This window comes from Streptomyces sp. NPDC104313 (genome assembly GCF_055583985.1).
The window spans coordinates 173,015-230,685 of sequence record NZ_JBVJMW010000004.1; the positions used below are offsets into that span (position 1 = coordinate 173,015).

General features: G+C 71.3%; 41 protein-coding genes (2 of these 41 running past the window's edge). 17 read left to right on the forward strand and 24 right to left on the reverse strand.

The window, feature by feature from the left end:
* A protein-coding gene (eccCa, locus tag ACZ60Q_RS11025) for a type VII secretion protein EccCa (RefSeq protein ID WP_469632724.1) crosses the window boundary here: on the reverse strand, positions 1-728 show its start. It extends 3,196 nt beyond the left edge of the window; only the first 728 of its 3,924 coding nucleotides appear in the window; the start codon lies at positions 726-728; the stop codon falls past the left edge of the window.
* A 274-nt stretch (positions 729-1,002) separates the two neighbouring features.
* On the opposite strand from eccCa, the gene eccD reads away from it, so the two are divergent.
* From eccD to ACZ60Q_RS11080, 11 genes are all read left to right on the forward strand, one after another.
* The gene (gene eccD, locus ACZ60Q_RS11030; protein WP_469631580.1) at positions 1,003-2,385 is read left to right on the forward strand and encodes a type VII secretion integral membrane protein EccD; all 1,383 of its coding nucleotides are present in this window, start codon (positions 1,003-1,005) and stop codon (positions 2,383-2,385) included.
* Positions 2,386-2,501: 116 nt separating this feature from the next.
* Entirely contained in the window at positions 2,502-3,947 is a 1,446-nt protein-coding gene (gene eccB, locus ACZ60Q_RS11035; RefSeq protein WP_469631583.1) for a type VII secretion protein EccB, read from the forward strand.
* Positions 3,948-4,209: 262 nt separating this feature from the next.
* A complete protein-coding gene (locus ACZ60Q_RS11040; RefSeq protein ID WP_469631586.1) occupies positions 4,210-4,557 on the forward strand; it encodes a hypothetical protein in 348 nt (115 codons plus the stop codon).
* Positions 4,558-4,622: 65 nt separating this feature from the next.
* Positions 4,623-4,922 carry a hypothetical protein gene (locus ACZ60Q_RS11045; protein WP_469631588.1) on the forward strand — a complete coding sequence of 100 codons (300 nt, stop codon included), beginning with the start codon at positions 4,623-4,625 and terminating at the stop codon, positions 4,920-4,922.
* A gap of 37 nt (positions 4,923-4,959) precedes the next feature.
* Positions 4,960-5,337: a hypothetical protein gene (locus tag ACZ60Q_RS11050; protein WP_469631590.1), complete on the forward strand. Its 378-nt coding sequence runs from the start codon at positions 4,960-4,962 to the stop codon at positions 5,335-5,337.
* Positions 5,338-5,362: 25 nt separating this feature from the next.
* Positions 5,363-7,534: a flagellar basal-body rod protein FlgG gene (locus tag ACZ60Q_RS11055; protein ID WP_469631593.1), complete on the forward strand. Its 2,172-nt coding sequence runs from the start codon at positions 5,363-5,365 to the stop codon at positions 7,532-7,534.
* Positions 7,531-8,187, forward strand: coding sequence for a type VII secretion system-associated protein (locus tag ACZ60Q_RS11060; protein ID WP_469631596.1), 657 nt, complete (start codon positions 7,531-7,533; stop codon positions 8,185-8,187). Before ACZ60Q_RS11055 ends, ACZ60Q_RS11060 begins: the two co-directional genes overlap by 4 nt.
* A complete protein-coding gene (locus tag ACZ60Q_RS11065; RefSeq protein ID WP_469631599.1) occupies positions 8,187-8,645 on the forward strand; it encodes a YbaB/EbfC family nucleoid-associated protein in 459 nt (152 codons plus the stop codon). The genes ACZ60Q_RS11060 and ACZ60Q_RS11065 overlap by 1 nt, the downstream gene beginning before the upstream one ends.
* Complete coding sequence (locus ACZ60Q_RS11070) at positions 8,638-8,949, forward strand: hypothetical protein (protein WP_469631600.1); 312 nt, start codon at positions 8,638-8,640, stop codon at positions 8,947-8,949. Before ACZ60Q_RS11065 ends, ACZ60Q_RS11070 begins: the two co-directional genes overlap by 8 nt.
* Positions 8,950-8,982: 33 nt before the next feature.
* Positions 8,983-26,796, forward strand: a complete 17,814-nt coding sequence (locus ACZ60Q_RS11075) for a glycosyltransferase (RefSeq protein WP_469631602.1) — start codon at positions 8,983-8,985, stop codon at positions 26,794-26,796.
* Positions 26,797-26,894: 98 nt separating this feature from the next.
* Complete coding sequence (locus tag ACZ60Q_RS11080; protein ID WP_469631605.1) at positions 26,895-28,481, forward strand: hypothetical protein; 1,587 nt, start codon at positions 26,895-26,897, stop codon at positions 28,479-28,481.
* 148 nt (positions 28,482-28,629) lie between these two features.
* Here ACZ60Q_RS11080 and ACZ60Q_RS11085 read toward each other — a convergent pair whose 3' ends face one another.
* The 11 genes from ACZ60Q_RS11085 to ACZ60Q_RS11135 form a co-directional block, all read right to left on the reverse strand.
* Positions 28,630-28,917, reverse strand: a complete 288-nt coding sequence (locus ACZ60Q_RS11085; protein WP_469631608.1) for a muconolactone Delta-isomerase — start codon at positions 28,915-28,917, stop codon at positions 28,630-28,632.
* Between the two features lie 80 nt (positions 28,918-28,997).
* A complete protein-coding gene (locus tag ACZ60Q_RS11090; RefSeq protein ID WP_469631610.1) occupies positions 28,998-30,500 on the reverse strand; it encodes an aldehyde dehydrogenase family protein in 1,503 nt (500 codons plus the stop codon).
* Positions 30,497-31,615, reverse strand: coding sequence for an ABC transporter ATP-binding protein (locus ACZ60Q_RS11095; RefSeq protein ID WP_469631613.1), 1,119 nt, complete (start codon positions 31,613-31,615; stop codon positions 30,497-30,499). The genes ACZ60Q_RS11090 and ACZ60Q_RS11095 overlap by 4 nt, the downstream gene beginning before the upstream one ends.
* Positions 31,612-32,634, reverse strand: coding sequence for an ABC transporter ATP-binding protein (locus ACZ60Q_RS11100; RefSeq protein WP_469631616.1), 1,023 nt, complete (start codon positions 32,632-32,634; stop codon positions 31,612-31,614). Before ACZ60Q_RS11100 ends, ACZ60Q_RS11095 begins: the two co-directional genes overlap by 4 nt.
* Before the next feature lie 13 nt (positions 32,635-32,647).
* Positions 32,648-33,595: an ABC transporter permease gene (locus ACZ60Q_RS11105; RefSeq protein WP_469631619.1), complete on the reverse strand. Its 948-nt coding sequence runs from the start codon at positions 33,593-33,595 to the stop codon at positions 32,648-32,650.
* A gap of 19 nt (positions 33,596-33,614) precedes the next feature.
* Positions 33,615-34,565, reverse strand: coding sequence for an ABC transporter permease (locus tag ACZ60Q_RS11110; protein WP_469631620.1), 951 nt, complete (start codon positions 34,563-34,565; stop codon positions 33,615-33,617).
* Positions 34,566-34,578: 13 nt separating this feature from the next.
* A complete protein-coding gene (locus ACZ60Q_RS11115; protein WP_469631623.1) occupies positions 34,579-36,213 on the reverse strand; it encodes an ABC transporter substrate-binding protein in 1,635 nt (544 codons plus the stop codon).
* Positions 36,210-37,817 (reverse strand): phytoene desaturase family protein, encoded by a 1,608-nt coding sequence (locus ACZ60Q_RS11120; protein WP_469631626.1) that lies wholly within the window; start codon positions 37,815-37,817, stop codon positions 36,210-36,212. Before ACZ60Q_RS11120 ends, ACZ60Q_RS11115 begins: the two co-directional genes overlap by 4 nt.
* A 44-nt stretch (positions 37,818-37,861) precedes the next feature.
* A complete protein-coding gene (locus ACZ60Q_RS11125; RefSeq protein ID WP_469631629.1) occupies positions 37,862-38,845 on the reverse strand; it encodes a membrane dipeptidase in 984 nt (327 codons plus the stop codon).
* A gap of 128 nt (positions 38,846-38,973) precedes the next feature.
* Complete coding sequence (locus ACZ60Q_RS11130; RefSeq protein WP_469631632.1) at positions 38,974-39,696, reverse strand: maleate cis-trans isomerase family protein; 723 nt, start codon at positions 39,694-39,696, stop codon at positions 38,974-38,976.
* A gap of 507 nt (positions 39,697-40,203) precedes the next feature.
* Positions 40,204-41,037 (reverse strand): IclR family transcriptional regulator, encoded by an 834-nt coding sequence (locus tag ACZ60Q_RS11135; RefSeq protein ID WP_469631633.1) that lies wholly within the window; start codon positions 41,035-41,037, stop codon positions 40,204-40,206.
* A gap of 267 nt (positions 41,038-41,304) precedes the next feature.
* Here ACZ60Q_RS11135 and ACZ60Q_RS11140 point away from each other — a divergent pair, with 267 nt between their 5' ends.
* Entirely contained in the window at positions 41,305-41,523 is a 219-nt protein-coding gene (locus ACZ60Q_RS11140; protein ID WP_469631636.1) for a hypothetical protein, read from the forward strand.
* 61 nt (positions 41,524-41,584) lie between these two features.
* On the opposite strand, the gene ACZ60Q_RS11145 is transcribed toward ACZ60Q_RS11140, so the two are convergent.
* Complete coding sequence (locus ACZ60Q_RS11145; RefSeq protein WP_469631639.1) at positions 41,585-42,247, reverse strand: GntR family transcriptional regulator; 663 nt, start codon at positions 42,245-42,247, stop codon at positions 41,585-41,587.
* Positions 42,248-42,373: 126 nt separating this feature from the next.
* Between ACZ60Q_RS11145 and lhgO the strand changes: the two genes are divergently transcribed.
* Together lhgO and ACZ60Q_RS11155 are read left to right on the forward strand one after the other, a co-directional pair.
* Positions 42,374-43,621: an L-2-hydroxyglutarate oxidase gene (gene lhgO / locus ACZ60Q_RS11150; protein WP_469631642.1), complete on the forward strand. Its 1,248-nt coding sequence runs from the start codon at positions 42,374-42,376 to the stop codon at positions 43,619-43,621.
* Between the two features lie 78 nt (positions 43,622-43,699).
* Positions 43,700-45,112, forward strand: coding sequence for an MFS transporter (locus ACZ60Q_RS11155; protein ID WP_469631644.1), 1,413 nt, complete (start codon positions 43,700-43,702; stop codon positions 45,110-45,112).
* A gap of 212 nt (positions 45,113-45,324) precedes the next feature.
* Here ACZ60Q_RS11155 and ACZ60Q_RS11160 read toward each other — a convergent pair whose 3' ends face one another.
* The 9 genes from ACZ60Q_RS11160 to ACZ60Q_RS11200 all read right to left on the reverse strand — a co-directional run bounded on the left by ACZ60Q_RS11160 (position 45,325) and on the right by ACZ60Q_RS11200 (position 53,261).
* Positions 45,325-45,852, reverse strand: coding sequence for a hypothetical protein (locus tag ACZ60Q_RS11160; RefSeq protein ID WP_469631647.1), 528 nt, complete (start codon positions 45,850-45,852; stop codon positions 45,325-45,327).
* Between the two features lie 56 nt (positions 45,853-45,908).
* Positions 45,909-46,292: a hypothetical protein gene (locus ACZ60Q_RS11165; protein WP_469631650.1), complete on the reverse strand. Its 384-nt coding sequence runs from the start codon at positions 46,290-46,292 to the stop codon at positions 45,909-45,911.
* A gap of 91 nt (positions 46,293-46,383) precedes the next feature.
* A complete protein-coding gene (locus ACZ60Q_RS11170; RefSeq protein WP_469631652.1) occupies positions 46,384-46,788 on the reverse strand; it encodes an SHOCT domain-containing protein in 405 nt (134 codons plus the stop codon).
* A 168-nt stretch (positions 46,789-46,956) separates the two neighbouring features.
* Entirely contained in the window at positions 46,957-47,457 is a 501-nt protein-coding gene (locus tag ACZ60Q_RS11175) for a nucleotide triphosphate diphosphatase NUDT15 (RefSeq protein WP_469631653.1), read from the reverse strand.
* Positions 47,458-47,550: 93 nt separating this feature from the next.
* Complete coding sequence (locus tag ACZ60Q_RS11180) at positions 47,551-48,450, reverse strand: hypothetical protein (protein ID WP_469631655.1); 900 nt, start codon at positions 48,448-48,450, stop codon at positions 47,551-47,553.
* A complete protein-coding gene (locus tag ACZ60Q_RS11185) occupies positions 48,447-49,460 on the reverse strand; it encodes an SPFH domain-containing protein (protein ID WP_469631657.1) in 1,014 nt (337 codons plus the stop codon). The genes ACZ60Q_RS11180 and ACZ60Q_RS11185 overlap by 4 nt, the downstream gene beginning before the upstream one ends.
* A gap of 55 nt (positions 49,461-49,515) precedes the next feature.
* Positions 49,516-50,307: an SDR family oxidoreductase gene (locus ACZ60Q_RS11190; protein WP_469631660.1), complete on the reverse strand. Its 792-nt coding sequence runs from the start codon at positions 50,305-50,307 to the stop codon at positions 49,516-49,518.
* 329 nt (positions 50,308-50,636) lie between these two features.
* Positions 50,637-51,167: a PadR family transcriptional regulator gene (locus ACZ60Q_RS11195; protein WP_469631662.1), complete on the reverse strand. Its 531-nt coding sequence runs from the start codon at positions 51,165-51,167 to the stop codon at positions 50,637-50,639.
* Between the two features lie 78 nt (positions 51,168-51,245).
* Entirely contained in the window at positions 51,246-53,261 is a 2,016-nt protein-coding gene (locus ACZ60Q_RS11200) for an oxidoreductase (protein WP_469631664.1), read from the reverse strand.
* 202 nt (positions 53,262-53,463) lie between these two features.
* Between ACZ60Q_RS11200 and ACZ60Q_RS11205 the strand changes: the two genes are divergently transcribed.
* Positions 53,464-53,994: a DoxX family protein gene (locus tag ACZ60Q_RS11205; RefSeq protein ID WP_469631667.1), complete on the forward strand. Its 531-nt coding sequence runs from the start codon at positions 53,464-53,466 to the stop codon at positions 53,992-53,994.
* Positions 53,994-54,551 carry a DUF7144 family membrane protein gene (locus ACZ60Q_RS11210; RefSeq protein ID WP_469631670.1) on the forward strand — a complete coding sequence of 186 codons (558 nt, stop codon included), beginning with the start codon at positions 53,994-53,996 and terminating at the stop codon, positions 54,549-54,551. Before ACZ60Q_RS11205 ends, ACZ60Q_RS11210 begins: the two co-directional genes overlap by 1 nt.
* On the opposite strand, the gene ACZ60Q_RS11215 is transcribed toward ACZ60Q_RS11210, so the two are convergent.
* Positions 54,509-56,641 carry an MMPL family transporter gene (locus ACZ60Q_RS11215; protein ID WP_469631671.1) on the reverse strand — a complete coding sequence of 711 codons (2,133 nt, stop codon included), beginning with the start codon at positions 56,639-56,641 and terminating at the stop codon, positions 54,509-54,511. The genes ACZ60Q_RS11210 and ACZ60Q_RS11215 overlap by 43 nt on opposite strands.
* A gap of 141 nt (positions 56,642-56,782) precedes the next feature.
* A complete protein-coding gene (locus ACZ60Q_RS11220; RefSeq protein ID WP_469631673.1) occupies positions 56,783-57,283 on the reverse strand; it encodes a MarR family winged helix-turn-helix transcriptional regulator in 501 nt (166 codons plus the stop codon).
* Positions 57,284-57,551: 268 nt separating this feature from the next.
* On the opposite strand from ACZ60Q_RS11220, the gene ACZ60Q_RS11225 reads away from it, so the two are divergent.
* Positions 57,552-57,671, forward strand: partial view of a DUF1206 domain-containing protein gene (locus ACZ60Q_RS11225; protein ID WP_469631675.1) — the 5' end (the start) only. The gene runs 723 nt beyond the window's last position; only the first 120 of its 843 coding nucleotides appear in the window; it begins with the start codon at positions 57,552-57,554; its stop codon lies beyond the right edge, outside the window.

The following is a 57,671-nucleotide window of genomic DNA, read 5'->3' on the forward strand; positions in this document are numbered from 1 at the left end:
CAGGTGTCCCGGCGGTCGTGGTCCGCCAGCACCACGATCCGCAGGTCCTGGGGCGCGTGGAACACACTCAGCTGGGCCAGCAGGGCCCGCACCATCCCGTGCGCGGCCTCCTCCTCGGCCTGGAGCAGGACACGTGCGTAGGTACGCAGATAGACCGCGACCGGCTGGTCGGGCACCGTGCCGTAGGCCTTGATGAAGCGTCGCAGGGCGTGCGCGGACAGCGGCTCCAGATCCTCGACCGGGTTGGTGCTCAACGGCGTCAGCTTCGTCGCCAGTTGCTGTTCGCCCACCGCGATCCGCACCTCGGCGAAGTCCGCGTGCGCCGCTCGACGCTCCCAGAGCCTGGCCGTCGGCACCAGGCCCCACAGGGACACCGGGTCCGGGTGGGACCACGCCTGCGCCTCCCGCTGCTGGGTGATCACCTTGCGGATGCGCCTGCGGCTGATCGACAGGTACCGCATGTAGTCGCGCCGCTCACCGAGCAGTGCCCGCTTGCGGTCCCCGGACGCCCGGACGATCTGCGACACCAGCATGCCCACGGCCGACAGCGCCATCAGTCCGATGGCGACGTACATCATGGGGCCGCCGCCGCTGCCGGGACGCAGGAAGATGAGCACCATGCCGAGCGAGCTGAGCGCCATCGGCATATACGTGATCATGTTGCCCATCGCGCTCTGCGTCTCCGGCACCGTGGGCGGCTCCTGGAGGCTCAGTTCGCCTTGGGGCATCTCGGGGCCAAGACGCCGGGGAGGCCTCTTGAAGAGGACCACGCTCAAAGGGAATCGCCTTCCTGGGGGGTGTCGGCGGTTGCCGGGACGCGTCTTCTGGGTGACAGGGATTCAGACGCCCGGGGTACGGCCGACGGTGCGGGAATGCAGGCCGGGGCGGGCGGGGTGCGACCGCTGTTCCTGGCGGCACCCCACAACGTACAGACTGCACGCACAAGTTAATGTGATCAATCTGACCGCGTCGACCACTGTCCTGGAAGGCGATGAAACGCGCTTGACCGACATATCCGCGGCACCTCTGTGCCGCCTCACGGTGCTGACGCCCGACCGCTCCGTAGAGCTCGCCGTACCGTCCGACATCGTGCTCGCCGACCTCATGCCGACCATCGTCGACCACGGGGGCGCCGACCTCTACGAACGTGGCGCCCAGGCGGGCGGCTGGGTGCTGCAACGCCTGGGCCAGGAACCCCTCGACGACGAGAACACCCTCGGCGACCTGGGCCTGCACGACGGCGAGACGGTGCATCTGCGGCTTCGGGGGGACGCACTCCCCGAGATCCACTACGACGACCTCGTCGACGGACTCTCCACCCGGCTGAGAGAGCGCCCCGACTCCTGGCGGCCCGTGTGGTCGCACCACCTCATGACCGGCCTCGCCCTGAGCGCCCTCGCCACCGGACTGCTGCTCCTGCTGCTGCCCGGGTCCCCGGGGCTCAGGGCGGTCATCGCGGCAGCGACCGCGATCCTCCTGCTGGCCGGTGCGGCGGCCGCCTCGCGGGCGGTCGGCGACGTCGGCGCGGGCGGTGCGCTCGGCACGGCGGCCATTCCCTTCCTCGCCCTGGCCGGTGCCCTGGTGCCCCAAGGCGCCGCGTCCGACGCGGAACTGGGCGCACGTCTGCTGGCGGGCTGCTCCGCGGCGGCCGGCGCCGCCGTGCTCGCGCTGGCCGCCGTCGGCGCGTGCGCCCCGCTGTTCCTGGCCGCCGCACTGACCGCCGTCCTCGGCGCGGTCGCGGGAGCGGTGATGCTCTTCGGCGTCCCCGCCACCGGCACCGCCGCCCCGCTGATCCTGGCGATCGTCCTGCTGGGGAACTTCCTGCCGTCGATGGCGTTCCGTCTGTCCGGTCTGAAGGTGCCGCTGCTGCCCACCAACGCGGGGCAGCTCCAGGAGGGCATCGAGCCCACCCCGGACGAGCGGATCGCCGCCCGCGGCGCCGTCGCCGACGGCTATCTCACCGGCCTCTACGGCGCCACCGGGCTGGTCGCCGCGGGCTGCCTCACGGCCCTGGCGTTCGAGACGTCCTGGGCGCCGCTGACCCTCGCCGCGGTCCTGTGCGCGCTGATGTTCACGCACGCGCGGGGGATCGGCGGCGCCTGGCAGCGCCTCGCCGTCGTCCTGCCCGCCGCCTACGGTTCCCTGGCCCTGACGGTGCAGCTCGTCCTGCGTACCGATGAGGGCTCCAGGCCGCTGCTGCTCGCCGGTCTGCTGGCCGTCGCGGCCGTGCTCGCCATCACGGGCTGGACGCTCCCCGGGCGCCGCCTGGTGCCCTACTGGGGGCGCACGGTCGACCTGCTCCAACTGCTCTTCGCCATCGCCCTCGTCCCGCTGGCCCTGCTCGTCGCCGGTCTCTACGGGTACCTGCGGGGCCTCAACAGCTGAGCCGGCTCTCCGGCGTCCGCCGCCGGAAAGCCGGAAGATCCCGGGGGCCGCGGCGCAGAGCCCCGCACCCCCGGGCCCTCGCGCGCCGGGCCGACGCCCGGTCGGAAAGGCAAGGAATGCAGTCCAGGCGGGACCAGGTCCACGCGCATATGTTCGTCATGAGCCGGCTGTCACTGGGAATGCTCCGGGACGACCCGGACGCCCCCGAGTCAGCCCATCGGCGGACCACGAAGGGGTTTGTCATCGGTCTCGTGGTCGCGGCGCTGGCCGCGCTCATCGTCGCGGTGTACGGGTTGGTGGTGCCCGGCGGTTCGAACGCGTGGAAGACCACCGGAACGCTGGTGATCGACGAACGTTCGGGCGCCCGCTACCTCACCCTCGACGGGGTCCTCCACCCGGTCCTGAACGAGACCTCCGCCAGACTACTGGCGGGTGACCGGATGAAGGCCGTGAGCGTCGAGCCGGCCTCCCTCAAGGACGCGCCGCGCGGCGCGACCCTCGGCATCGTCGGCGCACCGGATCCGCTGCCGCGGGCGGACTCGCTCAGTCGCGAGGCCTGGTCGGTGTGCGCCACCCGGCCCGACGCCGCCGAGGACCCCCAGCTCACCCTGGCCGTCGGTCTGTCCGCCAAGGGCAGGCCCGTCGCCTCGGACCGGGCCACCCTGGTCCGTTCCGTCCCGGGCGATGACACCTACCTCCTCTGGCACGGCGTCCGGCTACGGCTGAGCACCGCGAACTACGCGCTCCAGGCACTGGGTTACGACCCGGACGGGGCCTACCCGGTACCCGACGCCTTCCTCAACGCGCTGCCCCCGGGCCCGGACCTGGCGGTGCCGGAGGTGACCGGACGCGGCAAGGCGGGCCCGACGCTGGCAGGGCGCCCGACGCGGATCGGGCAGCTCTTCGAGGGTTCCGGCGGCCGCTACCTGCTGACGGAGCGCGGGCTGACCGAGGTCACCGCACTGGAGGAGGCGCTGCTGACGGGCGACCCGCGCACCCAGCGGACGGCCTACGACGGCGAGACGGTGGTTCTTCCCAAGATCGGCCCGGACGACCTGGCACGCCACCAGGACCCCAAGCCGACCCGGCTCGTCGGGGCCGGCGGAGGTACCGTGCCGACCGGTCTGCCCACGCCCAGCCCCGTCGGTGCGGGCGAGGGCGTCTGCGCCGTCGTCGGCAGTGCGGACGGCAGGGCGACGGTCTCGGTCGTCCTGCCCCGCGCGGCCGCGGTGGGCGGCCGGCCGGTCTCCAACCAGCCCGGGATCTCTGTGGGTTCCGGAGTGGCGGACCTGTTCGCGGTGCGTCCGGGAGGCGGTGCGCTCGTCACGGCGCTCTCCTCCGCGGGGACGGGCACGGTGCACTACCTCGTGACGGAGTCGGGCGCCAAGTACCCGGTCCCCGGGGGCGAGAAGGGACTCCAGCGGCTCGGATACGGAGCCGATCGGTCCGTGCCCGTCCCCTCGGGGGTCCTCGGGATGCTCGCCTCCGGACCCGCGCTCGACGACACGGCTCTGCTGGAGCGAGGACTCGTGGAGACGTCGCGGAACACTGCGCCTCGATAGCCGATTCGCCCGCCGGTTCGTGGAATTGAGGTTTCTCTGAGGATGGGCGAGTCGGGGAGTACACGCTTTCTGCGGCATTCCCGCAGCTCACGACCGTACCGGAGGGAAGCGCTCAGATTGTCGGGGAGCACACGTGCCAAGACCCCGGACGGCGTATTAACCTGATCATCCGTCGACTACCGGAGGGTGTGCTTCCCGGTGCGATCGGACTGTCGTGCACCTGTGGTGCCGTCGTGTTACCCCAGCGTCCAGGAGGACCCCCATGTCTGATGTCTCCGGCTTCAACGTCAACTCGACCGACGGCCTGTCCAATGACGAGACAGCGATGCTGGAGACGCTGAAGACACTGGACCAGCATCTTCGCGATATGGATGAGGCCGGCCGTAAGGTCAAGACCATCCAGGGCCAGGTCCGGGCCGCCTACCAGGCGGTTTCCTCCGAGACCCACGCGGCGGGCATCGACGAGTGGCTCAGGACGCACGCCCGGGTCATGGAGCGTACGCAGTTCTTCCGCGAGGGCACCGCGATGGCCAACCGGCTCCTCGGGGACGCGGAGCACGAGGCGAACACCTACGCCTCCGGAATCGCCGGCACGATCAACCCCGGGTGACCTTCTCCGTATTTCTCCCCGCTTTTCGTTCCCCGTTCTCTTAACGCCTCATGAGGAGTTCCGCCATGTCCGTCAGAATCAGTCACCAAGGGGTCCAGGACGCCGTCAGGAACATGGACGCGGCCCAGCAGGAAATGAAGGAGGCGCTCGCGTGGATGGAGAAGAACTTCGGCTCCCTGCGCGACACCCTGAGCGGTCAGACCCGTACCTCCTGGGAGGATTTCCAGGCGGAGCTGGCCAAGATCAAGCTCCAGCTCGACGAGCAGTACGGCGTCGCCCGGACCACCCTCCAGCGCATGCACGCCCGGCAGATCGACGGCGACCTCGACGGCGGCCGCGGCCTGAGCAACCTCCAGGGCAGCTGACCCGACCGATCGAGTCCGACTTCCGTGAGGAGCGAGCATGGCCAGTGACGAGACCCCGGGCGACATCTTCCAGTCGACCGAGGGCGTCTATCTCAGGTACGCCAACCAGGAGATCCCCAGGTTCCGCCGCGATATCACGGTCAAGGCGGAGTACGTGAGCCTGGGGTCGAAGATCCCGCTGGCTGTCGGCCTCCCCGAGAGGTGCGCGCAGGCGAAGGCGCTGGAAGGCCAGTTGGAGGCGTACCGCGCCAGTATGCGGACCCGGTACGAGACGGCCGTCACGCTCATGAACAACTTCTCCGCGAGTCTGCGCGACGTGGAGACCAAGCACAAGGACGCCGAGGACGACTCCACGAACATCGGCGGCACCCTCGTCGAGGAGTTCTCCGAGATCCTGACCCCGAAGGGCAAGTGAGACCATGGTCGAGGTGCCTCCCGGGATGCCGGCCACATGGGAGGGCATCCTCGCCATGTTCCACGACGGAACCACCAAGCTCCCGGACCGGAATCAGGTGGCGGGCGCACCGTCGAAGAAATGGATCACCAAAGAGGTCAACGGCGCCTGGCACTCGGAATCTCCGGCGTCCAAGGCGAAGGAGTGGCAGCTGGACGGGTGGTATGCCTTCGACTTCCCCACCCGCGGGTCCGATCGCTATCTGATGTTCGGATTCGGTTACAACTGGACCGACTTCGGCAACGACGGCGGCGCGTTGGCAGAATTCACCGGTGCGACCGAACCGATACTTGGATCGGCCGTGTCCGGAGGGAACAAGGACACCAATCCGCTGATGTCGAGCCTGGCGTCCGACGTCTTCGAGAACATGGATATCTGGACCGGCGGATGGGTGGCCCAGTTCCATGAATGGGCCGAGAAGGTGGGCAACGGATCGGAAGAACTGGAAGGCGAATCCGCCGCCCTCTTCGAAGCCGTTCTCCAAGGAGTGAAGCGCTCGCTCCAAGAGACGCAGTCCTTCTACATGGCCGGTGCGATCAAGGACGATCTCGAAGCGGTGAGCGTTCAGTTGAAGGCCACCCTCAAACTGCTGCGAGAGAACTTCTGGGCCTGGTTCGACAAGCAGGGGACCGCGGTAAGCACACTTGACACATCCCCCATGGGGCCCGTCTCCATGGCGTTTCCGCATCTGCGTGCGGAGTTCCTGAAGGCGATCGGCGCCCGGAAATTCCTGTCGAACCACGATCCGACGGTCAGCGGTCTGGACTGGGGCGGCATAGAGAGCGCCGCGAAGAAGAGCTGGCTCACGGAAGTCGAGGCCGGCCTCGATGTCGCGTCCGCGCAGACGATGCTGGACCTGGCGACGGCGTACGACAAGGCGAGCGGGAAACTCTCCGACGCGAACTCCATCGTGAAGCCCACGTTCACCATCTCGCTGACCCCTGAGGAACAGAAGAAGTTCTACGGCGACGCGGGTGCCGGCGGCCCCGGTGGCGAGGGCGGAGCCGACGACTTCCTCAATAAGTTCAAGGAGATGTTCGGCGGCGGTGAGGGTGGCGGCGCGGGCGGTGGCGGTGCGGGCGCGGGCGGTGAAGGGGGCGGCCTCGGCGCCGGAGGCGGCAACACGGGTCTCGGCGGACCGCCACCGATCACCGGTCCGAGCGGGGGAATCTCCTCCACCAACCTTCCGAAGCTCCAGAGCCTCGGCGCCGGCCCGAATCCGGTCACCGGGCCCAGCGGCGGCACCTCCGGTGCGGGCAATCCCCTGGGAGGCGGTGGGCTGCCGGCCGGATCGCGCATCGACCCCAGGACCGGCGCCGTCACCGACGCCCAGGGCAAGCCGGTCCTCGGCGGGGACGGCAAGCCCCTGATCGTGCCGCCCGGCTCCACCATCGGCCCCGGCGGTAAGATCATTTCACCCGCGACCGGTGGACCGAAGCCACCGACGCTTCCGAGCGGTTCCACCTCCGGGAGTTCGACCCGTGGCTTCGGTATCGACGCCGAGGGCAATGTCATCGTTCCCAAGGGCACCAAGGTGGACGCTCAGGGAAACCTGATCGGCGCGGACGGCAAGCCCCTGACCAACATGTACGGCGGGAAGCTCAGCGTGCCGCCGGGCTCCCGGATCAACGCCGACGGCACCATCACCGATCCGCAGGGCAAGCACGTGACCGAGAGCAGCAACAACCTGAAGACCCGCAACCCCAGGACGCTCGACGAACTCCTCAACGGCCAGCGCCGTCCGTCCACGGCGAGCGGCGACCTCTTCGGCGGTTCGAAGAACGCCGAAGGCCTCCGCAAGATGGTCGACAGCAACGGCAACCCCGTCCGCGAGGCGACATCCGGGGTGTCCGGGCTCAGCGGCCGGGCCCGTGCCGCCCTGGGACTGCCCGCGGTGCCGGGCGTCCCGCTGCCGCAGGGCACCGTGCCCACCACCCAGTCGGCCGGAGCTCTCGGCCGGGGCGGAGCGGGCGGCGGCATGGGGACCGGCATGGGGACCGGCATGCCCTTCATGCCGCCGATGGGCATGGGCGCGGGCGGCGCTCCGGGCGGCGGCGCGGGCAATGGCGGCGACCGGCAGCGCAACGTATGGCTCTCGGAGGACGAAGAGGTGTGGGGCACCGAGCCCGACGCCGGAACGGGTGTGATCGGACGATGAGTTCCGCAGGCGCGAAGACGGACGGAACCTCCCTCGAGGGAGCGCTCTCCACGACCGGGGGCGAGGAGTCCGCGATGCCTCCGGTGCCCGACGACATCCGTGCGGCGGCGCGCACCGCACCCGAGCACTGGTTCGGCATGGTGGACCCCGCGTGGAGCGGGGACGGTGCGCCACCGCTGTGGGCGGTGATCGGGCAGTGGCGTTCGGACGCCGACGGCGAGATCGCCGCATGGCAGCGGAACGACGCGTACCGGCCCTCACCGGGGATGCTCGGCTGGCCCGAGCCGACCGACGACGTGGACGCCGCCATGCAGCTCGCGGCCACCGGCTACGGCCCCGTCGAGGCCGTGGCCCTGGCCGCGGTCACCGCCGAACTGGCCGTTCTGACCGCACCCGGCGGCGGTGTGGTCAGCGCCTGCACCCCGGACGGTGACCCGGTGGTGCCGGTGTTCACCGCGCCCGCCCACCTGGAACGGGCAGGAGCACTCGCCCACCGGGTACTGCCCGTCTCCGAGGCGTTCGCGCTCGTGCCCAAAGGCCAGGACCTGTACCTCAACCCGACCGGCCCCGTCGCCCTGCGGCTGTCCGGGGACGATCTGTCCCGCGCCGTCGACGTACTGGAAGCGGCGGAAAGCAAGGAGGAGCAGTACTGATGGTGTCGTTCCAGGAACAGCTCGCGGAGGCCATGGCCGGCCTCGCGGAGCAGACGAAGAAGATCCAGCAGGTCCAGGAGGAACTCGCCAGGGCATCCGCCTCGGTGACCTCCAAGGACCGGATGGTCACCGCGTCGGTCAACGCCCATGGCGAGGTTCTCTCCTTCAAGTTCCACACCGAGGGCTACCGCACGATGCCGGGGGCCCAGCTCGCCGAGGTGCTGAAGACCACCGTCAACGCGGCACGTCTGGAGATGAATTCCAAGGTCAGCGGCTCGGTGCGGCCACTGATGGGAAGCCAGGAGGAACTGTCGAGCGGGCTTTTCGGCGGTGGTCAGCTCGATGACCTGCTCGCCCCGCTGCGCGCGATGCATCCCGAGGGCCTGACCGAGACGGTGCTGGGGGACGGCAGGAAGAAGTCCGGGAACCGTGGCGAGGAGGACGAGTTCTATGGCTGACGGAACCCTCAGCGTTCCGGAGGATCTGCCGCGCAGGTTCACCCAGTTCGGCGCGATCTCACGGATCGTCGACGAACTCGGCGTTCTCAACGACCACATCAACGTGGAGAACAGGACCGCTGGGGGCAAGGACGACGTGTACGCGAAGGAGTACCACAAGTTCGTCGACTCGACCGGCAAGGGGCTCACCTACGGCCTCGAAGGTCTCTCCGATCTGCTCGAAATGGTCGGCATCAGTGGCAACAACGCCTCGGTCATCCTGAACGATGCCGAGAACGACGCCAACCACATCGCCGCCGGCTGAGCCGGCCGTACTTCGAAGACGCGGAACCACACGATGGCGATTGAGGTCTCCGAGGGGTGGGGGACACTCCTCAAAACCCTGACCGGCATGCCCTTCCCGCAGGCGAACGAGGACTCCCTGCGGCTGGTCAGCGACGAATATCGTCAGATGGCCGAGAAGTTCCGTGAGGTCGAGGAACTTCTGCGGCAGGTCGTCGGCCGCGTCGACGAGGACTTCGAGGGCGAGACCGCCACCCGGTTCGTGGCGTACGCACGGCAGTTCGTCGAGCGGACGAACGGCAACGAGAGCATTCTGGAACGGGCCTACGAGGACGCCCTCAAGCTGTCGAAGAACGCCCACACGACGGCCGCCGACATCGAGTACACCAAGTGGATGATCTTCGGCCAGCTCGCCTTGCTCGTCGTGCAGATAGCCCTGGCGCAGGCTCTGATGCCGGTGACCGGCGGGTTGTCGGAGATCTGGGCGGCGGCCGCGATCGCCGCGTTCCGGTCCATGGCGGTACTGATCCTCAAGTTCCTGCTGGCCCAGATCATCATGCAGACCATCACCGGCCTCGTCGGCGGCCTGCTGCTCGACTCCATCCTCCAGCTCACCCAGCTCGGCCGCGGTGACCGTACGGAGTGGAACAAGCAGTTCACCGGGGACGCCGCGAAGTTCGCCGCCATCGGTGGAGTGCTGGGAGGACCGTTCGCGCTGTTGGGCGGAGGTCTCGGCAAGCTCCTGGGCAATCTGACCGGCAAGGGCCTCGGCAAGATCCTCGGCAACGACGCGGGGAAGGTGCTGGGCAACGGGCTGGCCGGAGGCGGCAAGGGCGCTGGCGGCGCCGCGGCCGGTGCGGGCAAGGGCGCTGGGAATCTGGGCAAGGGTGCCGGAGGCGGTGCGGTGGGCGGTCTCGGCAAGGGCGCGGGCGGCGCCGGTGGCGGTGCTGGCAAGGGCGCCGGAGGCGGTGCGGGTGGCGGTGTCGGCAAGGGCGCGGGCGGCGCCGGTGGCGGTGCTGGTAAGGGCGCCGGAGGCGGTGCCGGTGGCGGTGCGGGCAAGGTTGCGGGTGGTGCTGGGGATGGTGCGGGCAAGGTTGCGGGTGGTGCCGGTGATGGTGCGGGCAAGGTCGCGACCGGTGCCGGCGACGGTGCGGCCGGGGCCGGAAGCAAGGCCGGGGCAGGCGCGGCGGGCCAGACGATCTCGGAGGAATCCGCTCGCAAGCTCGGTGAGCGCCTGGGCAACATCATGGGCCGGACCAACGAGTCCCTGAATCATCTGGGGGCGGACGGCGCCAGGGGCGCGGCCGCCGGTGCGGTCGGCCGGGAGGTCGTCAAGGACTTCGCGAACGCCTTCGAGAAGAATCTCGGTGGCTCCATCGGCAACGAGACCGCCCGGAACCTGGGACGCGACTACGGCGAGGCACTGGTCAAGAACTGGGGCGGCAAGGCCGACTGGCAGGGGCTGACCCATTCGCTGGACGACGCGCTCAAGCCGTACGTGAAGGACCTGGGGGAGAACGGAGTGCGGGCGCTCTCGCACGACCTGCCCGGTTCCTTCGTCCAGACCATCAGCAAGAACATCGAAGGCAACATCGGCTTCCGGATCGGTAGCTTCGTCGGTGAGATCGGCGGGGAGGCCGGCCACGCCGTCGTCACCGAGGGCATGTACAACCTTCTCTTCGGCCCCGAGAACAAATTCACGGTCAGCGGCTGGACGGCGGCCGCGGGCGCGGCGGGCGGCATCATGGGCCGGGGAGTCGCCCACGGCTTCCAGGCCCTTCACCAGGCGGTCCAGGGACCCCCGGCCGCGCCGCCGCCGCGTCCCCCGGTCTTCCCGACCGACTCGCCCACCCCGCCGTCCGCCGCACCGCGGCCGAGCACCGAGTCGACCGCGACGGCGCGCGACGGATCCGGCACGAGGAACGACGTCGACAACCGCACGCTCACGGATTCGTCCTCCGGCCTCGGTTCGGACGGTGTCACGCCGCGCGGCGGCGACAGCGCTTCCGACAGCGACAGCCTCTACTACCTGGACACGGACGGCTCCTCGGACAGCCAGACCCTGTTCCCGGGCGACGACGACGGGAACGCCGCACCGTACGAAGTGTCCGGAGCGTCCGCTCCCGCCTTCGCCACCAGTTCGAACGACACGACCTTCACGAACGACGGCGGCAACACCACCGGCGGCGACGTCACGACCAGCAGCACCGGCGCCACGGCCGATCCGGCCGCGACCCCTTTCACCTCCGGGCCCCCCGCGCCGCCGGTCACGACGCCGGAGCCGGACCTGCTGCTGAACGGTTCCACGGACGAACCCGGGACACCCAGCTCCCCGGACCAGGAACAACACCAGAACCAGAACCACGGTCAGGACCAGGACCGGCTTGCCGAGGCCGTGACGTATGACGAAGCGGACGTGGACAGGCTCCTGGAGAGCCTTGCGGACGTACCCCGGACACCCTTGGGCGCGGAACTGTCGCCGGAAACGGAGCAGCTTCTGGCGGGCATGCCCGACGTGTCACGGAACGGCTTCCCGGACACCTCGGGCGACGGCGAGAACGGGCTGTCCAACAGGAGGTCGGACGACTCCGGTCCGGAGCACCGGATCCCGGACGAACTCGACGCTCTGCAGGAACGCCTGGACCGGCTGAGGTCCGACGACTCCGGGCCGGGAAACCGGCCGTCGGACGAACTCGCCGGTTTGCAGGAGCGCCTGGACCGGCTGAAGGACTCGCGGAACTCCGACGACTGGGAATCCGACCTTGCGGCACGGCTGGCAAAGCTGAAGGAGGGAGACTCCGACGGCCAGGGCCCCACCGCACGGGTCGACGAACTCCGTGAGCGGTATCGCTCCGCCCTTGAGGACGAAGGATTGACCGGGCTGGAGCCCGACGGGACAAAGCCCGGCGTCGACGCCGACGGCGGTTCTCCCTACAGGGGCGAGGGCGGCAACATCACGCCGCCGGGCCCCGCACCGGCCGTGTCGAAGCCCGGTGGCGCCGGAACGGCCCCCGGTGGATCGCGGCAGCCGGCGCCCACCGACTCGTCCGCCCACGGGTCCGACCTGTCTGACCTGCGGTTGGCCGATGTGCCGCAGAACGTACCGGGCGAGGGAGCCTTCGCCGCGGACCGGCCGGACCTCGTGTTCCCGGACATTCCGAAGACCCCGCCCGGCATGGAGCCCCCGGCGGAGAGCCGACAGGCCCCGGAGCGGACCGAGAGCGACGGCCGGAGGCCGGCCACCGAGGAGTCGCGGAATCCGCTCCGTACGGAGACGCGTGACGACCTGCCCTTCCCCGAGGGCTTCGACCTGCACGACGACGGCGTCGACTCCATGATCACGCGCCTGGACGCGTTGGACGGCCCCGGCGGCGACCTGCTGAACCGGCTGGCGCAGACTCCCGACGTACCCGAGGGCCGGACGGCCCCGGAGCGGCGCAGGCTGACCAGGGACGTGGAGCGGGAGACCGACGCCCTGCTGGCCGATGCCCGCAGGGTGGGTGTCGACAGGGAGACGCGGCAGCGGCTGGGCGAGAGCATCAGGGCCGATGCCGGAGCGGGCCGGCACGCCGCCGCCGCCGACGGACTGCGGGAACTGGGCGACCTTGTCGCCGTGCACGGCATCGGTGATCGCCTGCGACAGTTCCGCGGTCATGTCGACGGTGGACACGAGGCGCGGGCCGCGCAGTTGGGCATGCGCCGCACCGAGTGGCTGCGACATGCCCTGAACATCGAGGAGTCGGCTCTCGGGGGGGATCCGCGCCGGACGACCCAGCTGCTGGACGAGTTCGAGAGCCGACTCGGCGCTCTTGGGTCCGACCTCAAGGCCCGTGCCGACAACACCGTTGAGGCGTTGCGGGAGCGGCTGGCCGACAGCCGGTGGGCCGGCGCGGAGAAGGCAGGCATGGACCGCGAGCGGTTCCTCGTATGGGAGGACCGTCGGCAGCAGTCGGAAACCCCCGAGGATCTCGACAAGGTGCGGGCCGACTACGACGCCGAGCTGACGGCGTCGCGACGGCTCACGACTCTGCGGGAGCTCGGGGCATCCGAGAGGGAACTGGACGCCTGGAAGAGCCGGTTCGAAGGATCCGGGCGTGAGAGCGAGATCGACGCCCAGTACGAACGCCGTGCCGCAAGTCTTGGGCTGGACGCCGACATCGCGTCGTTCCACGCGCGGTGGGAGGCCTTGGGAGAGGCAGGCGGTCAGCAGGACACGACGCAGCCGCCACCCCCGCCGCAGGACGGCGCCGGCAGTGACGGAGGCGACGGCACTCCGGTCGGGGACCGCTCCGAGGACACCCGGGCGGAGAGCGACCGGGTACGGCTCGACCGGTTGAACGAGGGGAGCGACATCGGTCTCTCCCGCGAGGAGCGACGGCAGTGGGACGAGCGGTACGCGAACGCCGAGGACGACACGGCGAGGCAGGCCGTCGAGCGGGAGCAGTACGACCGGATGGTGCGGCTGGACCGTGACCGTCGGCTGAAGGCCATCTCGGACGGCGATCCCGCCGGGGCGGAGCGAGTCCCCGAACGCCGCGTCGCATGGCAGCGCAGGCTGGAGGAGGCGGCGGACGACGGCCGGGCCCTCGACCGGATACTCGACGACCACGACGCGGAGACGGCGGAGCTGAGGCGCGAGGGCCAGGAGCGCCTGGAGCGGGAACTGCGCGCTCCGGACCGCTTGCGCGACCTCGACGGGCGTATCGACCGCTCGCTCGACCAGCTGCCCGAGAAGGTACGTGAGCGGGCGGCCCGGGATGCCCGCACGCTGGTGGAACGGCTGCGGGAGCTGGCGACGAGCGGCGACGAGCCGGGCACTCCCAAGGCGGAAGAGGTCGTACCGGAGAAGAGCACGGACGTCGGGGACACGGAACTGACGGGCCGGACCGAACTGACGGACGAGGGAGCCCTCTCGAAGGCCGGGCTCCCGGAGACCGTACGGACTCCCGCCGCCCGGACCGGCGTCGACGGGGAGACAGACAACGCGGCGCAGCCCGGGCGGCCGACCGGCTCCGGTAGCGACCGGCGTGCCTCGGCGCAGTTCGGCGAGCAGGTGTCGCAAGCTCCGCGGCGGCAGCATGACGCGTCGGAGTCCCGGAGGGAGGACGGGGACAGCGCCCGCTCGGTGGGCAGGGACGACCTGCCGTCGCCGAGCAGCCGTCGCCCGCGCACCCGGACCGAGGACGACTCGCGGTCCCTCACCGATACGTCGACCGATACGCGGACCAGCACGGAATCCGAGGCGAACGACGGCGCCCGCCCAGGGATCGAGGACGTGTCCGAGGCCAGGACCGACGGCGCGTTTGAGGCGAGAAGTGAAGACGCGTCCGGCCTCGACAGCGATCACCAGGTCGATAGCGAGGGGGAGACGCGGTCCGGCAAGGCGTCGGAGAACGATGACGCCGACTCCGTGGTCTCCGTCCCCGAGGACTCCGGGATCCCGGCGAGGGAGAACAGCGAGGGAAACCGGAACGGGGACGAGGACGGGAACGGGAAGGGGAAGGAGCCCGGAGCCCCGGGCGGCGACGACCCCTCGCAACCAGGCGCGTCGCACGCGTACCAGCAGCCCACGGCCCGCGACAGGGCCCTGAACGCGCTCCCGGCGGACGAGTACGAGCAGCGGATGTACCGTGCACGCCGCGATCGACCGGACCTGAACACCGAACAGGCCCTCCGCGACGAGGTGTTCCGCCGGATAGGGAATCCGGGCGTGAAGGTCGTCGAGGCGGATTTCGCCGACCCGCTGCTGGAGAGCGACGCCGCCCCGCCCGGACCGGAGCGGACCGGCGGGTTCGTCACGTATGACGACAACGCCATGCTTCCGAGGTCGCTGCGGGGGCACGGCCACGGGCGGATCACCATCAGAGGCGGCGACGCGCTGGTCGATTCCCTTGCCGCCGGGTGGCGGTTGCGGCCCGACGGGCTCGACGAGCTGAGGCGCGTGCTCACCCAGGGCCCGCACACGCTGCTCAGCCCCCGGACCTTCACTCTGCCGACCATGGACGGCGGTCACCGGGAGATCTCCCTCTCGGTGGAGAGTTATGGAAACTGGCGGCGCCACGCCGAGCCTTCGACCTCGGGTCCGGTGAAGGACAGCTCGACGTCCAAGGACGAGACGTCCAAGGACGAGACCATCGAGGCGGTCGAGGACGAGACCGGCGGGGGAGCCAAGGACGAGACCGCCGGCACCGCCAGGGACCAGGGCGGCGACTCCGAGGCCGGCGGGTCGAAGGACGCCGGGGTGAAGTCCGCCGAGGCGACGAACAGCGGGGTGACGAACAGCGGGGTGAAGTCCACCGATACCGACTCCGTCAAGGTCAGGACCGTCGAGGCGAAGACCACCGACGCCCCGGTCAAGGTCGATACCGAACTCCGCATCCGCCCCGGCGCCACGGAAACCAAAACCCTCAACGTGTCCCGCGCCTTCGCCGTGGCGATCCCGCTCGCCCCCTCCGTAGGAACCGTCGGCGCGCTCGCGTCGGTGTCCCTCAGCGGGCGGCGCATGGACGCCGGCTACACGTACACCCAGGAGAGCCGCGCCCAGAGCAGCGTGGCCGCCGTCGGCAAGGACGGCAGCCATCTGCATGTGAGCGATCTGCACATCGTCGTCGAGTCCACGCACGTCTGGGACAAGAAGCGCCGTGTGCTGCCCCCGGACCAGCAGCAGCCCGGCCCCGGCACGCGGCACTACCGGATACGGGACGGGGTCACCTGGCGGGTCCCGGACAGCGTCACCGACCCGGCGGTCCCGGACCGGCTGCCACACGCGATCACGTTCGCGCCGGGCGCCCGGCCTCATCTGCTCGCGCCGCTGGGCGTCACCACGGAGACCCGGCTGCTCGACTGGGCACGCGCGAACTTCCCCGAAGCGGCCCCCGGCACCTTCCTCCGTCACCAACTCGGCGACCTGTTCGGCGAGGACAGTCTGCGTGCCATGATCGCGCAGAGTTCCGGCGAAACGGTGGTCAGCGCTCCGCTCTTCGCCGGTCTCGGCGACCGGTCACTGGGCTCGGTGGAGCTCCGGCTCGTCCCCGTCGACGCCACCCTGCGCCAGGCGTCCGACATGACCGACGTCAAGAAGTCCGACGCGCAGCGCTCCACCGCCACCACCGAGAAGAAGAACACCCAGGGCGCCGCGCTCGGCATCTCCCTGGGCCCCCGGATCGCACTGCTCCAGCCCGTGGGTACCTTGAGCGCCCAGGTCGCGGGCTACGCGGGCCTGACGACCCAGCGCGCGGAGAGCAGCTACGCCGGCAACACGGCGGAGTCCACGCGGACACTCAGCAGCCGAGGACATTCGGGGCTCTACGACGTCCGGTTCCGGATCGAGTTGCGCAAGCAGGGCGGTGACTGGGAGTCGCCCGGGCCCGCCGCACAGACCGGCCCCGTCGTCGAGAACGCCCCGAACGGGGCAGAGGCGTTCCTCACCGCCTCGGTGCAGCTGCCACGGGCCGACGCGCGCAGACTGGCCGGCTGGGACGACGGCACCTCGCCCGTTCCGGGTGCCGAGGATCCCCCCGCCCCCGCGTATCTGACGTCGGAGGACCCGGCGACCTTCGGCCTGCACACGGTCCTGGACCTCGCGGCGACCCGCGCCCCGGAGACTGCTCCGTCCCAGGTCTCGCTGACGGACGAGCTGGTCGACCGTATCCAGGCCGGGCTCCACCGCGCCCACCCCGGGCTGGTGCTCCCGCCCCGAACGGCCACGGACGTCACCGGCGGCGGGAGCGACCGGAGGCACAACAAGGCGGTCGGCAACACCCACCAGCTGCGCCAGGCACTCGCCCGTACGGTGCTGGAAGGCTCCCTCGACCGTCTGACCAGCACCGGACTGCGGATCCAGCTGGAGCAGCTCGACTCCTTCAGGAAGAGCTATGTCGTCGTCACCGTGCGCGCGCAGGCGGAGAACCGCCGGTTCGCGGGTACTCATCACGACGTGGGCATGGCGAACAGCCTCCTGTCGACGCGCCGCGCGGACAGCGCGACCATCCGGACCCACGGTTGGACGATCGGCCTCGACGCGGGTCTTCTCGGGATCAAGGGCGTCGGCTCCATCGGAACCATCGGCTACCGGTACGGCGGGCAGAGCGCCTACGCCATGATGTACGGTCCGACGCTGACCCCGGAGGGCGGCATCGCCAGCTCCGGGGCGCAGCATCTGTGGTCCTACGATCTGACCTTCACCGCCGAAGCCACCAGCTTCACCCGGCCGCGTCAGATCATGCGGACCATGACCGGCGAACTGCTCAGTACCCGATGGTTCGTGAAGCCGGCCGACAGGACGGTCGACGTCCTCGCCACCGAGCAGGGCGCCGGAGCGACCACCGCGGGTTCCGTCCCCGGCCGGGTCACCCTCGCCGTACCCGCGTCGCTCTCCGTCGCCGTGCCTCCGCACGTCAACGTGCCGGACGCGGTCGCGGGCCCCCGGGAGACGGAGATGGCGCCGGTCCGGGCCGAGCTGCTCTCCTCCGGGAAACCCCTCTCCACGGACGACTGGACGCCCCACGCACTCTTCGACGGCCTGCACTCCGTGCAGAGCGTCACCTCGCCCGAGGTCGTGCTGCGCCACCTCAAGGAACTGCTCGCCTCCGTCTCCGGCGACTCCTGGATCTACACGACCGACGGGACCCCCGCCTCCAGCGCCCTGACCGAGGCGTTCGTCTCCGGCCGCAACGAAGCGGACTTCAGCGACGCGGCACAGAGCGGCAAGCACGTCAGCGACCTGTTCGGGAGGACGGCCGTCACCGACATCACCGCGTCGGTCAGCGCCTGGCCCGAGGTCCGCAGGACGCGTGTGCTCGCCGTCGTCGACTCCAGCGACCTCGCGCTGTCCAACGTGGGCTCGGGCACCAACGGGACGGGACACTCGGTCGCCCGCGTCCGCAGCCACACCGTCTCGGCCCTGCTCGCCTTCCGGGCCCAACACACCGACACGTTCCAGACCTCCGGCACCTACGGACTCACGGCGTCGCCGTACCAGCGCACCGCCACCGCGACCGAGGCCCAGGCACTGTCGGCGAACCCCGCCCACACGGTCCAGTACACCGGGCCGATGGTGCTGGTCGGCGCCGACGTGGCCTGGCACCTCGCGGCCCGGTCCCAGCCGTCCGGTCTGCTGGGGACGCCCATGGAGGCGGTGCGCGGCCGGCCGCCCCGGGGCCGCGTCGTGGAGATCCCCGACGGCCTGCTCGTATGGCTGCCGCTCGCCGAGGCGAGGAAGGCCGGGATCTTCGACGACGGTCTCGCCGCGCCGGCGCCGCAGCAGCGCTACACCGCCGTCGACGCCGCCTCGCACGCCACGCTCACGGTCGGCCGCATCGATATGAACCGGGCGATCGGCGAGTTCACCGGCCTCCTGCTGGAGACCCTGCCCCAGCACAGGAGCTGGCTCGGGCCCGAGAGCCTGCTGGCCGACCAGCTCGGCGGCCTCGCACGGCAGATGACCGCCCTGTCGCCGTCCGGAATCCGTGCTCTGCAGTCGGGCATGGAGAACGGCGGCACCTCCCTCCGCCTGGCCCGGAACAAGATCGGACCGGCCAAGGACGCCAGTCTCACCGTGACCCTGACTCGGGGCGGCTTCACACCCGGTGTGCTGCGCCACGACGTGAAGCCCACGATCGCCCGGCCCACGTTCACGGCGGAGACCGTGACGGAGAAGCTGGCGCGCGGGTACGAGGCCGGGTACCGGATCAGCGAGATGCCGACGGTCTCGGACCGTCCGGGCCTGCGGAGCGCCCTCGTCACCCTCGACGACAGCGTCGGGTCCTCCCGCTCGGCATCCCTCGCTCACACGGTCAACGACGCCGTGAGCGCCCAGGTGGCCTTCGAGGGGCCGGTGGTGACCGGCCGGACCGGGTTCGACGCCACCTTCACCCTTGAGCTGCCCGACGGGACCGTGGTGCGTCACACCTATCCCGTCGGCGATGCCGAGGTGGTGATGCCGCTGAGCCTCGCCCGACCGCAGGCAGCGGAACCACAGAGGACGGAACCACAGAGGACGGAACCGCAGTCGACGGAACCGCAGTCGACGGAACCGCAGTCGACGGAACGGCGGACGACGGAACCGCGGAGGACCGGGCCGGAGCAGCCCGCACGTCCCCTGCTGCTTCCCCCCGATCAGCGGCGGGCCGTGGTGCTCCGGGAGCGCCACGCGTCGGGCAGGGAGCTGTTCGCCACCGGCCCGGAGAGCGTCGTCGTCACCACCGTCGGCGGCATCACCGCCCTCCGGGACGCCGCGGCGTACGCCGTCGACCTCGCCGTCAAGGGACGTGGCACGACGACCGACGCCGAGACGCCGATGCCCACGGGCGGGGACGGCCGCTACGTGCGCGGGACGGTACTGACGCGACCCGGCACCGCCGCGGCCGAAGCCTTGAAGGGGGGCATCAGCACCGACGTGCTGAGCGCCTACTTCCCGCAGATGATCCGCGACAGCCTGACCGTGACGCTGCACGACACCACGTCGACGATCGGCGGGACGGACGCGACCCTGAGGATCTCCGTCGACGTCGATCTCTCCCGGGCCGCCCTGCTGGCAGTGGACCCGGGTGCGGGAATCGGCGGCAGCCGACGGACCTTGGACAACGACATCTACACCGGTGACATCACCGATGCGCACGCACCGGCGGCGACCGCGGGTCCGAGCTTCCAGACCGAGCCCACCGTCGGGACCCCGGCCACCGTGCCGGCCTGGGCGGACTCCGACGCGGCGGGCGGGGCCGCCGACCGCCGCAACTCCCCGCTGACCACGCTCAAGCCCTTCGCCGGCGGCGCCGTGCTCATCCAGGCGCCCCTGCACGTACTGCAGACCGCGACCGCATCGCACCGCATCGCCGACCTGCCGTTCGTCCCGCGGTCCCACAGGCCCGGTTCCCGGCCCCCGGTCACCGTCGAGCACACCGTGCGGGAAGGGGTGACGATGTGGGTGTCGTTCGATGTCGCCCGGGAGCACGGACTGCTGCCGCCCGAGGTGGAGGCTGCCGCGGCCATCGTCAAGGAGCAGACCGGGAAGTACACCAAGGCCGCCGCGACGGCGGACGGCACCGAGCGGCGTCTGCGCGCGATCGGCAGCGAGATCTCCTCCCTCCACGCGGAGCTCCACGGCCTCATGGAGACATCGGATCCCGTCGGCCCGGACGTGACCGCGGCACGGCAACTGCTCACCACGGCGCAGTCGCGGTACGCCGAGGCCCAGCAGGATCTGGCCAACCGGCGTCGTGATCTCGCAACCGCGGAACACCACCTCGCCGGAGCCTCCGAGGCCGCCTGGAAGGCCATCGACCACTACCCGGTCACCGGCACCCGCCCCACCGGCACCCCGCCGGTCCCCTGGAGAGTGACACCGGCCGTCGAGCCGGTTCAGGCCCCCGTCACCCTCGAGGGCTACCCCCCGCTCTCCGAAGCGCTCGACGTGCTCGACGCGCTCGTGGCGCTGCAATCGCTGCGTGACCCCGAGGCCCCGGTGCCCGCGCCGGACGCGGCTGCTGTCGTCTCCGGCCTGCCGGGCCTCGTCAAGCGGGAGGAGATCATCGCCCGTACGCAGGGCCGGCTCGACAACGCCGGGCCGCTGTCGGACGCGGAGGCGGTACGCCGCGAACAGGCCAAGGCGGCGGGCTGGGCGCAGCGCCTGCGCACGGCGGACGCCGCCTACCGGTCCTCGCTCGAGGCCGTTCTGGCCGCGCACTGTGGCCTCGACACCCCCGGGACGACCGAGCGACGGGCCGGGAAGTCACGCAGCGAGGGAGAGGCACAGAGGCACCGGGACGCCACGCGGGACGCCCGCTCGGTGTTCGACCGGGCGGTCGATGGCCAGCAGGCAGCCTTGCATGAACTCGCTCTCGTGCAGGCGAACTTCACAGCGGTGGACAGCTCCGTCCGCAGCCTCCAGGAGCAGGGGGCCCAAGAGCGCGGCACCGGGGTGCGGGTCATCACACCCTGGCATCCCGCACCGGAGCCCGAGGGTTACGTCCGTCCGTCCCGCATGAGGTCCCTCCCCGATCCCTACGTCGCCCAGGACGCGGACGCACACGGGCGGCCGGTCAGCCTCAAGGCACCTGACGGTCACGTCCTGCACCTCGTGGAGCCGCCCTCCACCGGTCCCGCGCACCTCGACGTCGGTACGAGCTTCCACCGCTCCCTGCTCGACGCCGTCGACCGCGCCCACCCCGAGATCCTCGCCGGGCTCGGTCTGAGCGGGCCCGGCAGGACCGTCTCCGCCGAGGACGTCGGGCACCTGAGGCAGCGGCTCGCCGACCGGCTGATGACGGACGGCGGTGAACTCGCCGGATTCCTCGCCATCGACCCGCAGGAGCGCTTCACCACCGGGGAACTGACCGACGCCGGCATCACGCTCAGCGATGCGGAAGGCATCGAGCACGCTGACTCGCGCCGACGTCTCCCGGACACCGTGGCCGCCCGGCTGACCGACGTACAGCGCCTGGAGCTGGCCCGTATGTCACTGCTGCGCCCGGGCGACGAGCAGATCGGCGACCGCAAGGACACCGGCTGGAACCACTCCGCGGGCGACCTGGCGGCGCTGCTCGCGGCCCGGGTGCTCGGCATACCCGTGACCGTCGTCCAGCCGGACCTGAGCCATCTGACGTTCGCCGCCCCGGTGACGAGCCCCGGCGGGACCACGCGGCCCGGTGTGGTGCTGCACCTCTCCGACGGCCGCTACCGGTCCGCGGTACCGCAGGACCTGCTGCTCAACGCCGACGCGGAGACCGTTTCGGCCGACCTCGGCCCGATCCACTACGTGGGCGAGGGAAGGGGCCCGCTCGCCGCGGTGCCCAAGGAGATCAACCTCACCTGGATGGGCGGCGAACTGACGGAGGCCGCCCGCACCAACATCGAGGCGTGGGCCGGCAAGGCGCGAGAAGCGGGGTGGAGGCTGAGGATCTGGACGGACGAGAGCGGCAGCAGGAACAACAAGGAGTTCCTCGATGCCCTGGTGGCCGACGGAACCGTCCAACAGCGGCCGATCAAGGAGCTGTTCAGCAAGGACAAGAGCGCCGGCGGGGACAAGCCGCCGCCCAAGGTGCTCGCCCTGTACGAAGCCGCGCGGGCGCAGCGGAGCTTCGCGATGGCCTCCGACATCGTCAGGTACGCCCTGCTCCACCGGCACGGCGGGGTGTACCTCGACGTGGACGTGAGCCCCGGCGGCGTGGTGCTGCGTCCCGAGGGCGTGATGCTGGGCAGGGGCGACGACACCCTGCCGATGCTCGGTCCCCTGCTCCAGGATCTGGGCAGCGTGCGAAGGGCGCTCCGGCTCGCGGACGACGCCCCCGTGGCGGACCGTGTTCAGGAGGCCGCCGACGCCGCTTACGAGGAGGGTCTCTTCGGGACCCAGATCATCATCGCGCATCCCCGGAGCCGTTTGATGAAGCAGGTCCTGGACAATCTGCCGGACACCAAGGACAAGGACCCCTACGTCAGGGGAACCCTCAAGGCGACCATCAAGTCGAAGAACGTGGCCAGCAGCACCGGTCCGGGGTTCCTCCTGCGGCAGTACGACGTGCTCGTCAAGGCCCTCGACACGGAGCCGGTCACGCACCGCGGATTCAGGCCGCCGCCCAACCGGTTCCGTGTCCGGGCGGCCGCCTGGGAGGACTGGACACGTCTGGACTGGGTGACCGCCGAGAGCGAGAACCAGGAAGTCCCCGAGCCGACGCCCGGCCTCTCCCGCCGGGGAACGCTGTCCGAGCGGCTCGGGGGCACCGTGAGGAGGATCAAGGGCTCGATTTCGTGGGGCACGGGCAGGTCGGGTTCGAGCACCGTGCTGCCGAATGAGGGGACCTGGCTGACCGGCATCGACCCGGCACCGGACCGGACGGAACCGGGCGGCGGCAGCCCGAAGGACGAACTCACCGGCAAGGACGGCCGGAAGGTCTCCTTCGAGCAGGCGCGGGGGAGCCTGCGGACCATCCGCGACGCGACGGGCCAGGCCATCGGGTACGCGTCGCACAGTGACCGGGACTGGGGGCCGCGCAAGGACTTCTACGCCACGTACCGGGCGGACGAGACGTCGTTCACGGCCTACCGGGAGACGAGCGGCGGCAAGCACCTCCGGGTGGCCGGGGACGGGACCTCGCCCAACACGGTTCCCTGGAGCACCGGTTCGGGCACACCGTCCGGACAGCGGCAGCCGGGGCCGGTCTTCTTCGACGCGCACGGCACCCGCGACGGCGTCAAGCTCCACATCGGCGAAGGACAACCGCTGGAGGTCGACGGCGCGCAGTTCGCACGGTTCATGGAGACGCTGAGGGACCCCGGCAAGCCTCCGGCGCCGGTGGTGCTGGTCGCCTGCCGCACCGCGAACATCCGCTCCACGGACGGTGGGAGCGTCGTGATGGACGCCGCACGCGCGGTTCCCGGGCGCCGTTGGTACGCACCCGACGTCATGGTCGGTCACGTGGCGTCGGCGGCCGGCTCCGCCACGGGAGTGCTGGCCCTTGTCCAGGACCGGGCGTCGGCGGGACAGGGACGGTGGGTCAGCGCACACGAGACCGCCGAACCGGCGGCCCGGCTCGCGGGGGAGGACCGGCGCACCGAGGAGACGGGCGGGAACGGGAAGGCCACCGAGGGTGCGGGGGAGCGTTCCGAAGGCCCGGCCCAGCTGTCCCGGGCGGACGAGCTGCTGCTGAACGTCCAGCCCCGGGGGGAGCAGGCCGCCGAGCCGGGCGGGCTGCGGATGGGCGGCGGCACGGGGGAGTCCGCACCCATTCCCAAGAAACTGCACTTCGTCTGGCTGGGCGGCGATATGACACCTGCCGCCCGGACGAATCTGCGCAGCTGGGCGGTGAAGGCCCAGGAGACCGGGTGGCAGATGCAGGTCTGGACCGACCCGGCGGGCGGCGAGGCCAACCGGGCCTTCCTGGAAGCCCTGGGGCGGGAGCACCTGGCCGTGACGGAGTCCGCGCCCTCGGTGTTCGACAGGAAGTGGCCCGCGTCGATGTTCGACGACCGGCTGACCAAGGCCAAGGTCCTGTACGAACTGGGCCAGGACCGAAGGAGCCTCGCGATGGCCTCGGACGCCGTCCGGTACGCCATCCTCTTCAAGCAGGGGGGCGTGTACCTCGACGTGGACCTGGCGCCCGGTGGGGTCAGGCTGCCGAGTGACGGCGTGCGGATGCCCGACGGCGATGCGCTGCCCATGTTCGGGCCCCGGCTGAGGGACGAGAACAGCGTGCGCGGTCGTCCTGGTACCACCGGGACACAGGAACCGGGGCAGGGCGTGAGCGCGGAGGACATCCGGGCCGCGGCCGTGGACTGCTACGCCAACGGCGAGTTGGGCAACCAGCTGATCGCCGCCCACCGCCAGAACCCCTTCGTGGGATATCTGCTGAACAACCTCCTCGACTGGAAGGCCCTGTCGCCCCTGGAGAAGGGGGCGAAGGGCAGGGATATCGAGGACCGGAACGTGGCCGGCATCACCGGCCCGGGCTTTATCGACACCAAGATGAACGACTACAACAGGAAGTGGCTCCGCGAGAATCCCTCCCCGACGCCGTCCGGGCTGAGCGGATCACGCAGATTCAGTCCTACGGACGCGACCCGGGACACCTGGATCGATATGGCCTGGGTGACTCCGGAGAGCGCCAACCAGGAGACCGCGCCCCCGGTGCGGCCGGACCGGTCGGCGCCCACTCCTCCTGAGCGCTCCGCCACCCTGCGGGAGAAGCTGAGGAAGTTCACCGGCACCCTGAGGGGAAGCACGACCGGTGGCGGCTCTTTCTCCGGCACGCGGGACCTGCTCCCCAACAGCCGCACCGAGGCGCTGTCCGGTGAGGCCCCATCGGTGGCGACGTCGCCATCCTTCACCCGGTCGAGCGAACCGCTGCCCGCGCGGACCGTCGCCGGCCGGACGCCGGACGCCGTGCTCACGGGCCCGGACGGCCGCCGGGTCACCTACGGCCAGGTCTACGAGGGCCTTCAGCTGATCCGCGGCGCCGACGGCCGCACGTTGGGCTACGCCTCGCACACCTCGCGGGACTGGGTGTCCCGCAGGGACTTCTACGCGGCGCACCGCTCGGACGAGGCGCTGTTCGCGCACTACCGGACCGGGGAGAAGGGGGAGAGCCCCGTCCTCGACACCGACCTCCCGGCCGGCGGGGTCCCCTGGCGGGCGAACGCCCCGGCGGGGGAGAGGAACGAGCCGGCCGAGCCGCTGTTCTTCGACGCGCACGGTACCGAGAACGGCATCGAACTCCAGGTGGCGGGCGGAAAGCCGCTGGAGGTCGACGGCGCCCAGTTCGCCCGTTTCATGGAGACGCTCAGAGACCCCGCGCTCCCCCTGGCCCCGGTCGTCCTGGTTGCCTGCGAAACGGCGAAGGTCCGGAGCGGCGACGGCGGGAGCGTCGTGAGGGACGCGGCGGACGCCCTGCCCGGCCGGCTCTGGTACGCCCCCGATGTGCGGGTCGGCCATGCCGGACCGCCGATCGGTTCCGATGGCGTCTTTGGTGTGCTGGGTCTGCTCGCGGACCCCGTCACCCGGCACCGCGGTGAGTGGGTCGTGGCGGGGAGGTCCACCGGGTCCGGTCCGGACGTCCTGACCGTCGCGGCCGGGTCCGGTCCGGACGTCCTGACCGTCCCGCCCGTCCCCGCGCGGACGGATCAGCCGTCCGCCCGCACGTTCTCGGACCTGATCTTCGCAACCCTGAACGTCGGCACGCCCGCCCCGTCCGAGACCCTTTCGGGCGGGCCGGCTCCCTCCGAGCCGGTACCGGTCGCTCCGGAGCCCGAGCACGCCCCGGTCGCTCCGGACCCCGAGCCGGCCGGGCAGGAACAGGCCGAGGCGACACTGGGTCTCCTGCTCCTGAGCGAGGGCCAGGAGCCCCGGCCGGTGCGCCTCGGCGAGCCCGACGAGGTGCGCGCGTACGTATTCGACGCGCTCGGCCGAGGCAATCACGACGCCATGGACCTGGCCCTCCACCGTCTGGGGGCGCTGAGCCCTCCTCCGGACTACCTGGCCGGTCTGCTGGAACAGGTCGCCGAGGTCAGGGCCAACATCCCGGCTCCCGACGAGATTCCGCGTGAGCTCCACTTCGTCTGGCTCGGCGGCGACATATCGGAGGCCGCGCTCACGAACATCTCCGAGTGGAACAGGCGCGCCCGCGAGGGAGGTTGGCGAGCCAACCTGTGGACCGACAGCGGCACCAGCCTGGGCTGGCGGAGCACCGCGAGGATACGGACCATGCCGGGACTGGTGCGGCAATCCATCGAGGCGGTCATCGACCCGCGGCTGGCGGACACCTTCGCCACGGCCAGCCGGGGCGGGGCCTATCCGTTCGCCTCCGACCTCGCCCGGTACAGCGTCCTCAAGGCGCACGGTGGCGTGTACGCCGATGTGGACCTGGGTCCGGGAACACTCCAGCTCAAGGGCGTCGACGCTCCCAGACTGGGGACGCAGGACGTGCCGGTGCTCGGCCCCCTCATCCGCGACCAGGACGGCTTCGACAAGATGCTGAAGGTGCTGAGGGGCACTGCGGGCGAGGAGGAACTGGCTCTGTTGAACGGCTCGGCCCAGGACCGGCTCCACGCCGGTGTGGATCATCTGCTCCGCATCGGTGGCTATGGCAACCACTTCGTCGCCGCACAGCGGGACTCCGTCTTCATCGAGCACCTCATCCAGAGGATCGCCGAGACGACCGGTCACTACGAGACCGCGGAAGAGATGCAGAACGACGGGCCGGCCGCCTCCGGGCCCTTCGCGGTCATGCGGCTGTTGAACAACTACGTGCGGACGATGTATGGGGTGGAGGAGCTCGTCGAGGGAGAGTTCTCCTGCTTCCAGGGCCAGGGAAGGCGCTTCTGGGACGTCATCGACTGGCTGACGGCCGAGAGCGAGAACCAGGCCTACGAACGGGAGTGACGTGACGTCACCTTCCCCGCCGGGGAAGGGAACCAAGCCCTCCGCGCGGCAATCGAAGAGGATGAAGAGAGTCCATGGCAGGGAAAGAGGGGCGATCCATGAAGCGAGAGCGGTCCAGCGAGGCGAGTGAGTCCGCGAACGGTACGGAGGGGATGCCTCCGGGGGGCATAGGCGCCCCGTCCGCACCGTCCTCGGGCACGGTCGCGGAAGGCGGCGGCCTTCCGGTCGCCGGCGACGGGAAGGCCGGCTCCGCGCCGACACCGACCTCGTCGAGGACCGGCCCGGAGGAGCCCGAGGAGACCCCGGCCGCCGCCCCGGCGGTCGTGCACGCGGTCGGTGTCTCCATCGGCAGGGCCACGACCGGGCCCGGCGGGCCGGTGGGCGGTGAGACCTCCGCCGTCGCCGGGGAAGAACCGGCGCCGACAGCCGGGAAGGGGGCCGCGGCGTCCGTCGCCGGGGCCGTGTCCGGACCGGTCACCGCGTCGTCCGCCACGAGCACCGGGAAGCCGGCCACCGCGGGTGAGCCCGCCACGAGTGAGTCCTCCGCCGCCGCGGCGAGGCAATCCACGGCCGAGGAGTCCGCAGCCACGCCTACGGGGGCGGCCTCGACGGAGACGACCGCCGCTGCGGCGGGAGCCGTTGCCGCCGAACCCGCCACGGCCGCGTCCGCGGCGGCCACTTCCGGTCCCCCCGGCAGCGCCGCGGCGGGGGAGGGCGGTGAGCCGGAGCGGCCCGGCCGGGTATCGCGTCCGATGGTGGTCGCGGCGGCCTTCGCCGGAGCACTGCTCCTCGCGACCCCCTTCGTCGTCGCCTCCGCGCAGAAGGACGACCCCAAGCCCGAGAGCCAGGAGGCCGCGGCGGCCTGGAAGGGCGACGGCGGGGCCGGCGGCTACGTACCGGGCACCGACCCCGAAAGCCGCAAGGACATGAAGGCTGTTGGCGCCGACAAGCCGGGTGACACACCTGCCCGCGGTGCCAAGGGTCCCGCCGGTGACGTACGTCCGGACGCGGGAGGAGAGCGGAAGCCCGTGGACGGGGCCGCCGAGAAGAAGACCGAGGGCGGCAGCGGAGCGGCCGACAGGACGACGAAGAAGGCCTCCGGCGACAAGGCTCCCGCCGACACGGGCTCGGACACCCCCACCAAGGCGCCAACGGGCGGTTCCGCGGCCAAGGCGGCACCCGCCGTCGTGTACAGCGGCGTGTCCGGGCCGGAGTGCCCCACCCAGCGCTTCCAGAAGTCGGGCTACTACAGCGACGGCAAGGAGGGCTGGGCCACCCACAGCGGAGGGTTCGGCGGCTACGGCTGCGCCGGGAAGTATCTCTCCATGCCGATGTCCGGCAGTTCCTCCACGGACTCCGGTGGATCGGCGACCTGGATCTTCGACCTGCCCGCCTCCGCGAGGAAGTGCGGCATCTCCGTCCACGTACCGGGGAGTTCGGACATCTCGCGGGTGGGCGGCGACCCGAGTTACTACACCGTCTACGACCGGTTCCTGCCCCGGACCAGTAACCTCGTCGGCTCCTACTACGTCCGTCAGCAGGACCGTCGCGGCAGCTGGTACAACGTGCCTGGCACCTTCCCCGTGGACGCCTTGAAGCTCTCCGTGCGGTTGCACGACCGGGGCGAGGACCGCGACTACGAGCACCATGCGATATCGGCACTGAAGGTCACCTGCACCGGCTGAGACACCGGTCCGCCACCCGTAGGACGCCGTAGGCACGGGCAAGGCCCGTGTCCTCCCGAGGGCCGCATGGCCGGGTCGGGCCGGTTCCGGAGCCTTCCGGAACCGGCCCTTGATCGTTTCCGCCGCTGTCGCGCCGGCCGCCGTGCCGTCAGGCTGTCGGTCCCGGGTCGACCGGGTGATCGGCCAGGGCGTGCACGGTGACGTCCATCCAGGGCCAGACCGGCAGCGAGGAGATGATGGTGTGGAGTGCGGTGGGGTCCGCGGCACGCCACAGTCCCCAGTTCTCGGTCCGGCCGGGCACCCGCCACATCCGGACCAGCGTTCCGGACGCGGCTAGTTCCACGGCGCGGCGGCGCTCGTCGTCGGAGACCTTCGCCTTGACGTCGGGGTCCATGGCTTCGGGCCAGGTGATGTGGATGTTGACGAGGAATTCCATGGACGCGTCCTGTTCCTGAGACTGAGGGATTCGGGGGGCGGGCCGGCGTGTGGGTGGCCGGCGGGGAGGTGCGGGTGGCCTCAGTGGGCGAACGGGTCGGCCGGGGTGCCGTGTTCGGTGATGACGGACTTCGTCTGGAGGAACTCGGCGACGGCCTCGACGCCGTTCTCCCGGCCCAGGCCGGACTGTTTGTAACCACCGAACGGCACGCTCCAGTGCAGCAGCCGGTAGGTGTTCACCCAGACCACGCCCGCCTCCAGCCGTCGTGCCACCCGGTGCGCGCGTGCCGCGTCGCGGGTCCAGAACCCCGCGGCCAGGCCGTACTCGACGGAGTTGGCGAGCGCGACCGCCTCGTCCTCGGTGTCGAAGGGGTGCACCGTGACGACCGGCCCGAAGATCTCCTCCCGGCAGACCGCGAGCTCCGGCGCGGCGTCGGCCAGCACGGTCGGCTCGTACCAGAAGCCCGCCTCGGCCGGCGCGGCGACAGTGGCCCGCTTCCCGCCGGTGACGGCCCGCGCTCCCTTCGCGAGAGAGTCGTCCACATACCCCTCGATCCGTTCCAGAGCCGCCGCCGAGGCCACCGGCCCGACGTGGGTACGCGGATCGCGGGGGTCGCCGACCCGCAGCCGCCCGACCGCCTCCCCGTACCTGCGGAGGAACTCCTCGTACACCTCACGCTGGACGAGGACGCGGGAGCCCGCGACACAGGTCTGGCCGGCCGCGGAGAAGGCGCCCTGCCGGGCCGCGACGACGGCGGCGTCGAGGTCACCGTCGGCGAAGACGATGTGTGCGGACTTGCCGCCGGCCTCGCAGACGTAGCGCTTCATCCGCTCGGCCGCGCGCGCCCCGAGCGTCCTGGCGACGGCGGTGCTGCCGGTGAAGGTGACCATGGCGACGTCGGGGTGCTCGGTGAGGCGGCGGCCCTCTTCGGCGCCGCCGATGACGACGCTGATCACCCCGGGCGGGAACCCCGCCTCCAGGGCCAGTTCCGCCAGGCGCACCGAGGAGGCCGGGGCTTGCGGCGGCGGCTTGAGGATCACGGTGTTGCCGGCGGCCAGCGCCGGGGCGAGCTTCCAGGAGCCCAGGGAGAGCGCGCCGTTGAAGGGGGTGAGCGCGGCGACGACGCCCAGCGGTTCCTGGGTGATGAGCGCCCTCGCCGTGCCGCTGAGTGGACGTGAGACGTCCTCCATGGTCTCCGCCACGGCCGCGAAGTAGCGGTACCAACGGGCCAGCGCGCCGACCTCGCCCCGGGTGGCGGTGAGGGGTTTGCCGTTCGCCCGGGTTTCCAGTAGCGCGAGTTCCTCGGTGTGCGCGACCAGTACATCGCCGAGGCGGTGGAGCAGGTCGGCGCGGGCGTGGGCGGGAAGCTCGTTCCAGGACGGGGCGAGGAAGGCGGTGCGTGCGGCGTCGACGGCGGCGTCGACGGCGTCCGGGTCCTGGTGCGCACGGGCCCAGAGCTCCCCGGTCGCCGGGTCGGTCAGCGGCACCGCCGTGCCGGCCGGCGCGCGCCGCGCCCCGCCCGTGTGGGAGGTGTAGTCCTCCATGGCCGACAGGCCGCCGGGGGTGTTCTCGGGGGCGTTCATGGAGCAGTGGTCCTTTCCGGGGACGAGGATTCCGAGGAGGGGGTTTCCAGGGACGGGGTTCTTGGAGGCAGGCTGTTCCGGGACAGCGCGGCCCGTACCTCGGCGGCGTCGGCGTGATGGCAGGCCACGGTGTGTCCGGTCGCTCCGGCGGTGACGGTCGGGGGCGGCGCGCCTTCGCGGCAGATCTCTGTGGCGAACGGACAGGAGCGCTGGAAGCGGCAGCCGGGCAGCGGATCGGCCGGGTCCGGGGGTTCCGCCCGGGTGCGGATCTCGCCGCGGAGGCCGGGGGCCCGGGGATCGGGCACGGGCACGGCCGCCAGCAGCGCGTGCGTGTAGGGGTGGCGGGGCGCGGAGAACACCTCGTCGCAGGGGCCGCTCTCCATGATCAGACCCCCATACATGACGATGACGTGGTCCGAGATGTGCCGCACCACGCTCATGTCGTGGGAGATGAACAGGAAGCTGACGTCCTGTTCGCGGCGGAGGTCCTTGAGGAGATTGACGATCTGGCCCTGGATGCTGACGTCGAGCGCGGAGACGATCTCGTCGCAGACGATGAAGCGGGGCTCGACCGCCAGGGCGCGGGCGATGGCCGCGCGCTGGCGCTGGCCGCCGGAGAGTTCATGGGGATAGCGGTCGGCCGACTCCGTGCGGAGGCCGACCTGCGCGAGGAGCTCCTCGACCCGCTCCCCGGCCTTCTCGCGGGGCGTCGTCCGGTGAACGGAGATGACCTCGCGGATCATCGCCCTGATGGTCATCCGCGGGTTGAGGCTGGCGTACGGGTCCTGGTAGACGATCTGGGCGAGCCGGGGCAGCGCCCCCGCGCGGCGGATCTTGTCCAGGGGCCGGCCGTGGACGCTGACCTGACCCGAGGTGATGGGCGAGAGGCCGACCAGGGCGCGCCCGGTGGTGGTCTTCCCGCTGCCGCTCTCGCCGACGATGGTGACGATGCTGCGGGCGGGCACGGTGAAGGAGACCCCGTCCACGGCGTGCGCGGTACCGGTGACCCGGCGCAGTACCCCGGTACGGAGGGGGAAGTGGACACGGAGGCCGGTGACGGCGACGGCGTCGGGTGGTCCGGCGGTGGCGGGGACCGGGGAGTCGGCGGCGTTCATGTGCGCTCTTCTCGGTGGTCCGCCCCGACGAGGACCGGTGCTGTGTAGGGGCAGCGGACGAAGTGGCCGGGGGCGGTGGAGGCGACGGGGAGGAGATCCGGGACGGAGTCCTCGCACGTCGAGCGGGCGGCGGTGCACCGGGGCTGGAAGGCGCAGCCGGGCGGCGGTGCGGCGGGGTCGGGCGGGAAGCCGGGTATGGCGGGCAGGCGCTCGACCCGTTCCCGGTCCATCCGGGGAACGGACTCCATCAGCGCTCGGGTGTACGGGTGGCCCGGACGGTCGAAGAGCGCGGTGGTGGGGGCCGTCTCCACGATCCGGCCCGCGTACATCACCGCGATCCGGTCGGTGACCCCGGCGACGACCCCGAGGTCGTGGGTGATGAGGATGAGGGCCATCCTGAGGTCCTTGCGGAGCTGGTCGATGAGCTGGAGCACCTGGGACTGGATGGTGACATCGAGGGCCGTGGTGGGTTCGTCGGCGATCAGGACCTGGGGTTCGCGGCTGATGGCCATGGCGATCAGAACGCGCTGGCGCATGCCGCCGGAGAGTTCGTGGGGGTAGCTGCGGAGCCGTTCGCGGGCGGCGGGGAGGCCGACGAGGTCCAGGAGTTCCGCACAGCGCGAGGCGGCTGCCCGCCGGCTGAACCCGTCGTAGTGGATGAGGGGTTCGGTCATCTGCCTGCCGATGGTCATGGCCGGGTTGAGCGCGGAGAGCGCGTCCTGGGAGACGAGCCCGATGCCGGAGCCCCGGACGGTACGCATCTGCCGAGGAGTGAGCGCGGTCAGGTCCTTGCCGTCGAAGGTCACCCGGCCGGAGATCTCGACGCCGGCGGGGGCGAGCATCCGCAGGACCGCCAGCATCGTCTGGCTCTTGCCGCAGCCGGACTCACCGACGACGCCGAGCGATTCGCCGGCGGCGACGCTGAACGAGACGTCTCGCACGGTCTCCAGAGGGGCGTCGTCGCCCTGGTTCTGGCCGCGGTGGGCGACCCTGAGGTGTTCGACTTCCAGTACGGTCACGGTGACGTCCCCTCTAAGCCAGTTTGATCTTCGGGTTGAAGTACGCCTGGAGCACGTCGACCAGAAAGTTGATCAGCACGAACGCGATGGCGATCACGAGGATCCCGCCCTGTACGAGGGGGATGTCCCGGGCGGAGATGGCCTGGTGGAGGGCGAGGCCGATGCCCGGCCACGAGAACACCGTCTCGGTGAGCACCGCGCCGCTGAGCAGGAAGCCGGCCTGCAGGCCGATCACCGTGATGACGGACGGCATGGCGTTGGGCAGCACATGGCGCACGATCACCCGGAACTCGCCGACACCGCGTGAGCGGGCGGTGCGGACGTAGTCGTTGCCGATCACCTCCAGCACCGAGGAGCGGGTCATCCGGGCGATGACCGCGAGCGACCACGCGGCGAGGGTGATCACCGGCAGCACCATGTGGGCCGCCACGTCGAGGGCTCCGCCGCCGCCGATGGAGGTCATCCCGGTGGCGGGAAGCATCCGGAGCTGCAGGGAGAAGACGATGATGAGCACCAGCCCGAACCAGAACGACGGTACGGAGTTGAAGAACAGCACGCCGACGGTGAGGCCCCGGTCCCGGGGCGAGCCGGGTCTCTGCGCGGCCCAGGTGCCGATGGCGACGCCCACGACCGCCGCGACGACGATCGCGGTGCCCGACAGCAACAGGGTGTTGAGCAGTCGGTCGGAGAGGACTTCGGAGACGGGCCTGCCGAAGGAGAGCGAGCGGCCCAGATCGCCATTGAACAGGCTGCCGAGGTAGGCGAAGTAGCGGGAGACGGCGGGTTGGTCCAGGCCGAGGTCCTCGCGGAGCGCCTGGCGGTCCGCCTCGGAGGCGGTGGGGCCGAGCAGGGCGCTCGCCTGGTCACCGGGGATGATCTGGCCGAGGCCGAAGGTGGCGATGGTCACCCCCAGGACGACCGGGAGCATGTGCAGCGCACGGCGCAGCGTGAAGGTCAGCATGGCGAATCTCCAGGGCTGTTCATGACCGGCTCCACCGGGTCCGCAGGGTGCGTCCGCCGCCGCGCGAGGCCCCGGACCTGCGGCTGCGCGGGTCGAGACGGTCGCGGATGCCGTCCCCGAGCAGGTTGAACCCGACGGCGAGCACGACGATCGCCAGGCCGGGGATGGTGGCGACGTGCGGTGCGGTCACCAGCAGGGCGCGTCCGCCGCTGAGCATCTGGCCCCAGTCGGGGGTGGGCGGCTGTGCGCCGAGCCCGAGGAAGGCGAGGCTGGAGCTGAGGATGACGTTGCGGCCGGTCTGGAGGGTGGCGAAAACGACCACGCCGCCGAGCAGGTTCGGGGTGATGTGGCGGAAGGCGATCCGCAGATGGCTGTAGCCGAGGGCGCCAGCGGCCTCCACGTACTGCTCCTGGCGCAGGGCGATGACATTGCCGCGGACGATCCGGCCGAACTCGGGGACGGTGACCACCACCATGGCGATGACCATCGAGGTGATGCCGGGCCCGAGGGCGACGCCGATGCCGAGGGCGAGCAGGATCCCGGGGAAGGAGAACATCACGTCGAAGACGCGCATCAGGGTGCTGTCGAGCCAGCCGCCGACGTAGCCGGAGAGCAGTCCGAGGCAGCCGCCGATGGCGAGCGCCGCCAGGGTCGGCGCCACGGCGACCAGCAGGGCGAGCCGGGTGCCGTACATCAGCCGGCTGAGGATGTCGCGGCCGACCTCGTCGGTGCCGAGGAGGTGACCGTCGCTGAGGGGGCCGAGCCCGATGGAGGAGGGATTGGTGGCGAGCGGGTCGTCCGGGGCGATCAGGGGCGCGAGGAGCGCGACGATGATCGTGGCGGCGACGATGGTGCCGCCGATGAGGGCGGTGGCGTTGCCGGAACCCAGCAGCGCGCGGAGGCGGGTGCGCCGCCGAGGGGGCGCGGCCCGCACGGCGGCGGGGCGGGGTGGTGCCGCAGTGGCCTTCATGGCTGTGGTCTCCTCACCGGCGGCGGATGGTGGTGTAGTCGATGTAGACGGAAGCGGCGGGCACGACTCCCTCGACCGTCCGGCTCAGGAGGCGGGGCAGCCGGTCCTGGTAGAGGAACACCCAGGGCGCGTCGGCCGCGATGCCGTCGGCGGCTTCCCGGTAGAGCGCCGTGCGGCGGTCCGGGTCGGGTTCGCCCCTCGCACGGTCGAAGAGGGTGTCGACGTCCGGGTTGCGGTACCAGCCGCGGTTGACGCCGTCGGGGGGATGCAGTTCCCCGCTGAACATCCGCTCCAGGAAGTCGGCGGCGTCGGCTCCGGTGGTCCATCCGTTGAACGAGCCGTGGGTCCGGTCGTCGTAGCCGTTGCCTTCCTCGGCGACGAGCGAGGCGAACTCCATGTACTGGGTGTCCAGGCGGACACCGACCGCTTTGAGGTCCTGTTGGATGAGCGACATGATCTCGGTGGCCTGGGAGAAGCCGGGGCCGCTGTCGGGTGCGAGCATCCGCAGCCGTACGGGGGTGGGCACCCCGCTCTCACGGATGAGTCGGCGGGCCTCTTCGGGATCGTAGGAGTCCGCGGCGGCACCGGGACTCTCCTGGTACGCCTCGTTGCCCCGGGGCAACGGCCCGGTGGACGGGGCGACCTGTTGGCCGGTGAGGGTGGCGATCGCCCGACGGTCGACGGCGTGGTTGAGCGCCCGTCGGAAGACGGCGTTGTCGGTGGGGGCGATCTTGGTGTTGAGACGGATGAAGTACTGATTGGCGGGCTCGGGATACTGCACGGTCATGGTGCCGCCGCCGGCGAGTTGCTGGACCTGCTGGGCCCCGGCGCTGAGGATCGCGTCCACCTCACCGGTCTGTGCGGCGATGGCGAGGGTGGTGGGGTCGGTGACGGACTCCACGATGATGGAGGGGGTCCTGGGGGATCCGCCCCAGTAGGCCGCGTTCCGCTTCAGCGTGATGCGCTTGCCGCGATCGGCGGACTGTTGGGTGAAGGGGCCGGTGCCGACGGGGTTCAGGCCGATGTCGTCGGGCCGGTGGGCGCGGAGCGCCTTGGGGCTGATGATCGACATCCGGCGGTCGGTGAGCACCCGGGGGAGCCCGGCGTACGGTTCGGTGAGTCCGAGGACGACCGTGTGCCGGTCGCGGACGTCGACCTTCTTGATCCAGCGGGTCAGGAACTTCATGTTCCCGGCGGCCGTCGGGTCGTGGAAGGCGGAGTCCTCGTCCATGATCCGGTCGAAGTTGGCCTTCACGGCGGCGGCGTCGAAGGGCGAGCCGTCGGCGAATTCGACCCCCTCGCGAAGCTTCAGGGTGTAGGTCCGCGCGTCCGGTGACGCTTGCCAGGATTCGGCGAGCGCGGGCCGGAGTCCGGGTGCCTGGGCCGTCTCGGTGCCGAGGTCCTCGCGGATCAGAGGATCGAAGAGGGCGTCGATGACCCGGAGCACCGGGGTGCCGGACGCGCGGTGCGGGTCCAGGGTGGGGATCTCTCCCTCGGCACCGATGACCAGCGTCCGCGCGTCGCGGCCGAAGGACGGATGGGCGCTGCAGCCGGTGAGCAGGACACCCACCACGGCCACACAGCCCACCGTCCGGCCGAGTATTCCTGTGCGTGGGCTCTGCGGCCCACCGCGGCGCGAAAGCCTCATGCTTGTCGCCTTTGCTCGTGGTGAAGGTCGTGGAGCACCGCTCCGGCCGTGTTCCTGCCAGGTGTTCCGGTGATGTAGCCGCCGGGCCAGGTCCCGGCGCCACTGACGTAGAAGCCCTGGAGCGGGGTGCGGTAGCCGGCGACCTCGGGGTGCGGGCGGGCCCCGAAGAGATTTCCCGGCAGCATGTCCCCGTGGGTGATGTTGCTTTCCAGCAGACCCAGTTCGCTCTCGATCTCGACCGGATTCATGAACCGGTGGTCGACGACGCGGTCGGCGAGTCCCGGCATCAGCCGGGAGAGTTCCTCGACGCACCGCCGGCCGAAGCGCTCCGTGCGCTCGGCGTCCCAGGGGCCGTCGTGCGGTCGGTAGGGGGCGTGCCAGGCGTTGACGCTGATGAGATGGGTGCTCCCCGGGGTGAGGCCGGGAGAGGTGAGGGTCGGTATCAGCCCCCACATCAGGGGCTGTTCGCTCGTGTGGCCCAGCAGCGCCCGGGAGATCGACTCCTCGATCTGCCCGAGGGAGGAGCCCACCCGGAACTGGCAGGCCCGGACCTGCTCGGGATCCGCGTCCTCGGGGAGCCCCGCGTAGGCGGGCAGCGAGTCCACCTCCAGGACGATCTTGAACGCTGATCCGCGCATCGCGGTGCCCGTGACCTCCGCCCGGATCTCGGGACCCATCGCCGCGTCGTCCAGCAGATCGCGAAAGAGGTGGACGGGGTTGACCGCCGACACCACCCGGTCAGCGGTGAACTCCTCGCCGGACGCGGTGACCACGCCTCGGACCCCGGCGTCCCCGTGCAGGATCCGTACCACCGGGGAGCCGGTGCGCAGGGTGACGCCGTGGGCGCGGCAGCACTCCTCCAGCGCGTCCACGATCGCGCTCATCGACCCGACCGGGAGACCGGTGGAGCCGCGGAGCGCGACCCGCTCGGCGGCGTCGCCGGAGTGGGGTGCGCCCGCCGCGGCCAGGGCGAACGGGCGCATCATCAGTCCGACGGCGCTGCCGGGCGTCGAGGGCGGTACGAGCTGGGCGTTCAGCGCGAGCAGGGCCAGCAGCGCCTTGGCCTGGTCCGACACGAGACGCTCGTCGAGCAGCCCGGTGAGGCTGCCCTCGAAGACGGCGGTGAAGAGCTTGTGCTCCTCCGGGTCGGTCAGCCGCTCCCGGAGGGCGGAGAGTGCGGGCGGGGGGTCGTCGAGGGACACCCGCAGGCTCGCGCCGAGGCGTTCCAGACCGCTGATCAGCTCCCGGTAGCGCTCGGCCTCGCCCGGCGCGAAGGCATCGAGCTGCCGGTCGACGCGGGCGGGATCGCGCCAGCCGAGGAAGCACCGGCCGTCGAACTGCTGGACCACGGTCGGGTCGGCCCGGACGAACCGGAGACCGTGGTCGGCGAGCCGGAGTTCGCCGACGACCGCCGGGTTCAGTGACCCGGGCGAGTTGGTGAAGGCCAGGCTGCGGCCGGGCAGGAACTCATATCCTCCGCAGGGCCCGCCGAGGCGCTGCCGGGATTCGACCACGGCGACGCTCAGCCCCGCCCGGCCCAGATAGGCGGCTGTCACCAGCCCGTTGTGGCCGCCCCCGACCACCACGACGTCAAACCGGTTCATGCCCACCACTCCTCTCCGTGTCCACGCCGTCTTCTCCGCGGCCGTCAGTTCCGGGGATCGGCCACGAAACCGGCGTCGAACATGCGCAGCCAGTTGCCGCCGGCGATCCGCTCGACCTCGCTCTCGCTGAACCCGCGCTCGCGCAGGTGCTCCAGGACAGTGGCGTAACCACTGCCCGCGGCGAACCATTCGGGGAATTCGACCGGTCCGGAGATGGGGACCATGGGCTTACGGCTCCAACGGCCCTGCCGCCACCAGTGAAGTTCTTCGTCGCCCTGGCCGGCGTAGTAGTCGGAGCCGAGCCCGACGTGGTCGACGCCGATGAGGTCGACGGTGTAGGCGACCATGTCGCAGAACTCGCCGACGGTGCAGCCGACGCCGCTGGGAGCGATTCTCGGGTACATGCTCAGGCCCACGACACCACCGGATTCGGCCGCCTTCTTGAGGACCGTGTCGGATTTGTTGCGGAAGGCCAGCTCTACGTTCTCACCGACGAAAGCCCGGGGATTGGCGTGCGTGATCGCCACCGGTCGTTCGGACGCCTCCAGGGTTTCGAGGGAGGTGCGCTCGTTGCAGTGGGAGACATCGATGAGCATGCCCACCTGGTTCATCTCCCGGATCAGATTGATGCCGTAGGTGCGGGACAGGCCGGCGTCGTCGCTCTCCCAGCAGCCCGCGCCGGCGGAGTTCTGGGTGTTGTAGGTGAGTTGGCAGATTCGCACCCCGGCCTGGTGGAAGGCACCGACCAGGTCGAGATCGTCCTCGAAGGGGCTGCTGTTCTGGAATCCGAGGATGACGGCGGTACGGCCGTCGCTCCCGGCCGCGCGGACGTCGTCGGCGGAGCGGCCCTCCGTGAGGAGGTCGGTGTTCTCCGCGAGCAGCCGCTGCCAGCGGCCGACCTCGCGCATGGTCTCGGTGGAGTCCTCCCAGATGGCGACGGTGGCGTGGACGCCGGCTATTCTCGCGGCGTGCCACTCCTCGAAGCGCTCGCGGGCGGGCTTGACGAACTGCAATGCGTCTACCAGCACGTGCATTCCTCTTCGGGCAGGTGAGCCACGTGGTCCGGGCGGGGTGAGAGCCCGGCCGTGCGACCCGGTGCGGACGATGGGTGCGGTGGGCGGTGCCACCGCTGTGCGGCGGTGCGTTCGGTCCGGTGTCAGATCTCGTGGCCGAGGCGGCCGAACTGGGGGATCTCGTCGCGGAGGCCCAGGGTTCGCAGGGCGCTCCAGAGAGACGCCTGATTGCTGGTCACCACGGGTCGACCGGTGTCCATTTCGAGGTAGGGCAGGATCTCGAAGGTCCGGTAGGTGCCGCAGGAGATCAGCAGGGCGTCGGCGTCGGGGGCGGCCTTGTGCAGCCTGCGCCCGAGCCGGTAGGCGCTGTCCGCGTCGTGGACGCTGGCCTCGTAGGGGTCGGTCATCTGGAGCCCCTCCATCACGGGCACCTCGAAGCCGACGGCGGTGAGGTAGGAACGCAGCGCCTCGTTCACCTCGTCGGTGTAGATGCTGCCGACGGCGACGGAGGTGGCGTCGACGGCGCGCAGGGCGTCGACGGTCGCCTGCATCATGGTGATCGCCGGGATCCCGGTCTCGGCCTTGATCTCGTCCGTGACCTTCTCGTCGGTGCCGGGGCCCGGAATGAAGGTGCCGGGCGCGCCGCACTGCACGATCAGGTCCACCTTCGCGGTGGCGAGTTGCCGGGAGGCGTCGAGCACCTGGCTCATCATTTCGCGCAGGCCCTCGGCGTCGACGCGGGGAACGATGGTCCGGGCGTCGGCGAAGGCCACTCCGGTGGGCGCGACCGAGCGCCACTCCTCCGCTCCTTCGATCGCGGTCGCCGGGCGGATCTGTCCGATTCGTGCACGCCAGCCAAGCATCATAGGGCATTTCTCCTGAAATGGGCTGTAGATACGGAAGGGTGAGATGTCGGGAGAGCTCGCGGTGGCTTGAAATGGTGAGTGGATTCTTGCTGCGCGAACGTCGCCCGTACAGCGGCGAAAGTCCCGTTCTCCCCGGCGATCAGCCGAGGTCGGCGCTACCGTCGAACAATCTGGGACAGTGGACCAGATTGTTTGGGACAATGTACCTACGCGTTTTGGTCAGGTCAATGGGTAGGTTTTCGGCTCGAAGAAGTGCCGCCGGACGCGCGATGCCGACACAACGGTGGCCCGCCGCGCCGGAGACGCGCGGCGGTACGGCGGGCGGTACAACAGGTGAAGTGCAGGGGTGCAGGGGTGCGGGTGGCGCCTGGATCGGGGTCGCCCCTCGGTCAGGCGTGTCCGGCACCCCGTGCGTCGGCTCGGCACAGGGCCCGGCCGTCACACGACCCTCCCGACGGCGGTCGTCGCCCGGCCGGTTCGCCGTGGAAACGAATCAGGGTGCTCGGATCAGGCGGGCTGGCGCCAGCGGATGGCGATCTGGGCCGCGGCCGACTGGAGAAGCGGGACCAGGTCGGCCATCCGCTGATCCGCGAGCCGCGCCTCGGGGCCGTAGATGCTCAGTGCCGCGGTGACGGTGCCCTGGGTCGCGATGGGTACGGCCACCCCGCACCCTCCCATGATCCACTCGCCGCGACTGAAGGCGTAGCCCCGTTCGCGGGCGGCGGCTACCCGGTCGACGGTCTCCGTCGCGTCCGTCGCGCCGGTCGCGGAGACATGCTCGCCCACCAGGTGCCCCAGATGGTCTTCGGGCAGCATCGACAGCAGTACGCGGCCCGTCGCGCCGGAGAAGAGGGAGTAGGGCCGGCCGACCCCCGTGATCAGCCGGAGCGGCTGGGAGCTCTCCACCTCGTACACCGTCACCCGGCGCCCGTCCACCACGGCCGAGACACACGCGGTCTCTCCCGTCGCGGCGGCGATACGGGCCGTCGCCTCGGACGCGGCACTCACCAGGTCGCTGTTGGCGGCGTGCCGCCAGGCGAGGGTGAGCGCGGCCGGCCCGATCACGTACTTGCGGGAGTTCTCGTCGACGACGGCGAGCCCGACGCGCTCCAGCGAGGCGAGAATCCGCTGGGTGGAGCTCTTGCTGATCTCCAGGTCCCGGCTCAGCTCACGCAGCCCGCGCGGCCGGTCGGCCTCGGCGATCGTCTTGAGCACCAGCAGGGCGTGGTCCACGATCTGCACCGTGCTCGCGGGCGGCGTCCGCTTTCCGGCCGTGCCCGCCGCCGGCGCATCGGACGGCGAGGGAGTCTCCGTAGGCTCCGGCCCCTGTTCGTTCACCATCGGGCCGGTCCTCTCCCTGGGGAAACAGGGCCCGGTGCGGAGTGCTCCCGCAGGACGGCCCCGGACCCTGTCCGCGCGTTGCATGAATGATCGCTCGCGATTATCACACAGTGACCACACCCCGTCATCCACGGCGACACCCGCCGGCTGTCGCGGCGGAGAGGCGGCGAGGCGATGGAACAGCCGGTCGGCGAAGGCCTCCCACTGAGCGGCCCCCTTCTCCCGCGGGTACCGGTCGTGTGTCCGCGGCGGTCCGTCACCCGGGTGGTGGCCGACACCGAACCGGCGGCCGTCGACCCCGACGTCACGGTCGGTCTCGATGAGGCCAACCTGTGCGCGGTACTGCTCGGTGCCGTCCCGCCGGACGAGCTGCCGGGACGGCCGGACGTGGAGATGATCCGGGATATCCGGGACATCGGGGCTCTGGCCGGACTCCTTGGCCATCTCGGCACGCCCGACACCGTGTTCGCGGACGTCACCCCGTAGCGCCCTGACCCGGCGAACCGGCCTGCGGAACCACCGGCCGGTGGAACCCGCGGGCCGCTGGTCACCGCTCTTGCTGGGCGGCCATGACGTGGTCGCGGGCGCCTTCGACATGCGCGACGATCACGCTGCGCAGTGCCGTCGCGTCACGGTCGCGCAACGCGTCGACCATGCGCTGGTGCTCGTCGTCGATGCGTTCCAGGTCGTGTCCCGAGCGCGCCCAGCGTCGGCTGTACGGCTCGACGAGGTGCAGCAGTTGGTCGACGAAGCGCAGCGTGAGCCGTCGTTCGGACAGGGCGTAGACGCGCCGGTGGAACTCGTAGTTCAGGGAGGCCCGGCCGGCGGCGTCCGCACCGGCGCGGCACATGTTGTCGGCGATCTCCTGGAGTTCGTCGATGTCCCGGTCGCGGCAGCCGCGCACGATCTCTTCGGCCAGCGGCGGTTCCATCTGAAGGCGCAGTGCGAAGAGTTCGGCGATCTCGCCGTGGCTGAGCTCCGCCACGAGCATGCCGCGCTGCGGCTGAACCTCGATCAGGCCTTCGGCCGCCAGGGTGTGCAGGGCCTCGCGCAGAGGAATGCGGCTCACCTTCAGCTCGGTCGCGAGCTTCTCCTGCACCAGGCGGGTGCCGGGGAGCAGTCCGCCGTCGCGGATGGACGTACGGAGTCGTTCGGCGATGACGGCGGCGCCGTTCCTCGTACTGCTGGGGGTCCGGGCTGGTCGGGTCACCGCCTCACTCTATCTCTTGTGCACACTCGCAGCGGCTGTATACATTCTCCCCACTCGCAGCGAATGTATACAGCCGCAGCGAGGTCTTGTTTCGCGCCACCAGAGAGCCACCAGAAAGGCCGCCGGATGTCACGTGCCATAGATGTCGCCGTCATCGGAGGAGGGCTGCTCGGACTCGCCACGGCGCGGGCGCTGCTGCGTGCCCGGCCCGGTCTGTCCGTCACGGTCCTGGAGAAGGAGGCACGCTGGGGCGCCCACCAGTCCGGGCACAACAGCAACGTCATCCACAGCGGCCTGTACTACGCGCCAGGCTCCCTCAAGGCCCGGCTGGCCCGGGCCGGTGGCGAGGAGATGATCCGCTACTGCGAGCAGCGCGAGGTGCCCGTCAAGCGCACCGGGAAGCTTGTGGTGGCCACGTCCCTGGCCCAGCTCCCCGGTCTGGAAGCGCTCGCGGAGCGAGGCCGGGCGAACGGCGTCACCGTGCAGCGGCTGAGCCGCGCGGAGTTCGCCGAGCGGGAACCGCATGTCGCCGGAGTGGCCGCCCTGTCGGTCGCCGACACCGCCATGACCGACTTCGGCCAGGTGTGCCGCGCGCTGGCGGCCGAGCTGACCGGACTCGGCGCCGACCTGCGCACCCGGTCACCCGCCCTCTCCTTCGCCGAGGCCGAGGGCCGGACCGTGATCCGCACGCCCGGCGAGGAGTACCGGGCCCGGGTCCTGGTCAACTGCGCGGGTCTGCACAGCGACAGGATCGCGGCCGCGGTCGGTGACCGCCCGACGGTACGGATCATGCCCTTCCGCGGCGAGTACGCCGAGATCAGGCCCGGCCGCCGGGGGCTGGTCAACAACCCGGTATACCCCGTGCCCGACCCCGAGCTGCCCTTTCTCGGCGTGCACATCACGCCCATGCTCGACGGCTCGGTCCATGTGGGGCCCAACGCCGTGCCCGCGCTGGCCCGCCAGGGCTACCGCTGGCGCGACGTCGACCCCCGCATGGTGGGCGAGCTGCTGCGGGACCCCGCCCTGCGCGGTCTCGCGCGGCGCTTCTGGCGACACGGGGTCACCGAGATCAGCCGGTCGCTGATCTGGCCGCTGTTCGTCCGCGACGTGCGCCGCCTGATCCCGGAGATCGAGAGCAGGGACATGCGGCGGCATGGAAGCGGCGTGCGCGCCCAGGCGGTCACGGCGGACGGGCGACTGGTCGACGACTTCGTCATCAGCCGCACCCCGCGCGCCGTCCATGTGCTCAACGCGCCGTCGCCCGCCGCGACATCGAGTCTCCCCATCGGCGGCCGGATCGCGGCCGACGTCTTCGAGCAGCTCGGCCACGAGGAGTCGGCCCGGATCGCGCGTGAGGAGTCCGCCGCGGCCTGACCGCTCCCCGCCCCTTCCCCTTTCCCCCTCACCCCCATCCCCATCCCCCTCTCCTTCAACGGTGATCGAGGACAGCCCATGGCGAACGCCCCGCACACAGACGCGCACGACCCCGGACCATCCCCCGCCATCGCCCGCCGCCGCGTGGCCACCGCCACCATCGTGGGCTCCGCGCTGGAGTGGTACGACTTCTATCTCTACGCCTCCATGGCCGCCCTGGTCTTCGGCAAGATCTTCTTCCCGCAGGCCGACGGTACGACCGGTACGATGGCGGCCTTCGCCACCTTCGCGGCCGGATTCCTGGCCCGCCCGCTGGGCGGCATCCTGTTCGGACACCTCGCGGACCGCATCGGCCGACGGAACGTCCTGATCATCACCTTCGTCCTGATGGGCATCTCCACCGGGCTGATCGGGCTGCTTCCCACGTACGGGACCGCCGGAATCGCGGCCCCCGTCGCCCTGGTGATCCTGCGTATCTTCCAGGGCCTCGGCGCCGGAGCCGAGTACAGCAGCGCGGCGGTCGTCGCCTACGAGCACGCCGACGAGAACCGGCGCGGCCGCCAGGGTGCCTGGCCGGCCCTGGGGCTCAACCTCGGGCTGCTGATGTCGTCGCTGACCGTCACGGTGCTGACGACCATGGACGAGGAGGCCCTTTTGACCTGGGGCTGGCGCATCCCGTTCGTCGCGAGCTTCGCCCTCGCCGGCGTGGGCCTGTGGGTCCGGCGCCGCGTGCCGGAGTCGCGCGACTTCCACGACAGCCGGCAGAAGCAGAAGCAGGAGAAGGACACCGCCCCGCAGATGCCGTTCGTCACCCTGCTGCGCAAGGAGCGGCGCGGCCTTCTCGTCGTCCTGGCGGTCTCGTTGGGATACAACGCCCTCAGCTACATCTTCAAGACGTTCTCGCTGGCCTACCTCTCGGATTTCCAGGACGTCTCGGCGAGCGTCGGCGCGTTCGGGGTCACCCTGGCCAGTGCCACGGCCCTCGTCACCGTGCCGATCTTCGGCTGGGCCAGCGACCGCTTCGGCAGCCGCCGGGTGCTGGCGGCCGGAGGCATCGCCTCGGCGCTCTTCGCCTTCCCGTTCTTCGTCCTGCTGGACACGGGGAACTCCATCCTGATCTGGCTGTGTCTGATCATCGCGACGGGCTTGCTGGCCCCGGCCATGTTCGCCCCGCAAGGCTCTTTGCTCTCCCGCCAGTTCCCGCCGGACGTCCGGGTCAGCGGGGTCGGCACGGGGCGGGAGATCGGCGCCGCGCTCTCGGGTGGACTGGCCCCGCTGGCGGCCCTGGCCATTGTCGGGGCCAGCGCGACCAACGCCACCTGGGGTGTCTCCCTGATCCTCGTCGCCGGAGCCGTCGTGGTCGTCATCGGCGCCGCCTTCGACCGGGGCGCCGGCCCGGCCTCGCCTTCCGTACGGCGGAACGCCGAAACCGACCTGCCTCCCGGCCCGACACCGGACCGGGACGATGTCCGCGCCGGCCAGGCCCACTGAGGGCCGGACCGGGGAGCAGCCACCTGATATCGACGAGTTCCTGAACGGGTCGGCCCGGACCGAGCGCGGTCCGGGCCGCCCCGTTCAGCTGCGAAGCCACCTGGCACCCGACGCGGGGCGCCCGTTCAGGGCCCCGGGATGCGGGCCTTCTCGGTGGCGAACTCCTCTTCGGTGAGAGGGGCGAGGAAGGAGGACGGAACCGGCCGGGAACGTCAGACCGAGGGCGTGACCGTGCACCGGCTCTGGGTGGAGAGGCGCCGCAGCGCCGCTTCCGCGAGCAGCGCGACGGACGCGACGGCGAACAGCGGTTGCAGGGGGGCCCAGTAGCTCAGCGCGCCGGACGACCCGAGGAGGACGAGCACGAGCTTGTTGCACACGGGGCAGCCCACGGCGAAGAACGAAAGCACCCCGCCGAGTGCGCCCATACGGCCGTCCCGGACGGCGCCGGGAGGCTGCGTGGACGGGGACGCTGCCGAGGGTGCGATCGGGGATGCGACCGCTGGGCGGACGTACGTGCTCAGTACGAGGCCGGCCAGAACGGCGGTGACGGCGAGGGCGGGGTAGTTCCACCACTGCACGGGGACCGAGCGGCCGAACAGGGGGGTGGGCACCACATCGGTGGGCACGCCGACGGCGACGGCCGTGGCCAGGGCGCCGAGCCCCGCCACCAGCCACTGCCTGGCCTGCCACGCGCGCAGCGCCTTACCCGCCCGGCTCAAGGAGCGCCTGGAAGAGGACATGCGGAAATCTCCGTTTCGGGATGGAAGAGATCAAGGACGCGACCGCGAGGGCCGGCCTACATCCGCAGAACGGAGAAGGTGGTGATGGGATGCGGTGGCGCGGGGCCGCCGCGGCAGACCGAGGCGCCCGAACCGGCCGTCGGCGCGGGGCCGTCCGTCCACTGCGGCGAAGCGGGCGCCGGGGCGGCCCCCGCAGCGGCGTCGGAGCGCGGCGCGACGTCCAGGGCGACCGGTAGTTTCTTGCCGCACGGAGCGGAGCCCTCATCCACCGGGGGCTGCACTGCGGTAGCCGCTTGCGATACGGAGATCGAGCCGGAAGGGGCCGCGTCCCACGGCGAGGACCGGCCGAGCAGACACACCATGCTGACCGCGGCCACCAGGAGCACGAGCAGACCCCGCAGCGCGACGGTGGCCGCCGCGGGGGTCGTCGCTCGCCTCATGTGTGCCTGCTCTTCCTGGGAGGTCACCCCACGATAGAACACGCGAGCCGGGCTCCGGCCCTCGGCATCGGGCGAGGGCCGGAGCCCGGTCTCAGGCGAGCAGCTTCGCCTTCGCCCGCTCGTACTCCTCGGGGTTGAGCGCGCCCTTGTCCTTGAGCTCGGCGAGTTTCGCGAGATCGTTCACGTGGTCGCTGCCGCCGGATCCGCCCTGGCTCGTCGCGGCCTCGCGCACGTAGTTGCGGAACGCGGCTTCCGAGTCCTTGGCCAGCTTCGCGTCGCGTTCGTGCATGCTGCGACCGCGGACGATCAGGTAGATCAGTACGCCCAGGTAGGGCAGCAGGATGACGAGAACCAGCCAGCCCGCCTTGGCCCAGCCGTTCAGCGAGTGGTCCCGGAAGAGGTCGGTGACGACCTTGAACAGCAGGAAGAACCACATGACCCAGAGGAACAGGTACAGCATGGTCAGGAAGACGTTCAGGAGCGGGTAATCGTCCATGGTCCTACTCCCTATCGCATGGATGGTCCCCTATTCATACAGTGAGTCCGATTGGTTCGCATCTGTAGGCCTGTAGGCCTGTAGGCCCACAGGCCTACAGCGTCTGTACGTTTGCTGGTCGGTACGTTCGCCGGTGTGGGGGAGGTGCGTGAGCGTAGGAGCGGTACCTCAGGCGCGGTTCTCGTCCGGGGCGATCCGCAGCACGTGCGCGGGAGGGTGGGTGATGCCCAGCTCCGGTCGCCAGGCCGCGAGGATCTGTGCCGACGGGTCGAACAGCGGGGTCGGCAGCTCCTCGGGTGCGATCCACCGCCAGGCGCTGATCAGGTGCGGCTCGGTCACCTCGGGAACGCCGGAGGCGAGCCGCACGACGGCCGCCATGCTGACGCGGTTGATCCCGCCGATCACGTCGTGGACCATCGCGATGACGTCCACGGCCGCCTCGTCGACCATCAGGCCCGTCTCCTCGCGCAGCTCCCGGGCGCCCGCCGCGGCGATCGACTCGCGCGTCGCGTCGACCTTCCCGCCCGGCAGCTCCCACGTACCGCTGTGATGCCGGCCCAGGAGTACGCGTCCCCGGCCGTCCTCGACGATCACGCCGACTCCGAGGGCCGCCTGCGCCATGGGCGGGCGGGTGTTGCGGGCGGGCTCGGTGACAGGGTCGGCTGACATGGTGCTGGTTCTCCGCTCTCCGGTGCCGGGTTCGGACCACCGTAGCGAAGCGGCCGGGGCGGACGCGGGCGGGTCCCAGGAGGGCGGGCACGCTCACGTCACCAGGTGCAGCGATCTGTCCGCGATGCCGAGCCGTACGCTCTGACCCCAGGTCAGCTCCAGGGTGTCGGACTCCATCCCGTCCCCGAAGACCACGAACCGGTCCGACTCCACGGTCAGCCGCAGCCCCTGGCCCCGCCCCAGTTCGCCCGCGACTCTCGACGTCCCGGTCGCCGGGGAGGGCCAGGCCTCGCGCACGAACCACAGAAGGCGCCTGTCGCACGGTTCCGGCAGCGGCAGGGTGCCGCCACGCTCCAGCCACAGCGAGCGGAGCCAGCCGGTGGCGCCCGTACCGGTGCCGACCAGCACCCCGGAGGACGCCTGGGCTTCGCCGGGAGCCGTCTCCCCGTCGGGGCCCAGGCGGTAGCGGGCCGTCTGGTGGCCGGGCGGCCCGAGGTAGATCTCGTTGAGCGCGAGGAGGCGCTGGGTGTCGTCGGCGACGGCCTCGACCATGGTCAGCTCTTCGGCACTCCCTACGGCGCCGGTCGCGGCGCGCAGCAGGGCGGCCGCGTCGGCGTGGCGGTGGCGGACCAGGACGCCGGGGTTGCGCCCCGGGTCGGTGTCGATGCCCACCACCGGCTGCCCGGACAGGTACTTCGCGGTGTTGGCGACCAGCCCGTCCTGGCCGACCACGACCACCACGTCCTCCGGGGCGAACAGGAAGCGGTCCAGGTCCGCCCGCTCCACCCGGGAGCTGCGCCAGGTGAGCGGCACCGCCGCCGCCACCTCGCGCAGCGCCAGCCGGGTGTCCTCGTGGCGGCGGGCCATCTCGTCGATCGAGCGGCCCCGGCCGGCCAGGAAGAACGCTGCCTGGCCGTGCGTTCCGTGCCGGGCGAGCAGCTCCTCGTACTCCGTCCGCCGGTGGACGAGTACCGCCCGGGGCGCCAGGCTCACGCGCCCGCACCGCCCGCCGGCCGCCCGAGCCTGGTGAGCAGTCCGGTGAGCACGTCGGGGGAGAGGGTGATGCTCTCGATGCGCGGCAGGCTCTCCGCGAGTCGGGTCGCCGCCAAGGCGTGCAGGACGGCCGGATCGACCTCGCCGTGCACCCGCAGCCAGGCGGCCTGGGCCTCGGCCCGTGCCGCGCCCGTCTCGCGCGTCGCTTCGGCTTCCGCACGGGCCAGGCGCACCTTGCGGGCGGCCTCCGCCTCGGTCCGCACCCCATCGGCCGCGGCCTTCTCCTCGGCCTCGCGGCGGGTGTTGGTGCCGCGCTGGTCGACCAACTGCTCCTCGCGCCGGGCCAGTTCGATCTGGCTGGCCAGCTCGTTCTCGGCGATGGCGCGTTCGCGCTCGACGGCCACGGCCCGCCGTTCGTAGGTGGCGCGGTCCGCTTCCTGCTGGATCTGCTCGCGGGCCGGGGTGCGCAGGGCGCGCTCGACCTCGGCCTCGGGGCGGATCGCGACGACGCGCACGGCGACCACGTCGATGCCGGTGGCCGGGAGGCGGGGCTCGGCGGTGAGACCGGTGGCGACCCGTTCGCGTACGGAGGCGACGCCGTCCACCAGGGCCGCCGCGAGCGGGGTGCGGGCCAGTACGTCCAGCGTGTGCTGCTGTGCGGTCTCGGTGAGGAGGGTGGCGATCTGTTCCAGCGGTGCGCCGCGCCAGCTTCCGGTGTCCGGGTCCACGGAGAAGTCGAGCCGGTTCGCCGCCTCGGCCGGATCGCTGATCCGGTAGGTCACGGTCGCCTGCACGGTCACGTCCTGGAAGTCGGCCGTACGGGCGTGGAACGCCATGGCCAGCTCCCGGTCGTCGACCGGTACTTCGGAGAGTGCCGCCGACCGTGACCGGTACCAGAAGCTGAGCCCCTGACCGTCGTGGGCCGGCCGGCCGCGGTGGTGGTGGCGGATGTGGGCGGTGGGCGCGGATCTCAGGTGGCGCCAGCCGAAGCGCCGGGTGATGTCGGCCATGATGAGGACCCCCTCGATGTCGTCATTGCGACGATAAGGGGTGGGGTGAATAGAGTCAAGGTGACGAGAAGGGGTGTTCGGTCCGGAGCGCCGCATGCCTGGCCGGGATCTCGCCTCCCCCGTGGACGGCGAGATCCGCTCCATTGACGTACGAGGAGAGGTCGCAGGCCAGCCAGAGGCAGGCCCGCGCCACATCGTCCGGTTCGGCCGGCCGACCCATCGGGATGATGTCCGCCACCGCGGCGCCGCCCTCGCCGTACAGCGCGGCGGCGTTCTCGGTGCGGATGAGGCCTGCGGTGATGTGGTTGACCCGGACCCGTGGGGCCCATTCGAGGGCCAGCGCCCGGGTCAGCCCGAGCAGGCCCGCCTTGGCCGCGGAGTAGGCGGCGGTGCCCGGCTGCGGGTCGTGGGCGGAGACGCTGCCGATGTTGATCACGCACCCGCCGTCCGGCTGTTCCCGCATCACCAGGTTCGCGGCCTGGGCCGTGTAGAAGGGTGCGAGGAGGTTGAGCGCGACCACCTTCTCGACGAAGCGCGGCGAGACGGTCGCCGCGTCGGCGTCCGGGGAGCCGCCGGCGTTGTTCACGAGCACGTCCAGCCGGCCGAACCGCTCGGCGGTCGCGCTGACGAGATCCGCCGCCGCCGCCGGATCCCGCAGGTCCGCGACCCGGAACGAGGCCTCGCGCCCGTCCGTCGACGGCGGCGCGGCCGGTGTGCCGCGCCCGCAGACCATGACGTCGGCGCCGCCCGCCAGGAAGGCTTTCGCCAGCGCGGCCCCCAGGCCCCTGGTGCCGCCCGTGACCAGCACCGCCCGCCCGGTGAAGTCCATCTCGTGGTGGTGGACCATGTTCCGCCCTTCGCCCCTGGTTCCGGAGCTCGCCCGGCCTCGTGGCCGCGTTCACTCCCGCTGAAATCTACCAAGCGCTTGTTAGGGAAGGAAGGGGGCGAGTCGCGGCCCGGTCAGGCCGGTGCTCGCCCGCTTCGGTACGGCGGCGGCCGTGCGCGGGGTGATCCTCCTCGGCCGGGCCCAGTCGCGGAACACGAGCCCGCCCGCCCAGCCCGAGGTCACCGCACGCGAGCGGCTGACCGGCCGCGGAAGCGGGAGGGCGACAGAGGTGTCCCGCGGAGTGGGAGGCCGCCCGGGCCACCCGGCTCGACCCCTCAGCCCTCCAGCGCTCAGCCGTCCAGGTCGGCGATGGCCCGGACCAGCCAGCTGATCCAGAACGTCTCCAGGTCGATGCCGCCCCGCAGCACCAGATAGCGCAGCCGATCCTCATCGGTCGTCGGCGCGGGGGTGAAGGTCCGTTCCTCGATCTCCCGGTACTCCGCCAACTGGCTTTCGTGCAGGGCGAGGTGACGGCGCAGTTCCACGCCCACACCGTCCGCCCCGACCACCGCCGCCGCCCGCATCCGCAGCAGGAGCGGATCGCGGACCGGCCGGGGATCCTCGGGGAGGGCCACCCAGGCCGCCAGTTCCTCGCGGCCGGCGGGCAGCACCTCGTACTCCTTCTTCCGCCCCCGTGCCGGCACCGCCGCGGGCAGCTCCCTGATCCGCCCGGCCCGCTCCAGTCTTCCCAGCTCGCGATAGATCTGCTGGTGCGTCGAGGACCAGAAGTAGCCGATCGACCGGTCGAACCTGCGGGTCAGTTCCAGACCCGAGGACGGCTTCTCCAGCAGAGCGGTGAGAATCGCGTGCGGCAGTGACATGGGGTGCATCCTAGGGACGTACGGAGACCGGGGCGCGCCGTCTCACGCGGGCGCCCGGGCCCGGGCCGAACCGGGCGTTCACAGTGCGGCGGCCAGCTCCGTGCCCTGGCGGATGGCCCGCTTCGCGTCCAGCTCGTCCGCCACGTCCGCGCCGCCGATCAGATGGACCGGGACGGCTCCGGTGCGCAGCTCCTCGTACAGCTCGCGGCGCGGTTCCTGACCTGAGCACAGCACCACCGTGTCGACCGGCAGCACCCGCCGCTCGCCGTCGACGGTGAGGTGGAGGCCCTCGTCGTCGATGAGGTCGTAGGAGGCTCCGGCGATCATCTCGACGCCCCGGTGGCGCAGTTCGGTGCGGTGGATCCACCCCGTCGTCCTGCCGAGCCCGGCGCCGACCTTGGTGGTCCTGCGCTGGACCAGGTGGACCGTGCGCGGCGACCTGGGACGCTCGGGAGCACGCAGCCCGCCGCGCTCCGCGTAAGCGGTGTCCACACCCCACTGCCGGAAGAACGTCTCCGCGTCCAGGCTCGCCGCCTCGCCGCCGTCGGTCAGGAACTCCGCGACGTCGAAGCCGATGCCGCCCGCGCCGACGATCGCGACCCGGTCGCCGACCGGCGCCCCGTCGCGCAGCACGTCCAGGTAGCTGACGGCCTTCGGGTGGTCCGTGCCGGGGATTCCCGGGATACGCGGCTCGACGCCGGTGGCGAGCACGATCTCGTCGAAGCCGTCCAGCGAACCGGCGTCCGCCCGGGTGGCCAGGCGCAGCTCGACATCCAGCTCGGCCAGCCGCGTACGGAAGTAGCGCAGCGTCTCGTCGAACTCCTCCTTGCCCGGCACCCGGCGCGCCACGTTCAGCTGCCCGCCGATCTCGTCCGCCGCGTCGAACAGGGTCACCGCGTGCCCCCGCTCGGCCGCCGTGACGGAGCACGCGAGGCCCGCCGGACCGGCTCCGACCACAGCGACGCGTTTACGGGTCCGGGTCGGGCTCAGGACCAGCTCGGTCTCGTGGCAGGCGCGCGGATTGACCAGACAGGAGGCGATCCTGAGGCTGAAGATGTGGTCCAGGCAGGCCTGGTTGCAGCCGATGCAGGTGTTGATGGCGTCCGCCCGGCCCGCCGCCGCCTTGGCGACGAACTCCGGGTCGGCGAGGAAGGGCCGGGCCATGGAGACCATGTCGGCCCGGCCTGAGGCGAGGATCTCCTCGGCGATCTCGGGGGTGTTGACGCGGTTGCTCGTCACCAGCGGCACGGAGACCGCGCCGCGCACCTTCTCGGTCACCCAGCTGAACGCGCCGCGCGGCACGGAGGTGGCGATGGTCGGGATCCGCGCCTCGTGCCAGCCGATGCCGGTGTTGATGATCGTCGCGCCCGCCGCCTCGATCTCCTTCGCGAGCGTCACGACCTCCTCCAGTGTCGAGCCGCCCGGCACCAGATCCAGCATGGAGAGCCGGTAGATCAGGATGAAGTCGTCGCCGACCCGCTCGCGGACCCGGCGCACTATCTCGATGGGCAGGCGCATGCGGTTCTCGTACGAGCTGCCCCAGCGGTCGGTGCGGTGATTGGTGGCGGAGACGATGAACTCGTTGATCAGATAGCCCTCGGAGCCCATGATCTCGACGCCGTCGTAGCCCGCGAGGCGCGCGAGCCCGGCCGCGCGCACGAACTCCTCGATGGTCTCCTCGACCTGGTCGTCGGTGAGCGCGATCGGGGTGAACCCGCTGATCGGGGCTTTGAGCGCGCTCGGCGCCACCAGGCCGGGGTGGTGCGCGTACCGCCCGAAGTGCAGGATCTGCATCGCGATCCGGCCGCCCGCCGCGTGCACCGCCGAGGTGATCTCCCGGTGCTGCTCCGCCTCCGCCTCGGTCGTCATCTTGGCCCCGCCGGGAAAGGAGCAGGCCCGCTCGCTGGGGGCGATGCCGCCGGTGACCATGAGGCCGACGCCGCCCCGGGCGCGCTCGGCGTAGAACGCGGCCATCCGTTCGAAGCCGCGCTCGGCCTCCTCCAGACCGATGTGCATCGATCCCATGAGCACCCGGTTGGGCAGGGTGGTGAACCCGAGGTCAAGGGGGTTCAGCAGGTTCGGATACAGGCTCATGAGGTCTCCTCCGCACAGGGTCGTCGGGTCAGTTGTAGACCACCGCCAAGCGCTTATGCAACAAGTTGCATAATGATCTGCGTCGCACCCCGCCTTTGCGGCGCCGGGCCCGCGCCACGGACGGCGTACTCGGCCGTGCCCGCCCGCCAACCGCCGACGAGAGTGGGATCCGTACCCGAAACCCCTCACCCCGGGAGTCCTCATGGTCTGCGTCAACCGGCGTGATCTCGGCCTGCTCGCCCTGCGCGTCGGCACCGGCGCGGTGCTCGCCGCCCACGGCAGCCAGAAACTGGCCGGCTGGTTCGGCGGCGGAGGCATCCAGGGCACCACGGCCGCGATGGAGGCGATGGGGTTCCACCCGCCCAAGCACAGCGCCGTGGCCGCCGGGCTCGGCGAGGCGGGCGGCGGCGTCCTGCTCGCGCTGGGCCTCGCCACCCCGGCGGCGGGCGCGGCGGCCGCCGGGGCGATGGCCGGGGCGGTGGCCGTGCACGCCCCGGCGGGCTTCTTCGCCCAGGGAGGCGGCTACGAGTACCCGGCGTTCCTCGGGTTCACCGCGGCGGCCATCGGGCTGACCGGTCCCGGGCGCTACTCCGTGGACCACGCCACCTGTCATGCCTTCGACCGCCCCTGGACGGTCGCGCTGGCCTTCGTGGGCAGCGCGGTCGCCGCAGCGGCGGTGGTCGGCAAGCGCGCGAAGGCGACCCGGTCCGACCCGCCGCTGGAGGAGTTCTGATGAGCGAGAACCCCTCCCGGGCCGCCGACCCGTCCGGCCCCGACGATCCGACGTCACCGGCCGGCTCCGCGCAGGGGCCCCGGTCCGGACCCGGTCAGGGGGACGCGCCGTGGCAGCGCGCCGACGGCCCGGCCGGCCCCGCGCCTGCGCCCGATCCGGACAGCCTCTGGGTGACCGGCGGGGTGCTCTTCGCCGGGATCCTGATGCTCTGCCAGGGCGTCGTCGCGGCCTTGGAGGGCATCGCGGCCCTCGCCGACGGGGACGTCTACGGCGACGTCGGCGAGTATCTCTACCGGATCAGCCTCACCGGTTGGGGCTGGATCCACCTGCTGCTCGGCGTCTGCGTGGCCCTCACCGGGGCCGCACTGCTCAAGGGGGCGGGCTGGGCGCGGGTGGCCGGCATCCTCGTCGCCTCACTGAACCTCTTCGCGCACTTCCTCTTCCTGCCGTACGCGCCCCTCTGGTCGGTGATCGTCATCGCCCTGGACATCTTCGTCATCTGGGCCCTGGCCGCCTACCGGGACCCTGACCCGGCCTCCCCGACCGTGCCGCGCTGACCGTCCGCCCCTTCCCGGCTCAGGGCCCCCGGCCACCACGCCTTCGGCCCGATGTCCCGCACCAGCGCCGGGACGAGGAGCGACCGGACGACCAGCGTGTCCAGCAGGACGCCGAAGGCCACGATGAACGCGATCTGGAGCAGGAACGCCAGCGGGATCACGCCCAGCGCGGCGAAGGTGGCCGCCAGGACGACACCCGCCGACGTGATGACACCGCCGGTCGTGGTGAGCCCGCGCAGGATGCCCTCCCTGGTGCCGTGCCGCAGCGACTCCTCCCGGACCCGTGACATCAGGAAGATGTTGTAGTCGACGCCCAGGGCGACCAGGAACACGAACCCGTACAGCGGCACCGACGAGTCCGTGCCGCTGAAGCCGAACACATGGGTGAAGACCAGCGAGGAGATGCCCAGCGTGGCAAGGAAGTTCAGCGCCACGGTCGCCACGAGCAGCACCGGCATCAGCAGCGACCGCAGCAGGAGGACCAGGATCACCAGGATGATCGCCAGCACCACCGGCACGATCAGCATGCGGTCGTCCTCTGCCGTCCGCTGGGTGTCGTACTGCTGGGCGGTGTAGCCGCCGACCAGCGCATCCGCTCCGGGTACCGCGTGGACCGCGGTGCGCAGCGCGGCCACCGTCTCCTTGGCGCCGTCGCTGTCGGCCGCGTCCTTGAGGGTGGCGTCGACGCGGACCCTGCCGTCGACGACGAGCGGTTCGCCGCCCGGCCGCCCGCTCTCGCTCACCGGCGCGACGGACGCCACTCCATCGGTGCGGCCGGCGGCCTCGCTGACCTCGGTCAGCCGGTCGGCCGCCGCGATGATCACCGCCGGATTGCCGGACCCGCCGGGGAAGTGCTCGCTCAGCGTCTGCTGGGCGGCCACGGACGGCGCGTCGTTGACGAAGATCTCGTCCAGCGGCACGCCCTTGGAAGTGAGCGTGGGGGCGAACGCGGCACAGGCGATCAGGGCCGCCAGGGTGATCGCCCAGACCTTGCGGGGCGCCCGGTCGACGAGAGCGGCCACCTTGTGCCAGATGCCGTGGCCGCCGGAGGCCTTGTCGTCGGCGGGCTTGGGCTTCGCCGGCCAGTAGGCCTTCCGGCCCAGCAGCACCAGGGTGGCGGGCAGGAAGGTGAGCGCGCTCAGGACGGAACAGACGATGCCGATCGCGCCCACCGGCCCGAGGGCCCGGTTGTTGGTGAGGTCGCTGAGGAGCAGGGCGAGCAGGCCCGCCGCCACGGTCGCGGCGCTGGCCGTGATCGGACCGAAGGACTCGCGCACCGCGATGCCCATCGCGGTGAACCGGTCGCCGTGCAGGGCGAGTTCCTCCCGGAACCGGGCGGTGAGCAGCAGCGCGTAGTCCGTCGCGGCGCCGATCACCAGGATCGAAAGAATGCCCTGCACCTGACCGTCCACGCGCACGATGTCATGGTCCGCGAGGACGTAGACGATCGCACTCGACAGGGCGAGGGCGAACACGGCGCCGAGGATGATGACGAAAGGCAGCAGCACACTGCGGTAGACCAGCAGCAGGATCACGAGCACCGCGATCAGAGCGACCCCGAGCAACAGCCCGTCGATGCCCGCGAAGGCGTCGGACAGGTCGGCCTGACTGGCGGCGGGCCCCGCCAGCCGGACCGTCGTGCCGGGCACCGACGAGCCCGCCGTCTCGATCCTCTCCAGTACCGCGGGCAAGGCGTCCCCGAGGTCGGGGCTCAGCTGCACGATGCCCTGTAGGGCGAGGCCGTCCTTCGAGGGCAGTGCTGGGGAGGGCGCTCCGACGACGCCCTCGCCCCCGGCGAGCGAGGCGAGGGCGCCGGTGGCGGCCTCCCGCTGCTGGTCGCTCACCGGCGCGTCCTTCTCCGCCGAGGTCCAGACGACGATGGCCGGCAGGGTCTCGTTCTGCTGGAACGCCTTCTGCGCGTCGATGACTTGGGTGGACTCGGCGTTCTGGGGCAGGAAGGCCGCTTGGTCGTTGGTGGCGACCTCGCCGAGCTTCCCGGCGTAGGGGCCGAGCCCGCCGCCGATGCCGAGCCAGGCGATCAGCAGCACGACGGGGATCAGCCGGCGGATCGACCGTGCAGGGGTGGACATGTCTCTCCCGGGGGTGGAGATATCTCAGTAGCGAACAATCTCAATCGTTGAAATACATTACGGGCCGCTCGCGCGGGCGACCGCAGGGGGTGGGTCGGCGGCCACCCGTCCTTTCACGGACGCCCCCGGCCGCCGAAAAGCTCAGCGCCGCGCCGGGGGAACCTCGCCCAGCTCCTCGTTCATGGCGGCGAGGAAGCGCAGGACGGTCGCCAGCTCCGTCTCACTGAAACGTGCCCTGGCTCGTGCCGTGGCCTGGGCGAGCGGCATGAAGTAGTCGCGGGCCGCCGTCCGGGCGCTCGCCTCGTAGTACACGTGCACCACCCGGCGGTCGGTGCTCTCCCTGGCCCGGCGGACGTGACCGGCCCGTTCCAGCCGGTCCAGGCAGGCCGTCACCGCGCCGGAGGTGAGGCCCAGGTGCTCGCGCAGCGCCCCCGGTGTGAGAGGCGACGGGGCATCGAGAATGGCCGCGAGCGCGCTCACGTCCGTGGGGTGCAGCTGCTGGTTCGCCGCGAAACCGTGGGTCATCCGGTTGATCTCGCCGTTCATCCGGCGGAGCTCGACCGCGAACGCCTGGAGGCCCGCGAGCGGCGCCTCGGGTTCGGGGGCGCCGCTGCGGGGCGATCGGTCGTCGGCGCTGGTCACGCCCTCAGCGTATAGAACGGGCACGCGGGGGGCCGTGCCCGGACCGGCGCGAGGCCCGGGCGCGGGATCAGCTGTGCCCGGGCCCTTCGTCGTGAGGCCGCCGCCCTCCGTCGTCCGGAAGGTGCCGTCCTCCATCTGCTGGGTCTTCTCCTTCTCTCCCACGCTGACGTGCGTCCGCCCGGACCGACCGCCGCGTCGTTTCCGCACCGAAAGTCACCTCTCGATGCGCTCATGACATTGATCCGCAGGGCCGGGGCAACCGGGATACATGAATACCCGTTCAGTAGCAGCGCAGGGGCGCGGCCAGGCCAGGAGAGCCGCGAACAGCACCGCGATGGAGGCAGGGGCCCGCGCGGGCTTCGTGGCCCGTGGGGTGATCTACGTGCTC

Excerpts from the sequence above, each read along its gene's own strand:
- ACZ60Q_RS11060 (WP_469631596.1), top strand. The coding sequence starts at position 7,531 with ATGAGTTCCGCAGGCGCGAAGACGGACGGAACCTCCCTCGAGGGAGCG.
- lhgO (WP_469631642.1), top strand. The coding sequence starts at position 42,374 with ATGTCACGTGCCATAGATGTCGCCGTCATCGGAGGAGGGCTGCTCGGA.
- ACZ60Q_RS11065 (WP_469631599.1), top strand. The coding sequence starts at position 8,187 with ATGGTGTCGTTCCAGGAACAGCTCGCGGAGGCCATGGCCGGCCTCGCG.
- ACZ60Q_RS11045 (WP_469631588.1), top strand. The coding sequence starts at position 4,623 with ATGTCCGTCAGAATCAGTCACCAAGGGGTCCAGGACGCCGTCAGGAAC.
- ACZ60Q_RS11120 (WP_469631626.1), bottom strand. The coding sequence starts at position 37,817 with ATGAACCGGTTTGACGTCGTGGTGGTCGGGGGCGGCCACAACGGGCTG.
- ACZ60Q_RS11040 (WP_469631586.1), top strand. The coding sequence starts at position 4,210 with ATGTCTGATGTCTCCGGCTTCAACGTCAACTCGACCGACGGCCTGTCC.
- ACZ60Q_RS11205 (WP_469631667.1), top strand. The coding sequence starts at position 53,464 with ATGGTCTGCGTCAACCGGCGTGATCTCGGCCTGCTCGCCCTGCGCGTC.
- ACZ60Q_RS11215 (WP_469631671.1), bottom strand. The coding sequence starts at position 56,641 with ATGTCCACCCCTGCACGGTCGATCCGCCGGCTGATCCCCGTCGTGCTG.
- ACZ60Q_RS11175 (WP_469631653.1), bottom strand. The coding sequence starts at position 47,457 with ATGTCAGCCGACCCTGTCACCGAGCCCGCCCGCAACACCCGCCCGCCC.
- ACZ60Q_RS11200 (WP_469631664.1), bottom strand. The coding sequence starts at position 53,261 with ATGAGCCTGTATCCGAACCTGCTGAACCCCCTTGACCTCGGGTTCACC.
- ACZ60Q_RS11160 (WP_469631647.1), bottom strand. The coding sequence starts at position 45,852 with ATGTCCTCTTCCAGGCGCTCCTTGAGCCGGGCGGGTAAGGCGCTGCGC.
- ACZ60Q_RS11195 (WP_469631662.1), bottom strand. The coding sequence starts at position 51,167 with ATGTCACTGCCGCACGCGATTCTCACCGCTCTGCTGGAGAAGCCGTCC.
- ACZ60Q_RS11075 (WP_469631602.1), top strand. The coding sequence starts at position 8,983 with ATGGCGATTGAGGTCTCCGAGGGGTGGGGGACACTCCTCAAAACCCTG.
- ACZ60Q_RS11165 (WP_469631650.1), bottom strand. The coding sequence starts at position 46,292 with ATGAGGCGAGCGACGACCCCCGCGGCGGCCACCGTCGCGCTGCGGGGT.
- ACZ60Q_RS11185 (WP_469631657.1), bottom strand. The coding sequence starts at position 49,460 with ATGGCCGACATCACCCGGCGCTTCGGCTGGCGCCACCTGAGATCCGCG.
- ACZ60Q_RS11155 (WP_469631644.1), top strand. The coding sequence starts at position 43,700 with ATGGCGAACGCCCCGCACACAGACGCGCACGACCCCGGACCATCCCCC.
- ACZ60Q_RS11085 (WP_469631608.1), bottom strand. The coding sequence starts at position 28,917 with ATGGAATTCCTCGTCAACATCCACATCACCTGGCCCGAAGCCATGGAC.
- ACZ60Q_RS11115 (WP_469631623.1), bottom strand. The coding sequence starts at position 36,213 with ATGAGGCTTTCGCGCCGCGGTGGGCCGCAGAGCCCACGCACAGGAATA.
- ACZ60Q_RS11095 (WP_469631613.1), bottom strand. The coding sequence starts at position 31,615 with ATGAACGCCGCCGACTCCCCGGTCCCCGCCACCGCCGGACCACCCGAC.
- ACZ60Q_RS11080 (WP_469631605.1), top strand. The coding sequence starts at position 26,895 with ATGAAGCGAGAGCGGTCCAGCGAGGCGAGTGAGTCCGCGAACGGTACG.
- ACZ60Q_RS11110 (WP_469631620.1), bottom strand. The coding sequence starts at position 34,565 with ATGAAGGCCACTGCGGCACCACCCCGCCCCGCCGCCGTGCGGGCCGCG.
- ACZ60Q_RS11190 (WP_469631660.1), bottom strand. The coding sequence starts at position 50,307 with ATGGTCCACCACCACGAGATGGACTTCACCGGGCGGGCGGTGCTGGTC.
- ACZ60Q_RS11105 (WP_469631619.1), bottom strand. The coding sequence starts at position 33,595 with ATGCTGACCTTCACGCTGCGCCGTGCGCTGCACATGCTCCCGGTCGTC.
- ACZ60Q_RS11130 (WP_469631632.1), bottom strand. The coding sequence starts at position 39,696 with ATGATGCTTGGCTGGCGTGCACGAATCGGACAGATCCGCCCGGCGACC.
- ACZ60Q_RS11090 (WP_469631610.1), bottom strand. The coding sequence starts at position 30,500 with ATGAACGCCCCCGAGAACACCCCCGGCGGCCTGTCGGCCATGGAGGAC.
- ACZ60Q_RS11070 (WP_469631600.1), top strand. The coding sequence starts at position 8,638 with ATGGCTGACGGAACCCTCAGCGTTCCGGAGGATCTGCCGCGCAGGTTC.
- eccB (WP_469631583.1), top strand. The coding sequence starts at position 2,502 with ATGCAGTCCAGGCGGGACCAGGTCCACGCGCATATGTTCGTCATGAGC.
- ACZ60Q_RS11170 (WP_469631652.1), bottom strand. The coding sequence starts at position 46,788 with ATGGACGATTACCCGCTCCTGAACGTCTTCCTGACCATGCTGTACCTG.
- ACZ60Q_RS11050 (WP_469631590.1), top strand. The coding sequence starts at position 4,960 with ATGGCCAGTGACGAGACCCCGGGCGACATCTTCCAGTCGACCGAGGGC.
- ACZ60Q_RS11135 (WP_469631633.1), bottom strand. The coding sequence starts at position 41,037 with ATGGTGAACGAACAGGGGCCGGAGCCTACGGAGACTCCCTCGCCGTCC.
- ACZ60Q_RS11055 (WP_469631593.1), top strand. The coding sequence starts at position 5,363 with ATGCCGGCCACATGGGAGGGCATCCTCGCCATGTTCCACGACGGAACC.
- ACZ60Q_RS11210 (WP_469631670.1), top strand. The coding sequence starts at position 53,994 with ATGAGCGAGAACCCCTCCCGGGCCGCCGACCCGTCCGGCCCCGACGAT.